This is a genomic window from Pseudoalteromonas sp. Z1A8 (assembly GCF_011378855.1).
GTDB lineage: Bacteria > Pseudomonadota > Gammaproteobacteria > Enterobacterales > Alteromonadaceae > Pseudoalteromonas.
The window spans coordinates 1-43,576 of record NZ_WTLB01000036.1; the positions used below are offsets into that span (position 1 = coordinate 1).

Sequence of the window (43,576 nt, forward strand, 5' to 3'; positions counted from 1 at the left end):
TGAAGATCTGATCATGACATTGAGATTTAGTTCAAAAAAATCCCCGCTAATTTCTTAGCAGGGATTTGTGTATAAGAGACAGCCATAAAGGAGCGTTAATCAAAAGTATCTATCTGTTAGCCAACATAGAGCTTAAGCTGATAATGGCACTGGAATATCTGTTGCAGATACTTTTTTCATACTGCCTTCTTGCTCTAGGCGAATATGCCAGCTAAACGCTTCTTCGAGTAAATGCGGGGTATGCCCGCCACGCTCACAAGCGCGATTGTAATAGTCGAACATCGCTTCGCGATAATCTGGGTGCACACAATGCTTAATAACTTGTACAGCACGCTCACGCGGTGCTAAGCCACGTAAATCAGCTAAGCCTTGCTCAGTTACTAAAATATCAACATCGTGCTCGTTATGATCAACATGGCTCGCCATAGGCACAACACTTGAAATAGCGCCATTTTTAGCAATCGACTTAGTCACAAATATAGCTAAATGGGCATTTCGGGCAAAGTCACCCGAGCCGCCAATACCATTCATCATTCGTGTGCCACACACATGCGTTGAATTTACATTGCCGTACATATCAAACTCAAGCGCAGTATTAATGGCAATAATACCTAAACGGCGCACTATTTCAGGGTGGTTCGAAATCTCTTGAGGGCGTAACACTAGCTTGTCTTTGTATTTTTCTAAATTATTAAATACTTGCGCGTTACAACGCTCAGACAAAACAATTGAGCTGCCTGATGCAAAGCTCATCTTACCTGCATCAATTAAGTCAAACGTCGAATCTTGCAGTACCTCTGAATACATTGTTAGGTCTTTAAAGTCAGAGTCGAGTAGCCCCATCATCACCGCATTAGCAATGTTACCAATGCCTGCTTGTAATGGACCTAAATTAGCTGGCAATTTATTTTGAGCCACCTCATCTTTAAAAAAGTTAACTAAATGGCGCGCAATTAATGCGGTGTCTTCATCTGGGTCGGTAACGGTCGAAAACGAATCGCTTTGGTTAGTAAAAACAATACCAACAATTTTTGCAGGATCGATAGCAATTGCAGTGCTACCAATGCGGTCGTCTACTTTAACTAACGGCATTGGTTGGCGAGTAGGACGATACGATGGAATGTATATGTCGTGCAAACCTTCAAGATTAGGGTTATGCAGCATATTAATTTCAACAATGACTTCTTTTGCAAAAATAGCAAAGCTTGCTGAGTTACCAACCGATGTAGTAGGCACAATATGCCCCTCTTCGGTAATGGCAACCGCTTCAATAACAGCTACATCAGGCATAGTTAATTGATGATTGCGTAAATGCTCAACCGTTTCAGATAAATGCTGATCAATAAACATTACTTCACCGTTATTAATCGCTTTACGTAAAGTGCTATCTACCTGAAAAGGCATACGACGCGCTAAAATGCCCGCTTCTGTAAGGAGTTTATCTAAGTCATTACCTAGTGATGCACCCGTCATTAAATTTATTTTGATAGGATTTTTTTTGACTTGCTCAATTAATGCTCTGGGTACTGCTTTAGCTTCTCCGGCGCGAGTGAAGCCACTCATCCCTACAGTCATTCCATCTTTAATAAACAGACTTGCCTGCTCAGCAGACATAACTTTATTATGCAGATTACTATTGCGAATACGTTCCAAGTTCATTTTGAGCCCCTTTCTAAATTTGGCATTATTCTAATCCTAACTTCGTACTACACAATATAGACTTAAGTCGCATTTACGCCATTAGGATGAAAACACAGTAAAAACACAAAATCTTTTACATATAAATTACCGAAAGAAACAAAGTCAATAACGTTTGCAGCAATTTGTACACGCTGAATTTTAAAATAATGATGTTTTATTTTTTAAATAAATAGTTTTTTGAATAGTTAGGTATCTATGAGTACTTTTTAGCTCGTAGTGTACACAGCAAACATAAGGCGTAATTTAGCATCAAATACAAATCAGTAATGCCCATATTTATGGTGGCTTATAGCCGCTTTTTTTTAGCAACTGCAGGCTTTGTGCTTTGTATATTAACTTATTACTAATTTAAAACCTTAACGATCACTGCGTACAAATCTTGTGTATTAACAGGTTTAGATACAAAGTCATCCATGCCGACACTTAAACAGCGCTGTTTATCGTCTTCGTAAGCGTTTGCAGTAATGGCAATAATTCGCACGTGGTTGCCACTTTGCCCTTCGTTGGCACGTATTACTTGTGTGCATTCGTAACCGTCCATATTCGGCATTTGGCAATCCATTAAAATTACGTCAAACGACTGACTTTCTAATATCTTAAGTGCCTTAACACCATCGTTTGCCGTTGTTAGCTTTGCTTTGCTTGGCTCTAGCATTTTTGCAATAACCTGACGGTTTATTGGGTTGTCCTCCACAAGGAGTATTTTTTTATCGCCGAGTATAGGTAGTAATTGCGACTGAACTAAAGCAACAGGCTTAACATATTCAGCCTTAGGTGCATTTACATAAAACTTGAACATACTGCCTTTGCCAGGTGCACTATTGAGGGTAATTTCGCCCTCCATTTTTTTAATCAAACCTTGGCTAATTGCTAAACCGAGCCCTGTACCGCCATATTTACGTGCAACGCCTACATCAGCTTGTGTAAACTCGCTAAATAATAATGATTGCTGATCCTTTGCTATGCCTATACCACTATCAGATACACTCACAAATAGCTGCTAATCAAACGATAAACGCACAAACCCACGCTCGGTAAACTTACGCGCATTAGATAACAAGTTAATGATGATCTGATTTAAGCGTAAATCATCCACGTTAATACAATCAGGCAAAGTACTACTGCACTCAACTATAAACTGCACATCGTCAGAGCTTATAATAGGTGAAAACAACGATTTAATGTTTTCAATAAACGGCGCTAAATTTGTTGGACGCGGGCTAATTTGCATTGCGTTAGCCTCAATCTTAGAAAAATCTAAAATATCGTTTAAGATTTTTAATAAATTTTGGGCACTTTTTTGTTGGGTATTTAAAAGATCTCTTTGCTCGTCGGTTAACGAACTATCGCGTAGCAATACCTCACCCATACCCAAAATGCCGTTCATAGGGGTACGTAATTCATGGCTCATATTTGCTAAAAACTGCGATTTAGCCACGTTTGCTAAGTTAGCATGGCTTACTGCTTGTTTAAGTTTGTTAGTTTGCTCTGCCACTTTTTTTTCTAACTGTTGGTTAAACTCACTTAACTGCTTGTTTAAATCTTGGTTTTTTACATTAGAGGTTTGCAGATTTTCTATAGAATTATTTAATGCATTTGCCAGCATTTCAAACTGCTGTTGAAGTTGCAGTACTTCTTGCCAACTTGAGTCAGTACTAAATGTATGTTTTTTTGTTTTATCAAAGCTTTGCATTAAATTAGTTAAACCGCTTATAGGTTGAACTAATAAGTTTGCTAGCTGATGTATAAACAGCACCACCATTAAAATTAATATTGCGCTAAGAAGAAAAGTAGGTAACCACGTTTTAGCCACTGCCATGCTTAAATGTTTGCGGTTATAAAAGGTGATAACTTGCCATTTACTCTGCGGACTTACATATTTAGAACTATGGTAAACCTCGTTATTATTGGAACGAAATAAATTTTTATCGCCCATATTTCGTGTATTAAAACCACCTTCGTTAAAGTCGGTTAATATTTTAAACTGCTCAAGCGAGCTAAAAACCACTTTTTGTTGATCATCTAATACAATTAATTCACCGGTATATTCAAATAAATTAGGAATAAACTGCTCTAATCGTCCAAGCTTTAATGAGCCTTCAACTACACCGTAAAACTCACCATCACGGTATATTGGGGCAGAAAGAGCAACAATGGCTTCATTGCCAAGCCCTCGGCCTTGAAATACGCCACTACTATAGCCAAGAGGATATTGCTCAGCCAGCGTAAAGTACTCCCGATCAGTTATGTAGCGCTGCGCCTCACTCAGTCCTGTTACTAAATCACTAGGCACGCTCATTTCAACCAAACCGCTTGTGTTTGCGTACAAGCTGGTAGTAAACCCAGGAAATAACAGCATGAGCCGCTCAAGCTGCAGCGCTGTTGAACCTCCAGTTCCTATAACATCACTACTCATTACAATAGCGTTTTTGTGAAATACTAAATAATCGTTTAATTGCGTGCTAATCGACTCAGCTTTTTCTTCAAGCTGCGCGTTTACCTCATATTCTAAACGTGAATGGTGATCGTTCACTAAAATTACACTAGTAAGCAATACAACCAATATAATAATTACGCTTACTACATAACTAAGAATACGCGCAAGTGGTCTGCCCTGATACGCACGGCTAGCATGGGGTACAAACACACTAAATAAATCGACCAACGCCAAGCTTATTAGCGCATTTATAAGGTATTTACATATTGCAACGATGAGGGTTAACGAAGGTAGGTCTATTATAATTTGACCAATAAACCACACGATGGGAAGGCCAATTAAAAGCCAAAATACAGTACCCAGAGGAAGTATTGGTTTAGAGCGGCGTAAGCCAAAAAAGCTCGAGTAAATATACAATGCTTGGCCAACAATGGCCCCACCTATACAACAAAAAGCCAGAGACAATCGCGAGGCTCAAACAAGCATACCGAAGCCCAATAAACACTAAGCTACATAATACAAATACTTGTCCGAATAAAAACTCAGAGCTGTCGAAAAAATATAACGGTGAGAGATTTACTACGCCGCCTAACAGACCTAGTAAAACAGCGAGTATCCACTTACTTCTTTGAGGCATTACATCAACCTTTGACACCGAATACTAATGTTATTAAAAGCATGATCGCTCTACGCTTAGTGAATCACTCATTTAAAACAATTGGTATAATTAAAATGCTGTATTAACATTTATATAATGTTTACATTATTGCGTACAAGTTAAATGCTGTCTAGCGACAAAGATGGGACGAATATCGGCAGTAAACTAAATTTTATAGTTAGTAATAATTTAATCTTGGGATTTTAATTAGGTAATATCAAAGAAGAGTTTATAACACCCAAATGAGGAATTTGGGTGGCAGTCTTACCAGCCACATCTCGGCACACACGTCACAAACTGTGGCTGCTCCCTTCCGGGCCTGACCAGGTTCGCCTGCTAGTGTTGCGAGAGGACCAATAAGACTACCATTGAGGGCCTTGGTTGGCGCGGGAAGGATTATCTCTACTTTTGCTCTGTTATTCAAGGGATAATCTAAAAAGAAAGTGCGATTGCATACTTCATATACAATCGCGGCGTATTTAGCTGTTTTAGTGCGTATTAATTGCTCTCTAACTGCGCTTTTATATTACGAAGTGCTGCTTTTACCTTTTTCATGTTTTCTGGGCCCATGCGTAAAAGCTGTTTTTGTGCATCAGGAAGCTGTTCCCATTCAGAGAATGCATATTGATACGTTACTGAATCACGAAGTAACGGTAGGTCACCTTCTGGCTCTGGTGTATCAAGTAATAAATCGATTGCATCGGTTAGCGTTTGATTAAACTCGTCATCGCCGTAACCAATTTCACTGTATGCATTATTAATAAGTGGCTTATATTCTTCGTACATACGAACGGCTTGCGCTGCACTCATACTGGTAAATATTTTTACATACGGTGTGTAACGCTCATAGCTATTAGGGTTAATTGTTAAAATATCACCTTCATTTACGCTAAACGTTTCTTCTGGTTGAACAACAGGCGTGTGTTTTTTAGCTACTTTACCCTTAGCTAGGTTATCTACAAATACAACACCACGGCGAATTACGTCGTCGGTTACCATTAAGCTCATTACTGAATCACTTAGGTACTCGTCCATTTTAGCAACTACAACTGCATCGCTTTCATTAAGCGTTGGTAATGGTTTTACTTCAGGCACAGGCTCACTTGGGCTTTGTGCTGGCACTTCAAGCTCTGCTGGCCTTTCTGGCATAACTGATGGCGCGTTAACTACGGGATCGTTTTCAGGTTTAAGCTCCATCATTGGTTGCTCTTTTGGTGCTTGCTCTACCTCTGTGCGTGTTTGTGGCTCGTCACTTGGTTTTAATAGTACAAACGCGGCTGCGCACACAACTATTATTAAAATAATAACGGCGAAAAGAAAATTGTTATTAGGCGGACGTTTTTGAACATCTGACGCTTCTGGTTTATCTGACATACAAACTCCATAAAAATTAAAAGTGCGATATCACTCAGAGTACTCTGAATGGAAAAAATTCATTATGAGTAGTAACTATAAATACATAACTATTTTAGCTTACAAATATAAACATAAGCTTACTGTACTTACTATTACTCAGTTATCCTTTGATTCTTCTAGCTTAAAGACTTACAGTTAATAAATAAAGTAAAGACGTTGAACAGTTTAAACACCAATATGAAAATCAAGCAAGTCGATCCAGAAAAACCAAAAATAGCCCTATTATTAACGGGCGGTGGCGCACGAGCTGCTTATCAAGTGGGTGTACTTAAAGCGCTCGCTCATAGCATGCCGCGTACAGCTCCATTACCGTTTAGAGTAATAAATGGCACCTCTGCTGGGGCTATTAACTCTGCGGCTTTAGCATGTTACGCCTCTTGTGCACATTTAGCTGTACGAAAACTTGAATCAGTTTGGAAAAACTTTTCGACCTCTATGGTTTATAAAAGTGACTTTTTAAGTGTATTTGGTCATATTGCGCGTAATATTTTAACGAGCTTTCAGTCAGAGCATATTAATCACCCACCAGCGAGTTTGCTAAATAATCGCCCTCTACGTGGTTTGCTCAATGAGATTTTAGACTTACACCGGATAGAGCGTAACTTACACCGAAATTATTTAGATGCGCTTTCAATTACGGCCTCTAGTTATACCACGGGCGACTCTGTTGCGTTTTTTCAATCAAATACACAAACACCATGGCAACGCGCTAAACGCGAAGGCCAAGCCACGCGTATTAACGTTGAGCATTTAATGGCGTCGAGTGCGATTCCTATGGTGTTTCCAAGTGTAAATATTTATAACCATTATTTTGGTGATGGCTCTATACATCAGCTTTCGCCGCTCAGCCCATCAATTCATTTAGGGGCTGAAAAAATATTTATTATTGGGGTCGACCAACCTAAAGAGCTTCACCCACCGGGTTACTCCCCTCATTACCCTGGCTTATCGGCTGTTGCAGGGCATTTGCTTGATAGCGTATTTACCGACACAATGCAGTCTGATTTGGAGCGTTTGGAACGTGTTAATCGCACTTTAGGGCTATTACCAGCACGCGATAAACACCAAGAGCTAAAACAAATTGATACCTTTGTTATTAACCCGTCGCAAAACTTTAATGCTATTGCTGCGCAGTATTACGACGATATGCCGTGGGCGATTAAAGTATTGCTGCGTACAATCGGTGTTAAAAAACATTCGCAATCGAGTTTAACCAGTTACCTATTGTTTGAAAAACGCTACACCCAGCATCTAATGCAAATTGGCTATGAAGATGGCATGGCGCAGTTACCTAAAATGCGTGAGTTTTTAGAGTTAGATTAAGCCCAAACAGGCACGTTATTCTATTCCGTCGAGCAGGTAGTGCTCTACCCGCTCTACTCGCCTTGGTTTACCTTGTAGTACTAAAACGTCGTTAGCTAACAAGGTTGTTTGCGCTGATGGCGTGTCTATTTCGGCTCCTTCTCTGCGAAGTGCTTTTATCAGTACTCGCCGCTTTTCTAAATTAAGATCTTCAATTGTTTTACTCACGGCATAAGCTTGCTGAGGTAGCGCAACAACGTGTAAATATTCTAATCGGTCAGTTGAGGCATCTTCGCTATCTTTAAAATACCCTGCATAAAAGCTTTGCATTAGCGGGTAACGGTTTCGACGCTCTTTACTTACTCGGCGCACAATACGTGTCATGGGTACGCCCGACATAGACAACACATGCGACACGAGCATTAAGCTCGCCTCTAACGACTCGGGCACTACTTCGGTTACACCAAGCGCTTTTAAATAATCGAGCTGGCTGTCGTCACGAGTTCTAATAAGTATTTTAACGTTAGGTGCTATTTGTTTTATGGCATCGATAACAACTTGCGCATGATCAAACTCAGTAAAAGTAATAATAACCAGCCGAGCTCGCTCTACTCCTGCGCATTTTAAAATATCTTTTTGCTTAACATAGCCAAATATTACAGGTTCACCCGCCGCTTTTCCTTCTTGTACAAGTATTGGGTTACTTTCAATGGCAACGTAATCTATTGCTTCGGGCTTTAAAAAGCGCGCTATAGTTTGTCCAACACGCGAAAAACCACAAATAACAACATGGTCACTGTAAAGCGTACTGCTTTGTGGCTCTGCTTCTAATGCTAAACTTGGACGATCGAGTATGCCCAAACGATTTAAAATAAACGGCGTCTTATCAATTAAAAATGGTGTAAACGCCATTGAAAGCACACCCAACGCAATTAAAAATGAGGCTTGCTCTGAGTTTAATAACTGATGCTGCCCAGCAAGTGCAATAAGTACAAAACCAAACTCCCCCATTTGCCACAGCATGATGCCACAGGCGAGTGAATCTTGGTTTCGTTCATGCATTAGCCGCGCACTAAGTGCGACCACTGTAATTTTTAATACGAGTAACCCAAGCAATGCGCCAACAATTATTACTATATGCGCCAGTACAAATAAAATATCTAACTGCATACCCACAGTTACAAAAAACAGCCCCATTAATATATCGCGAAATGGTCGTATATCGGCCTCTAACTGGTGCCTGTAATGGCTCTCACCTAACATCATTCCCGCTAAAAAAGCGCCCAATGCCATAGACAAGCCAAACATATACGTTAAAAAGCCTGCAAATAGCGCTACTAATATGGTGGTAAGTACAAACAATTCATCGGTTCGTACTTGCGCTATTTCTTTAAAAACAATGGGCAATACCCATTTACCTATGGCCCAAAGTAGCACACATACAAATGCCCCCTTGCTTAGGGCAAAGGCTAAAGCCCAACCAATGCTTTGAGAGTCGCTTGATGCAAATAAAGGGAGTATTATTAATAGAGGAACAACAGCAATATCTTGAAAAAGTAATACACCAACTGCCAATTGCCCGCGGCGCTGATTAAGCTCACCAGTTTCTTTTAATAACTTAACCACTACAGCCGTTGAAGAAAGCGCCATAATTGTGCCAATGGTAAAACTGGTGAGTAAGGAAAAGTCTAAACAATATAAAATAATAATGAAGAGTAAACTGGTTATACCTACTTGCAGCGAGCCCAATCCAAATACTAGGTTTCGCATTGCCATTAGCCGCGAAATAGAAAACTCTAATCCTAAACTAAATAACAAAAACACAATTCCAAGCTCTGCTACAAACTCTATTTCGTGAGATTGTGCCAGCCAGCCAATGCCATGGCTACCGGCTAAAACCCCAGTTGCTAGGTACGCTAAAATAGGCGGCAAGCCAATGCGTTTAAAAAACCACACAAAAAGAACTGCCGCTACTAATAAGCCAAAAATTTGAGCATTAATACTTTGCAAATGCAGCCTCGCGTTTAAATTAAACTAGTAGCTTGTAAGTAAATATAACAACCATCTGTTTTTCATGCAATTTTAAAATATGGCACAAAAATCGCTTAGTTACTGCAAAGCAACACCCTCGGGGGAGATTTTAGTGGAAAACGTCCATATTTTGACGCAGCGCGTGTCTGGTCACGGTGATTTTTTGCCGTTTTCGGCAGAACATACACAAATAAACGAGTCTGCGGCAACGCATGATCTTGTTACAGAGCTACAAACAAGCCTAGTTATAGAAGATGTTTTAGCTATATATGCAAAATTTGCAAAACAATTGCTAAATTTTTCTGGATTACAGTTCCAATCAACTTTAGGTACAGCTCAAACGTCAGATAGCAATACCGGTAATACTCCATATATCTTTGATCTATCTATTGAGAAAGATCATTTAGGCCAGCTAATTTATTTTAGTAAATTCCCGCTTTGCCAAGCAATTGAGAAAAAACTACATACTTTGCATACTGCGTTGGTTTATCCACTTCGTAATGCGATGATGTATAGCCGCGTACTAAAACTTGCCACAAAAGATGCATTAACAGGTTTAAACAACCGTAGTCAATTTAATGACTTTTTGTTGCAAAAGCTTGAAAACTGTCGCCGTTACCAGCGCCCATTTAGCTTAATGCTGCTTGATTTGGATAACTTTAAACAAGTAAACGACAACTTTGGTCATAAAATTGGTGACGATACACTTAAAGAATTTTCAAAAGTACTGTGTAGCAGCATACGCGGTACTGATTCGGTATTTAGATTTGGTGGTGATGAGTTTGCTCTACTCATTGAAGACCCTGAGTTTACAACTAACAAGGTCGTTGCTGAGCGCATAATGTGCTTAGTCAGAAAATCGCCATTAATGTCTAAATACAAAGTAACAACCAGCGTTGGTTTTACTTTAGCTAACAGCCAAGATAGCGAAATCGAAATTTTTGCTCGAGCCGATAAAGGTTTGTACAAAGCAAAAGCATCTGGCAGAAACTGCGCAAAAGCTTATTAATATTTGCTTAAATTAATTAAATAAAAAGCCTAGCTTCCCCCGCTAGGCTTTTTTATTGCTAAAACTCCAATACTAAGGTTTTGCACTCACCAATTTATAAATAAACAAAGCAGCACAAAAGCCAAAAAAGAATCCACTAATTAAATTAAGTAATGCGGTAATAGTAGCAAGTGGTGTAAATAATACTAAAAGTAGTGGGAGGCTCACGCCTAAAATAAAAAACAATCCCCCCTTACCTAACCAGTAAGCTAATAAAAGTGCTGCAGATACAACCCCACCCACTACTGCATAGCCTAACGTTACAATATTTAACTCAAGTAAAACATTAGCGATAACAGCAATAAGCGCTGTAATTAGCATACCCATTGGCGCTTTAGTCACTAACGACAAACCAACATGCGGCTGCTTACTCATTTATTTACACTCCCAAAAAATACCATTTTCATCAACATGCTTAGCACTTACAAAATAACCAACCACTTGCACTAATTCATCATTATAAAAAATAAGCGGCACACTGGCGCGCAGCCAAGGCGCTATTTTTGCATCTTTAAACCAATGTTTTACGGTATTGCTACCCGGCTTTTTAAGTGGTTTTATACGTGCGCTATTACAGTTAAAGCGCACTGTTACTTGTTCGTTTTTGTTTGGAGGCCTTACTCCGCAGCCATTGAATTTAATTAGTAAACGCCCGTCTGCAAGTTTTAACTCTGAATGATTGAGCTTAGTATAATTAAGCTCAGCATCTGTTAATACTTCACTTGGTGTTACAAAGTACAAATAACCTTGATGGCGGCGTATTTGCCCATAAGTTAAATCAATAAGCATTTGCGCATCATTTTTTGCATTAACTGCTTGATTAATAATTTGTTCAAGTTGCTTTTGCGATGGCATCACTTGCGTAAATAGTGCAAGCCACGCACGTACTATATTTGCAATACGCGCTGCACTGTATTCGCTTACTTGATTAACGCACAGTGCTTGATACTCGTTAATACACTTATTTAAATCGAGCTGTGTATATTCATCAAGTAGTGTTTGCTGTTGCTGTAGCAACTCAATACTTCGTGCAGTGCATTGTTCAAACCCATTAAAGCGCTCAGCTAAAACAGGGACTATTTTTGAGCGTAAAAAGTTACGATCAAAACTTTCATCTGTATTAGAGTCATCGGTTATGTGGTTAATGCTAAACTGCGCTGCAAAGGCTTCTATATCGCTGCGCGCTACATTTAACAACGGCCTAAAACATACGCGACCACTTTGAAGTAAACGCGCTTGGTGCATTGCGCCAAGCCCTTTTAAACCCGAACCTCGCTTTAAGCGCAGTAAAAATGTTTCTACTTGGTCGTTTAAATGCTGGCCCAGTAATATAATACTGCCCTTTGGGCTTAGCTCATCAAGTACTTTGTAACGGGCGTCGCGTGCTTGGGCTTCAAGGCTTGTGCGCGACTGCTGCTCAATAACTACTTTCGCGGCTTCAAAGGACACATTAAGCTCTCTGCACAAATTTTGGCAAAAATGTTGCCAGTCATCAGCATACTGGCTCAAACCATGGTGAACATAGATAGCCGATACATTAATTGCAGGGTTATCTGTTTTTAAAATACGCATTAAATGCAGTAACACCACAGAATCAACGCCACCAGAAAGCGCCACTGTAAAAGCGGTATTACCTTGCTCAATATAGCTATTTAGCGATTTTTTTAATTGCTGATAAATTGCTGATGTATGCATATGGGCGCACTTTAATATGAAAACTCTGAACATTTTAAAGCAAAAAAGCCGCATAAGCGGCTTTTTTTTAACATTTAATGTATTTAGCAATAACCAAACGACATTAAACGTTTGTAACGTTGATCAAGCATTTCTTCAAGCGTAAGCGCTTGTAGGTCTGCTAAGTCACGTTTAAGGCGTTCTTTTAAGTTACGTGCCATACCATCGTAATTGCGGTGTGCGCCACCTAGAGGTTCATCAATTAAGTTACTGATTAAGTCTAGCTCTTTAACACGCTCTGCAGTTACACCCATTGCTTCTGCTGCAAGTGGTGCTTTGTCGGCGCTTTTCCAAAGAATAGACGCACAACCTTCAGGCGAAATTACAGAGTAAGTACTGTATTGCAACATGTTAACTCTGTCGCCAACACCAATCGCTAATGCACCACCTGAACCGCCTTCGCCAATAACTGTACATATTGTCGGCACTTTAAGTGTCGCCATTACTTTTAAGTTACGCGCGATTGCTTCAGATTGACCACGCTCTTCAGCGCCAACACCTGGGTATGCACCCGGCGTGTCGATAAAGGTCATAATTGGCATTTTAAAACGCTCAGCCATTTCCATTAAGCGTAATGCTTTACGGTAACCTTCTGGCTTTGGCATACCAAAGTTGCGTTTAATTTTTTCAGCAGTATCACGGCCTTTTTGTTGGCCAATAACCATTACTGGTTCGCCATCTAAACGCGCAACGCCACCTAAAATAGCCGGATCGTTAGCAAATGTACGATCGCCAGAAAACTCGTCAAATTCCGTGAAAATGCGCTCGATATAATCTCGAGTGTAAGGACGCAACGGATGACGTGCTAACTGTGATACTTGCCAGGCGCCTAAATTAGAAAAAATCTCCTGTTTTTGCTTGGCGCTTTTTTCTTTTAATTTGCTGACTTCCTCTTCTAACTCAAGGTCTAATTCGCCAGCGCGGCTTATATTTTGTAATTCTTCAATTTTTGCTTCTAATTCTGCAATTGGAAGCTCAAAATCAAGATAATTGAGGCTCATGCTCTAAACTACCTAATTAGTTAAATTCTAGTTCTACGTCTTGCGCCGCCATGAGTGATAACTTATGAATTAAGTCGTCGCTCGGCGTAACACACCATTCGATCCCAAGAGTTAATTGCGCCAACGCATCTGGACGTTGGTAATAAACCTTGATCGGACACGTTCCCATTTTATAGGGTTCGAGTACTTTTTGTAATTTATCGAAGAAACCTGCCTCGACTTGCACCATGTTCAGCGTCATTTTAATCGCTTTAATGCGTTTTTCACGCGCTTGAGCAATGGTGTTTATTTCTCTGGCGGTCATTGTAATACCACCGGAGAAGTTATCAAAGCTGACCTGTCCAGATATTACCAAGATATTGTTAACTTGGAGCATATCTTGGTACTTTTCAAACTCGTCTGAATACAAGCGTACATCAATCCGTGCACTCTTGTCATCTAAAGTTACTAAGGCCCAACGATTTCCTTTTTTATTAATTAATACCCTAGAGGCAATCACTAAACCAGCAGCGGTTGCAAATACATCACGGTTAGTTGGCTGTAAATCAACTATTTTTCCGCTTGTGTAATGCTTAAGTTCGCGGCGGTACTGATTTATCGGATGCCCAGTTAAATAAAGGCCTAGCGTTTCTTTTTCGCCTTCTAACCACTCGTTATCGGTGAGTCCTGTGGCTTTAATAAAGGCTTGTTCAACCTCATCAGGCTCGGTGGCTAATAAACCAAACAAATCACTTTGCCCTAACAGCTCAGCTTTATTATGTTGGTCAGCCGCACGCATTGCATCCTTTAAGCTAGCTAGTAATGTAGCACGCCCAGGTTGTGTTTTTTCTGGCCCTAACTTATCAAGTGCACCTGAATAAATTAATTTTTCGGTTACGCGTTTATTTAAGCGTTTTAAGTCCACTCGGGCACAAAAATCAAATAAATCTTTAAACGGACCACCTTTAGCACGCGCTTCTAGTATTGCATCAACCGGTGCTTCACCCACGCCTTTAATTGCGCCAATGCCGTAAACAATTTCGCCTTGCAGGTTTACTGTAAACTTAAACTCGCCTGCATTTACGTCTGGCGGCAATAAGGTGAGCTTCATGTTTTCACATTCATCCACCAAAATAACTATTTTGTCGGTGTTATCCATATCGGCCGACATAACCGCAGCCATAAACTCTGCAGGATGATGCGTTTTCATCCACAGCGTTTGATACGATACTAATGCATATGCCGCTGAGTGAGATTTATTAAAACCATAACCTGCGAACTTTTCTACCAGATCGAAGATTTTTATCGCGAGTTCGCCGTCAATGCCGTTATTTCTTGCGCCATCTTCAAACGTTGAACGCTGCTTTGCCATTTCTTCGGGTTTTTTCTTACCCATTGCCCGGCGAAGCATATCGGCGCCGCCTAGCGTATAACCTGCTAGTACTTGCGCTATTTGCATTACTTGTTCTTGATACAAGATAATGCCGTACGTTGGCTCGAGTATTGGTTTTAAGCTTTCGTGCTGATATTGCGCATCTGGGTATGAGATTTCTTCGCGGCCCAGTTTTCGGTCGATAAAGTTATCTACCATGCCTGATTGCAGCGGACCCGGGCGGAACAAGGCCACCAATGCAATCATATCTTCAAAGCAATCGGGCTTTAAACGGCGTACTAAGTCTTTCATACCGCGCGATTCTAGCTGGAATACAGCGGTTGTTTCGGCGCGAAGTAGTAACTCAATACTTTTTTTATCATTCAGTGGGATGGTGTTTATATCAACGAGGTCTTTACCTTGGCGCTCCATGCGCACGTTGGTCATTTCGACCGCCCACTGCAATATTGTCAGTGTACGTAAACCCAAGAAATCGAACTTAACTAAGCCTGCAGTTTCTACGTCGTTTTTATCAAACTGTGTGACCGGAAACTTACCTTCGTCATCGCAATAAAGCGCGGCAAAGTCGGTAATAGTGGTTGGCGATATTACTACGCCACCCGCATGTTTACCGGCGTTACGTGTACACCCTTCTAGAATGCGACACATATCGATTAAATCTTTTACTTCATTGTCGCCATCGTAAGCTTCTTGCAAGCGCGGTTCTATATCAAACGCTTTAGCAAGTGTCATCCCAGGATCGCCTGGAATCATTTTAGAAATACGATCGACAAACCCGTAAGGATGCCCAAGCACTCGCCCTACATCGCGTATTACCGCTTTTGCAGCCATGGTGCCAAAGGTAATAATTTGCGATACCGCATTACGCCCATACAAAGCCGACACGTGATCAATTACTTCGTCACGTCTGTCCATACAAAAATCGACGTCGAAATCGGGCATTGATACACGTTCAGGATTCAAAAATCGTTCAAACAGCAAATCGAATTCTAGCGGATCCAAGTCAGTAATTTTAAGTGCGTAAGCAACTAACGAACCTGCACCTGAACCACGACCAGGTCCAACAGGAATATTGTTATCTTTACTCCACTGAATAAACTCCATTACGATTAAGAAGTAACCCGGGAATCCCATTTGGTTAATTACGCCAAGCTCTATATCGAGTCGCTCATCGTATTCAACACGTTTTACTTTTCGATCTTCTTCATCGGGGAATAAAAACTGTAGTCGCTCTTCAAGACCGTCTTCTGATACTTTAACTAAAAACTCATCAATCTTAAGTGAGCCAGTTGGGTAATCAGGTAAAAAGTAAGTCCCTAGCTGAACCGTTACATTACAACGTTTAGCTATTTCTACCGTGTTTTGTAGCGCTTCTGGAATATCGCTAAACAACTCAGCCATCTGCTCTGATGTTTTTAGGTATTGTTCTTCAGAGAACCGTTTAGGCCTGCGTTTGTCATCCAGCGTGTAACCGTCAAAAATGGCAACACGAATTTCGTGCGCTTCAAAGTTTTCAGGCTTTAAAAACACTACTTCATTGGTCGCTACAACAGGTAACTGCTCTTTGGTAGCAAGCTCTACCGCCATGTGTAAGTAGTCTTCTTCAAGCGGTCGATTGGTGCGAACAAGCTCAAGATAGTAGTTATCGCTAAAATGCTGCTTATAAAAGCTAACTACCGATTCAATTACACTTGGATTATTTTTTAATAACGCTTTACCTAAGTCACCATCTTTAGCGCCCGAGAGAATAATTAAGCCGGTTTTATGTTCCACCAGCCATTCTCGATCAATCACTGGGCGATGAAACACATGCCCACGTTGATACGCTTTAGATATTAATAAGGTAATATTTTTATAGCCGTCGTTGTCTTTGGCTAATATGGTTAAGCGGCTTGGCTCGTCAGGAAATTCTGGGCTACGAACCCAAAAGTCAGCACCCACAATCGGTTTAATGCCGGCGTTATGCGTTGCGCCATAAAAGCGCACTAAACCACAAAAGTTCATTTGGTCGGTAATCGCAATTGCAGGCATTTGCAGCTCTTGCGCTTTTGCGACTATTGGCTTTGTTTTAGCTAGGCCATCAACCATCGAAAAGTCTGAATGAACTCTTAAATGAACAAAATCAGGAGCAGCCATGCTTAGCCCTCACCATTGGCTTGCGCCAAAACGCGCTGAACAGGTTTAAAGCTTTTACGATGCTCGTCAATCGCGCCGTACTGCTCAAGCGCTGCAAAGTGCGCTTTAGTCGGGTACCCTTTATGCCCTGCAAAGCCGTACTCAGGATGGCGTTTATCAAGTTCAATCATTTCATCATCGCGCGCTACTTTAGCTAAAATAGACGCCGCTGAAATTTCAGCTACTAAGCTATCGCCTTTAACAACGGCTTGCGCGGGCATAGTTAGTTTTGGTAAGCGGTTACCATCTATAAATACAAATTCTGGTTGTGTGCTTAACGCCTCTACTGCGCGGGTCATGGCAAGCATAGTTGCGTGCAGAATATTTAATTCATCAATCTCTGTTGGATTGCAGCGCCCATACGCGTAACACAATGCTTTTTCTTTTATTTCAATCGCAAGTGCTTGGCGTTTTTTATCTGTTAATTTTTTAGAATCGGCTAAGCCTGCAATAGGTTTTGAAGGGTCTAAAATAACGGCGGCAGTAACTACGTCGCCAACAAGTGGGCCGCGACCTACTTCATCTACACCGGCAATTAAGGCTACGTTGGGTCTATCAATTTGCATGTATTAACTCCGCCACAGCATTTGCTGCTTGTTCGCTGGCATTTAATCTAATTTTTTCGTGAATAGCTAAAAAGCGTGCTTTTAACTCAATGTTATCGGTATTAAGCATCGGGGTAAGCGCATTGGTTAAATTAGCCACGTTACACTCGCTTTGTAAAAACTCAGGGACTAACTCTTCGTCGGCTAATAAATTAGGCAGCGAAAAGTACTTTATATTAAACGTAAATAAGGTTTTAAAAATCCAATAGCTCAACGGCTTTATTTTATAACCCACTACCATTGGCTTTTTATATAGCATGCCTTCAAGAGTGGCAGTCCCCGACGCTAATAAAATAGCATCAGCAGCTTGCATCGCTAATTTTGATTGCCCATCAAGCAGGTTAACATTAAGGTTTGGCGCGGTAGCGTTTAATATATCAGTAAACTGCGCTTTGCGTTTTTCGTTAACCAATGGCACCACAATTTTAAGATTGGGGTTTTTAGCTTGCAACTCTGCAGCTGTTTTAATATAAGTTTCGCTTAGTAAGCCAACTTCAGAGCCTCTACTACCTGGTAGTAACGCCAGTACTTTGTCATCAAGGCTTAAGCCGAGTTCTGCACGTGCTTTACTATCGTCGTGCTCAAGCGCTATATCGTCAGCCAAAGTATGCCCTACAAATGTACATGGCACTTGGTGTTTATCGTAAAATTCTTTCTCAAATGGTAATAACGCCAACACTAAGTTAGTCGCTGCACTTATTGTATGTATACGCTTTTCGCGCCACGCCCAAACAGACGGACTTACATATTGTACTGTTTTAATGCCCGCATCTTTAAGTGGCTTTTCAACGCGTAAGTTAAAATCGGGTGCGTCTATACCTATAAATACATCAGGTGGATTATCTACAAAATGCTGCACGAGTTGTTTACGTATTTTAAGCAACCGCGGTAAACGCCCAAGTACCTCAACAAGCCCCATTACCGAAAGCTCATCCATGTCGTAAAGTGTTTTACAGCCTTGCGCTTGCATTTTAGGCCCTGCTATCCCTTCAAAAATAGCATCCGGGAAGTGCTTTTTAAGGGCTTTAATTAAGCCTTCGCCTAAAATATCGCCCGACAGTTCACCTGCCACAATACCAATTCGTAGTTGTTTTTTATCTTTATTCATTTGATTTTATTTCACAAGTAAACCAGGCGTTCATGAGGATTAGTTTACCGTGTTTTACTGTTTGGTTAAACGCTTTAAATAACTGGTTTTTTATCACCTAAGTTAAGGCTTTATGTTGTTTGTTTTTAATACTGATGTAGCATAGGAAATATATTAAGTTTTACTAATATGTATGTTGACAAAAATTGCACAAAAGTAAATACTATTACAAACTTTCAGTAATTACTGAAAGTTCATTAAAGCTTAACTTTGCCAATTAAATGTTGCCCTGTTAATCCGTCACTCTCAAGGAGCCAATAATGATAGATGAAACCTTTGTGGATCTATCGCGATTACAGTTTGCTGTTACCGCTCTCTTTCATTTCTTATTCGTACCGTTAACAATAGGTATGACCTGGATTTTAGTTATTATGGAATCGGTTTATGTAATGACCGGTCGCGAAATTTATCGTGATATGACTAAGTTTTGGGGAAAATTGTTTGGTATTAACTTTGCAATTGGTGTGGCCACAGGCCTTACCATGGAGTTTGAGTTTGGTACTAACTGGTCTTATTACTCGCATTACGTAGGTGATGTTTTTGGGGCTCCCCTTGCTATTGAAGGTTTAATGGCATTCTTTTTAGAATCGACCTTTGTTGGTATGTTCTTTTTAGGGTGGGACAGACTATCTAAACGCCAGCATTTAGGTGCAACCTTTTTAATGGCCATTGGTACTAACATGTCGGCGCTGTGGATTTTGATTGCCAACGGTTGGATGCAAAACCCGGTAGGTGCTGAGTTTAACTATCAAACTATGCGCATGGAAATGACCAGCTTTGCAGAGCTTGTGTTTAACCCTGTAGCACAAGTTAAGTTTATTCATACTGTATCGGCAGGTTATGTAGCTGCATCAATGTTTGTATTGGGTATAAGCAGTTGGTACATATTAAAAGGCCGCGACCTTGCATTTGCTAAGCGTTCGTTTTCGGTCGCTTCTGGTTTTGGTTTAGCGTCAATTTTATGTGTAATTTTACTCGGTGACGAATCAGGCTACGAAGTAGGCGAAGTTCAAAAAGTAAAACTGGCAACAATTGAAGCAGAATGGCATACAGAAGAAGCCCCTGCTGCGTTTACCGCATTTGGATTCCCTGATTCAGAAGAGCAAGTAACACATGCTGCGGTTAAAATACCTTACGCACTTGGATTAATTGCAACTCGCTCGCTCGATGAGCAAGTAACCGGTATTAACGACCTAGAAAAACAACACGAAGTACGAATCCGTAACGGTATGATAGCTTATAAATACCTTATGATGCTCCGAAATGGTGAAGACACGCCTGAAAATATAGCGACATTTAATACCCTAAAAGATGATTTAGGTTATGGCTTGCTACTTAAGCGCTACACACCTGATGTTGTAGATGCTACCGAAGATCAAATTCAAAAAGCCGTTAAAGACTCTTTCCCTAAAGTAGGCCCTATGTTTTGGTCATTTAGGATTATGGTTGCCTGTGGTGTAGCGATGCTTGGTGTATTTATATTGGCATTTTACTACAACGCACACCGCGTGATTGAGCAAAAGCGCTGGTTGTTATGGGCTGCTGTATTGAGCATTCCACTACCTTGGATAGCTATTGAATTTGGCTGGATAGTTGCTGAATATGGTCGCCAACCTTGGGCTATATCTGAAATACTGCCGACCTTTTTAGCCACGTCGTCACTAACAATAAACGACATTCTAATTAGCTTAACTGGATTTATTGTTTTCTACACTGGTTTAGCCATTGTTGAAGGCTGGCTGATGATCCGTTTTGTTAAGCAAGGGCCGAGCTCGCTGCATACAGGTAAATATCATTTTGAGTTACCAAACAAAGCTGAGCAAACTGAAGGAGAGCAATCATGATTTTTGATTATGAAACATTAAAAATGCTTTGGTGGTTGATCATTGGTGTGCTGCTTATTGGTTTTGCTATTACCGATGGCATGGATATGGGCGTTGCTATGTTGCTTCGCCTAGTTGGTAAAACAGATTCAGAGCGCCGTACAGTAATAAACACGATTGGTCCGCATTGGGATGGTAACCAAGTATGGTTTATAACCGCAGGCGGTGCGTTGTTTGCAGCGTGGCCTATGGTTTATGCCGCTGCATTTTCGGGCTTTTACTTTGCCATGATGCTAGTACTATTCGCTTTGTTTTTTAGACCACTTGGGTTTGATTACCGCAGCAAAGTAGATTCAAAACGCTGGCGCAACAATTGGGATTGGGGCTTGCTTGCAGGCAGCGCAATTCCGGCATTAGTTTTTGGTGTTGCATTTGGTAACTTATTTTTAGGCGTACCGTTTAATATTGATAACCTAATGCGTGTTAGCTACCAAGGCTCATTTTTTGGCTTGCTTAACCCATTTGGATTACTTGCTGGTTTGATTAGTATTACCATGTTAGTTGCTCATGCTGGTATGTGGTTACAACTTCGTACAGCAAGTGCAGTAGCAGAGCGTTCGGGTCAATATGGTCGCTACTCTCTAATTGCATTTATTGTATTATTTGCAGCTGCTGGTTTTTGGGTTGCTAATTTAACGGGTTACCAAATTGTATCTATGCCCGATACGCAAAGCCACGCAGACCCTTTAGCTAAAGTAGTAACAACAGCGCAAGGTGCATGGTTAAGTAATTACAGCGATCGTCCGTGGACAATGACCTTCCCTATTTTAGCGTTTGCAATGGCATTAAGTGCACTTATATTTTCTAAATTGAATAAGCCAGCACTTGGGCTTATTTCAACAAGCTTAATGTTAGTAGGTGTAATTATGACGGCAGGTGTTTCACTGTTCCCATTTATTATGCCATCAAGCAATAATCCTAATATTAGCTTAACAATTTGGGATGCGGTATCGAGCCATAGAACGCTCAATGTAATGTTTGTTGCAGTATCTATTTTTGTACCACTTATTTTAACCTACACCACATGGTGTTACGTAAAAATGTGGCGCAGAGTGACAGTTGAAGAAATTGAAAATAACACTCACGGTAGCTATTAAGGAGACTAAACTATGTGGTATTTCGCTTGGATTTTAGGTGTACTTTTGGCCTGTACCTTAGGTGTAATAAATGTAATGTGGTACGAGTTTCATCAAAATAAAAACAGCATTGCTGATGATGAACAACCTATGCATGATTTATTAAACGAGGCTAACTCGACTAAAGATGACGACTAACCCTCGACCAGATCGCGCGCAGCAGCAGTCACTGCGCGCTTTTTTAAAGTTACAAAGTAAACCCGCTGCAGTGTGGTTAAAGTTAAGCATTGCACTGGGTACTTTTAACGCATTACTAATGATTGCAGGCGCCTATTTACTTGCGCAAACTATTCACAATGTAATGTTTGAAGGCAGTAGTTTAAGCAGCGTTACATATTTACTGTGGCCGCTAGCTGGTATTATTTTACTACGTGCAATATTTTTAGCATTAAGCGAACGCTTGAGTGCATATGCTGCACTTAAAATAAAATCTGCTATGCGCCAAACACTTCTAAATAAGCTCAGCTTACTTGGGCCAAGCTATATAGAACAACACGGCCAAGGCGCTACACTCAATACCTTACATAATGGTGTAGAAGCTCTTCACGACTATTATGCTAAATACCTACCAGGTGCTGCTTACAGCGCGCTTATTCCGCTGGCAATATTGGTTGTTATTTTTCCGACAGATTACAAAGCTGGGCTGATATTTTTATTAACCGCCCCGCTCATTCCTTTTTTCATGATTTTAGTAGGCTCTAAAGCAGAGGCATTAAATCAAAAGCGTTGGAAACAACTTGCTGTACTGGGCAATTACTTTTTTGACCGCGTACAAGGTTTAACCCAACTCAAGCTATTTAATGCAACACGTACCGAGCTCAAACAAATAGCTAAAATTTCAGATGATTTTAGACACGCAACACTCGATGTTTTAAAAATCGCGTTTTTATCATCATTTGCACTTGAGTTTTTAGCCACCATTAGCGTGGCACTCGTTGCTGTTATTATTGGTTTTAGACTGTTTTTTGGTACTCTTGATTTTGCAACAGGCTTTGTGGTGCTACTTTTAGCGCCTGAATTTTATTTACCACTACGTCAATTGGGTAGCCATTACCATGCACGCTTACAGGGTATTAGTGCCGCCGCCGATATGGTTGCTATTTTAAACGCACCACTGCCAAGTGACGGAGCTGAGCCTGTAACTACAAGCACGTCTGAAAACAATTTAACTTTAAACACAATTAATTCAATAAGTATTACCGACCTTAATTTTATATACCCAGATAGTAACGAAGGGATTAAAAATATAAATTTAACACTGCCAAATAAAGGCTTAATTGCCGTTGTGGGCAGTAGTGGCTCAGGTAAGAGTACGTTGTTTGACTGCTTATTAGGGTTTCACCCTGAGGTGATAAACCACCTATCTATTAATGAGCAAAGCTTAAGTACAACCGATATTACTTACCTGCAAAATAACATTGCATGGATACCGCAAAAAGCAACGCTGTTTTACGACACCATTGCTGCCAACATTAAATTGGCCAAACCAAATGCCACTCAACAAGAGCTTGAGCATGCTGCAAAGCAAGCGGGTGTGCTTGAATTTATAAATACCCTACCCGATGGTTTTAACACATTAATAGGTGAGCAAGGCGAAGGGCTTTCTGGTGGCCAAAAGCAACGCATCGCACTGGCACGTGCATTTATAAAACAAGCGCCAGTCTTAGTGCTTGATGAGCCTACAGCGCATCTTGATAGCCAAACTGAGCAGCTTATTCAAGATGCCATTAATGAATACGCAAAAAATAACTTAGTGTTAGTCATTGCTCATAGACTCAATACCGTTAAACACGCCAGTAATATAATTGTTATGCACGATGGAAAAATAGCTGAGCAAGGACACTTTGAAACACTTGCAGCGCAAAATGGTGCATTTTCAAATTTACTCAAAACAGCTGAGCAAGGAGTAATGCATGACTAACTTTATTCGCTTATTAAAGCTTTGCGCTCCTCATTACAAAGCAATGCTACTAGGCACGTTTTTAGCGACGATTACGGTATTAGCCAATGTAGGTTTACTGGCTATATCTGGCTGGTTTTTAGCATCAATGGCCGCTGCAGGTATTGCCGGCGTGCAAATGAACTACTTTACTCCAGCAGGAACGATTCGATTTTTAGCAATTGTACGAACTGCGTCGCGCTATGGCGAGCGTTTGGTTACTCATAACGCCACGTTTTTATTACTAAGTGAAATACGCACGAATGTATTTGCAACGTTAAGTAAGCTTAACAATGTTGATTTAGCAATGAGCCGCAGCGCTGATTTAGTTAACCGATTACAAAACGATGTAGATGCTCTCGACAAGTTTTATTTAAACGTTTTACTTCCTATGCTGGTCGCTCTTTTAAGTGTGCCAATCATCATGCTGTTTATGTCGGCCTATAATGGTAACGTCGCCCTTATTTGCTTTACTGGCATTATACTTATTGGCGTAGTTATACCTGCCCTACTCAGCGCAAAGCTCACTAAAAACAGCCATAAAGAAACGCAGCTTAGTGCGCAACTTCGCTCTGAACTTTCAGATACACTTACAGGGCTAAGAGAGTTGAGTATTTATCAAGCTCGTTCGCAGCAGCTTAATAAGTGCGATGAATTAAGCGAGCAATACAATCATCAATTATTTATTCGCCACAAAGCACTGGCAAACTCAGATGGGTTGAGCTTGTTAGTTGTTCAATTAGCCATGCTTGCTAGCATAGTCACCATAGTCCCGTTGGTTTACGCCAATACTATGGTAAATGTAGAACTTGCTATGTTAAGCCTGTTTGTACTGGCAAGTTTTGAGAGTGTATTACTACTTCCTAATGCGTTTATTGAGCTTCCTAACGTTTTAAAAGCAGCAGAGCGGTTATTTACGCTTGAAGATAAAGCAGCTAACTCGCAAGATAAAAATGCAATTATAGAGACAAATGAAAGCTTTAGCGCGAAAAATAACACATTGGCACTTAACAATATTAGCTATCAATATGGTGAACAAACAGCACTAACTGATGTTAGCTTTGAGCTAATGCCTCAGCAAAAAGTAGCGATTGTTGGCAGAAGCGGCAGCGGTAAAACAACGCTTGTAAATTTACTGACTGGTTTATGGCCCTTGCAACAAGGTAGCATTACTCTAAATAATCAAAATAGTGTTGTTAACTTACATTCATTAAATAGCGATATACGCGCAAACGTTATAAATATACTCGCTCAGCAGCACCATATTTTTGATGGCACACTGAGTGAAAATTTACGCTATGCAGCGCCGAATGCTACTAAAGAGCAAATGATTGAAGCGCTCTCATTAGCGCAATTAAGCCCATGGTTTAATGAGCTAAAAGAAGGTTTAAAAACACGATTAGGTACTGGTGGACGTAACGTATCGCAAGGCCAATCTAGACGTATAGCCATTGCGCAAGCATTACTTAAAAACCCGGCTATTTTAGTCCTTGATGAACCAACAGAAGGCCTTGATAACCAATCTAAGCAAAGTGTAATGCAAGCAATTATGCATGTTATGAACAACGCGAGTGTGCTCACAATTACGCACGATCCTGCCCTACTTGCTCAAATGGATAATGTGGTATGGTTGGAAGGCGGTAAAGTAGTTGCACAAGGCTCTCACAAAGAGCTCAGTAGCGCTTATCCAGATTATGTGGCACTAACTACCCGGTTTTAATACCGTTACAGACACGTCAATAACGCCGACTTTAGGGTCGGCTATCTTTTTGAACATACTCTTTGATAAATCAATAATACGACCTCGCACATATGGGCCTCTATCGTTAATTCTTACCGTGACTGATTTGTTATTAGCGAGGTTGGTAACAATCACTTTAGTACCAAAATCAAATTCTAAATGGGCTGCTGTTGCAGCTTGTTGGCTAAAGCGCTCTCCGTTGGCGGTTGTTCTCCCGTGATATTTGTCAGCATAAAAAGATGCTTTACCAACTTGAGTAACTTCTCCAGTAGATGATTTAACAATAGGTTGGCTACTACAAGCGGCTAAAACTGAAGTAATAAAAAGAGTAAAAATTAACTTAGGTAAACGCATAGAATGGCTTTTATTATAAAAATTAGGCGCATACTAACTTGGGTAGCCTGAGTATTAACTGAATTAGCTTAAAAGCAGGACAATAAAAAACCACCTTCGATTTATCATCTAGGGTGGTTTTTTAATGCTTAAAGCAAAACGCGTGAATTATCTTACGATGCCGCGCTCTGAGCTTTTAACAAAGTCGACCATCAATTTCACAGCAGGATACTTTGCAGCATCTTCACTAAGCGACTCAATAGCTTCTTCAGCACCTAAGCTCTTACGGTAAAATGCTTTGTATGCACGGCGTACAGCCATAATTTCATCACTTTCGAAACCACGACGTTTCATGCCTTCTTTATTGATAGCCGCTGGGCCTGCTGGCATACCAATAGTAGTAACAAATGGCGGTACATCTTTGTTAACACCTGAATACATACCAATAAATGCATGGTCACCAATTTTACAAAACTGATGAACACCCGAATTACCACCTAAGATAACCCAGTCACCTACATGTACATGGCCGGCTACACTTGCGTTGTTAGCAAAAATCACGTTATCACCAATTACCGCGTCATGTGCAACGTGTGTATAAGCCATAAATAAATTATTACTACCAATTTTAGTAACGCCTTGATCTTGAATTGTTCCACGGTGAATTGTGGCACACTCACGGATAACGTTGTTATCACCCATGATCAATGTAGTTGGTTCGTTGTTGTATTTTTTGTCTTGGCAGGCTTCGCCTACAGACGCAAACTGAAAAATATGGTTGCCAGAACCGATTGTAGACGGTCCTTTAACAACAACGTGAGATTCAATAATACAGTTATCACCGATAACAACATCATTGCCAATATAACTATATGGACCAACTGAGACATTGTTGCCTAGTTTAGCGCCAGGTTCGATTATTGCTGTAGAATGGATCACTATTAAAACTCTCTTCTCGCACACATAATTTCGGCACTACATACTATTTTGCCGTCGACTCTAGCTTCTGCAGCAAACTTCCAAATGTTGCGACGTTCTTTTAAAAACTCAACATGAAGATGCATTGTATCGCCAGGAATTACAGGTTGTTTAAAACGTGCATTATCAACAGCTGCAAACAAATATAATTCGTTTTCGCTACGATTTTCTACTGTTTTAAAACCTAATAATCCTGTAGCTTGCGCCATTGATTCTAATATTAGCACACCAGGAAAAATTGGCTGATTTGGAAAGTGGCCAGTAAAAATTGGTTCATTTATAGAAACATTTTTAATAGCATGTAAAGATTTGCCAGGTGTAAAATCAATAACACGATCAATTAATAGCATCGGGTAGCGGTGCGGTAATAAAGCTAAAATTTCTTGAATATCAAGGCTATTTAATTCGTTTGCCAAAATAGCATCCTTATTAGTGTTCAACGTTGTGACTTAGCCAATGCTTCGAGCGCTTTAAGACGAGATTTCATGTCTGAAAGATTACGCAAGTGAGCTATTGATTTACGCCATTCTTTGTTAGTCGTATGGGGCATACCAGATGAGTATATACCTGGTTCGGTGATTGATTTTGTCACCATACTCATGCCGGTAATTATAACACCATCACATACAGACATGTGACCATTAATTGCAACCATGCCACCAATTTGACAGTTTTTGCCAATGGTAACGCTTCCTGCAAGTACAGTGCAGCCCGCAATTGCGGTGCCTGAATTAACTTCAACGTTGTGCGCTATTTGACACTGATTATCGATAATAACATTGCTATGAATAATGGTATTGTCCAGTGCGCCACGATCAATTGTGGTACTTGCACCTATTTCAACTTTATTACCTATGATCACAGAGCCAAGCTGGGGTATTTTTACCCACTGCCCGCGCTCGTTCGCATAACCAAACCCATCACTACCTACAACACTATTTGCTTGAAACAAACAATCTGAACCTATTTCAACATCGTGATAAATAGTCACACTAGGCCAAAGCTTAGTGCCAGAACCTATTTTAACACATTCGCCGATAAAACTGTTCGGACCAATTTGCGCGTTGTCACCAATCACTGCATTAGCTTCAATAACAACATTTGCACCAATAGCGGCGCTGTCACTAACAATCGCTGTTGGATGCACCGTAGCGCTTGGATGAATACCTGTAGATGCTGATCGTGGTGTCGTATCCATAAATTGAGCTAATTTTGCGTAACTTACATACGGATTAGCAACAATAACTTTGCTACCACTAAAGTACTGAGCATCGGCTTGGCTTACTATTACAGCGCTAGCTTGAGTAGTCTCAAGTTGCGTGCGATATTTTGAGTTCGCTAAAAATGCAATATGCCCAGAATGGGCATTTGCAAGTGTCGCTATTTTTTTTATTTCTAAAGCGCCATCACCCTGAAGTTCGGCGCCTAGAAGTTCCGCAATTTGCGAAAGCGTATAATTTTGCATAGAGTGATTATTTCTTACTAACAGCGGCTACAACTTTAGATGAAAGATCAGTTACTTCTTTAGGGTTAAAGTAAATTGTTGTGTCTTTTACTTTAACTTCGTCGAAGTCACCGTCTTTAGCAATCTCTTCAATCGTTTTGATGATTACACCTTGAACTTTAGCAAGCTCTTGGTTTTGACGTGCTTTAATTTCTTGCTCTAAAGGACGGCCTTGTTCAGCAAGATTTTTTTGCATGCCCTGAATTTTTTCACGTAATGTATCTTTTTGAGCTTGGCTCATAGTTGTACTTTCGCGTTTAAATTTTTCAGCTTCAAAACGAATATCGCCTTGTAACTTTTCAAGCTCTTGACGGCGCTCAGCAAACTCAGTTTGTAAAGACTGTTCAATTTTAGCCATTTGAGGTATTTGCTTGTAGATTTCTTGCATATCAACAATACCTACTTTATGTGCAAGTGCACTCGCAGAAGTACCCATCAATAACGTTGCTAGAACAGCTACTGCCGTTGATTTAAATAATTTAGTCATAAAAAACTCCTTTAAAAAGTGTTACTAATGTTAAAGCTGATGGTTTTCGTATCGTCATCTTCTTCTTTTTGCAATGGATACGCAAAACTGATCAGCATTGGACCCATTGGAGAGATCCACTGTAATGAGAGACCGGTTGACACCCTAAAGCGCATAGGGTCTGAATAGTCATCTAATTTAGCACGCTCATCAGGTGCTAAGTTTTGGAAACGGTCTACATTAAACTCTGTATCCCATACGTTTGCTGCATCAACAAAGAAGCTCGTACGTACAGAACTGGTATTTTCTTCGTCTAAGAATGGCGTAGGAACAATTAGCTCCATACCCGCTACTGCTTTAGCATTACCACCAATACGACCTTGTGGTATTAGAATATCAAAGTCTGATGCACCACCAATGCTACCGGTTGTAGTACCGTCTGCACCAGGCGTACCCGGAATAGACTGCGGTATACGCGATACAGCACGTGGTAAAATTGTATTACGGTCAAAGCCACGTAGTTCCATTTCTGTTATACGGAAGTACTCTTGGAACGGAAGTGTTTGCTCATACCCGTTTGTAGAACCATAACCATTACCATAACCAAGCGCCGCACGCGTTGAGAACACCCAGCGGTGATCGTTTGATATAGGCCAGTAAAAACGCGAATCGTAATTAAGTTTAAAATACTGAAGATCAGAGTTAGGCGTTGTTGCTGTTAAGTTTAGCGTTTGACGCGAACCCGCTGTAGGGAATAAACCACGGTTAACGGTAATACGCGACCAACCAACACTCAGCTCATACTTAGTAAAGTCAAAGCCAGCATCTGGGTTATCTGGATCTAAGAATGTTTCACGAAGTACACGCGTTTGCTCGTACTCAGCAATATCCGAAAGTTCTTCTTTAATCCAACGTGCGCCAAAGTTAACACGATTTACTGCATCAATTGGGAAGCCAATATTTGTGCCTAAACCATAACTTTTCGATTTATATTCAACAAGGCTAAATTTACTTGCATCGTAGTTTCTGTAAAAGATACTACTGCCCTGTGATACACCATCTGGCGTAAAATATGGGTCTGTGTACGATAAGCTTAAGCTTTCAGAACCTGTAGACGTATTAAGGTTTAAACCAATTTGGTTACCGGTGCCTAAAAAGTTAGATTCTGTTACACCAATATTAAACTGCAGACCTAAGTAAGAGCCATAAGCAAGGCCAGCATTAAAGCTACCCGCTGATTGCTCTTTTACAGTAAAGTCTACATCTACTTGGTCATCCACACCTGGAACAGGCACTACGTTAAAATCAACTTTTTCCATGTAAGGTAAGCGTTGAATTTGTAGTTTTGAACGCTCAAGGTTTTGATTAGATAACCATGCGCCTTCAAGTTGTGTCATTTCGCGGCGTAATACTTCATCAGCGGTGTTTTGGTTACCACCTACAATAATACGACGAACGTATACACGCTTACCTGGATTAACCGATAGTGTTAGTTGTACTTCTTGCTTTTCGTCGTCAATTTCTGGAATTGTACGCACTTCAGCATTCGCGTAACCAAAACGTGCTAGGTAGCTTTTAATAAATTCTTCAGATGACGTAACTACAGAGCCGTTATAAAGCTCACCTGCTCTAAGTGGGATAACACTTTTAATTAAGTCTTCACGGCCAAGCAAGTCACCAATAAAGTCAAAACCTTTAACTTTATATTTTACGCCTTCAGTTAAGTTAGCTGTAACGTAAACTGATTCACGTTCAGGGCTTACTGATACTTGTGTTGAATCGATATTAAAACGTAGGTAACCACGGTCTAAATAATAACTGCGAATTTTTTCTAAATCGCCTTCAATGGTTTGCTTTTGATAGCGATCGCTACCCATAAACTGCCACCAAGGTAAATCTTGCTGAGATTCAGCAAGCTTTAAAAGTTCTTCATTAGAAAAAAGTTCATTACCCACTAAGTTAATTTGGCGGATAGAAGCAGCATCACCTTCGTCAAACTCTAATTTAAGTTTAACGCGGTTACGTGGCAGCTTAGTAATACTGATATCTACTTTAGCGTTGTACTTACCAATACTGTGAAAAAACTCAACTAAACCTTTTTCGATATTATCGATTACGGTTTTATCAAGTGGTTCACCTTGGCGAATATCTTGCTGATCAAGAGACTCATTAAGCTGCTCGTCTTTAATGTCTTTATTGCCGTCAAACTCAATAAAGCTGATGGTAGGACGTTCCGTTACTTTAAAAATAACGTTGTTGCCATCACGAAGTGCTTTTATGTTGTCAAAGTGCCCAGAACGATAAAGTGACTTTATTGTTTTTGAAATCGTATAGTCATCAACATTATCGCCTACGTTAATAGGAATATGTGTAAGCGCTGCACCAAGTGCTACACGCTGTAAACCTTCAACTTTCAGGTCTTCAACAATAAAGGAGTTTTGGCCTAGGGCTGCAAAACTTGCACCCAATAAACTTGTTATTGCCAAATGTTTTTTTATAGCCATTTTATTATCTTTATCCTTTACAACTGTATTACCGCATAACACCCTACTAGTGGTGCTTTACAATCGTGTTCTAATTAGTAATTTGCCACGCTGTAACTACAAACGCGATACATCATTGAACAAAGCGAAACATGTTAGAAAAATGAGTAACAAGGCACCCACTTTAAAACCAAACTCTTGTGTCTTTTCAGAGACTGGCTTTTTGCGAAAAAGTTCAATTATGTAATACATTAAGTGTCCGCCATCAAGCACTGGTAAGGGTAATAAATTAAATACACCCAAGTTAACGCTTATTAAGGCTAAAAAGCTTAAAAAGGCCACTAACCCATAGCTTACGCTAGTTCCAGCGCCTACAGCAATGCCAACCGGACCACTTAAATTTTTAACCGAAACCTGGCCTGTAATTAAATTACCAATCATGTCAAAGCTGAGTGTAATTAAGCGCCACGTTTCTTTTGTGCCTCGCACAATACTATCGAGCGGGCCAAAATGCCTAGTCTCTACATAACCATCAGGCCATTGCTGTACAACGGGAGCCACACCTAAAAAGCCTTGCTCATTACCGTTATTATCAATGCGTCCTTTCGGAGTTACTATAATGGTTTGTATAGTATCTTGTCTTTTTACACTAAATTGTAAAGATTTGTTAGCTGATTGCGTAATAAGATTAACTAATTGCTGCCAATTGCTTATTGTTTCACCGTTTACAGCCAAAATTGTATCATTAACTTGTAAATTAGCGTGTTCTGCGGCGGAATCTTTAGTTACGGCGGCAATTGTTAAAGTGGCTTGAGGCCTAAATGGCACAATACCTAACGAGCTCAGTGGTGGTACGTCTCGCTGATCAAGTTTCCACCCTTCTAAATTAAGTGTTTTAGTGCGTGGTTGAAGGTTTTCATCACGTATAATAACTTCAACGCTTTGCTCGCCTAAGTTAGACATAAGTGCAAACGTGGCATCTTGCCATGTCGTTATATCGTCATCGCCAATTTTTATAATGTGTTGAGAAGGCATAATGCCTGCCTGCTCTGCACGGCTACCTTCGGTAATGCTTCCTACAACGGGTTTTACCGACTGCACACCCACCATATACATCACAGCAAGTGCAAAAATGGCAAACAAAAAGTTGGCCATTGGACCGGCTGCAACAATAGCAATACGTGCTTGAACAGATTTTGCGTTAAACGATAAATGACGTTGGTTTGCCGGCACGTCATCAACGCGCTCATCAAGCATTTTTACATAGCCGCCTAATGGAATAGCGGCAATCACGTATTCGGTATTATATTTGTCGTGCCATTTTAAAAGTGGTTTACCAAAACCAATTGAAAAACGCAGCACTTTAACGCCCATTTTACGTGCAACCCAAAAATGGCCGTATTCATGTATGGCCACTAAAATACCAAGCGCTAAAATAAATGAGCCAAGATTCCAAAAAAAATCAAACATATTAATGCGCCACTTTTGTTATAAACTCTGAAGCGCTAATACGCGCTAATTTATCGCACTCTAAAATTTCATCTAAACTTTGAACATTGGTGTAAGCCGCGGCTTCAAGCGTTTGTGCATTTATTTTGTATATATCGGTAAAGCCAATCCTACCTTTTAAAAATGCTTCTACGGCTATTTCATTTGCTGCGTTTACTGTTGTGGTAGCACCTTGCCCGGCACTACACGCATCAATCGCTAATTGTAGGTTTGGATAACGAGAAAAATCAGGTTTAGTAAACGAAAAGTCACAAATGTCAGAGAAGTTTAACGGTTTAACACCCGCGTTAATTCGCTCAGGATACGCAAGCGCATGGGCAATTGGCGTTCGCATGTCGGGGTTACCCATTTGCGCTAAAATAGAGCCATCGTGGTACTGTACCATTGAGTGAATAATACTTTGAGGATGAATAACCACATCAATATCGCTTGCATCACAATTAAATAACCACTTAGCTTCAATAAACTCTAAGCCTTTGTTCATCATAGTTGCAGAATCTACTGATATTTTTTGCCCCATAGACCAGTTAGGATGCGCTACGGCTTCACTTACGGTTACATCTTTTAACGTATTTATATCACGTGTTAAAAACGGGCCACCAGAGCCGGTAAGCAAAATTTTACTTACGCCATGTTGTTGCAGTTTTTGATCGCCTTTGGCATTTTGTAACGAAGAAGGTAGGCATTGAAAAATAGCATTATGTTCGCTATCAATTGGCAGCAAAGTGGCTTTATGTTGTTTAACTTTATCGATAAACAACTGACCCGACATCACTAAAGATTCTTTATTGGCTAGCAATACTTTTTTGCCGGCTTCTACTGCGCTGAGTGTTGGCAATAAACCTGCAGCGCCTACAATTGCAGACATAACAATATCAACATCGGGATGAGCACATAAATCGCTCATTGCTTGCTCGCCGTGCATAACAAGAGTTTGGCACTGCGTATTAGCTAAATGCGCAGATAACTGCTCTGCGGCCTGCTGGTTAGCCATAATCGCATAAAGCGGTTCATGTTCAATACACAACTCCGCCATTTTTTTTGCGTTTTGACCTGCTGCTAAAACAAAAACATCAAATAACTCTTTATTGCGCGATACAACATCAAGTGTGCTTAAACCAATTGAGCCTGTTGCGCCTAAAATAACCAGCAATTGCTTTTGACTCATAAACTAAGAGTCCACGCATAGCACATAACAAACATTGGAGCTGCAGCCGTTAAGCTGTCAATTCTATCTAAAATACCGCCGTGCCCAGGTAAACAACGGCCGCTATCTTTTAAGCCGGCTTCGCGTTTAAACATACTTTCAAGCAAATCACCCACCGCAGAAAACAACGCAATAAAGGCAGTCATTATCGCGTATATAGGCCAAACACCTAAATCAACATCGGTAAAGTGACAAAATGCTAATACAAAAATAATAGAAGCGACTACACCGCCCGCTAAACCTTCAATGGTTTTATTAGGACTCACTTTTGGCATAAGTTTATGTTTACCAAAACTCTTACCTGAAAAATAAGCTCCCACATCTGCACTCCACACAATGCCAAGCACAACTAAAATAAGTACTGAGCCAAAATGTGTTGATTCAGCATATTGCGCGCTACGTAGCGTATTTAGGGCAAGCCATAACGGCACAAGCGTGAGTAATCCTGCAATGCCGCGCATAACTAAACCTTCATTCCACGCTTTAGCCATTTCTGGGTAGCGCCAAATTAAATAGCTAGCAACAATCCACCAAGCAAATGAAAGCGTAAATACGTAATTTGCATCGCCGACTAGCTTGCCATTTTCCCATAATGATTCAATAGGCCAATGTAAATTAAGCAAGGCAAGTAAAGCGCCAATAAACACAACAAAGGCAGCACGTTTAAGCTTGTCGCAAAGGCCCATAAATGCAGACCATTCCCATGCGCCTAGTAATACAATTGCACCAGCAAAGTAACTAAATAACGTAAGCGGTGTATAAAAAACCAAAGCCAATGCTAATGGAGCTAGCACTAGAGAGGTTAAAATTCGTTGTTTTAACAAAATGTGACCCTTATTCTATTTAGGTTTGAGCGAGTAATTGTTTTATTTGTTCGCCCGTACAACCAAAACGTCGCTCTCTGGCAACGTAACACGCAATGGCCTCAGCAAATGCTGCTTCATTAAAATCAGGCCAAAGTGTCTCGGTAAAGTAAAGTTCTGCATAAGCAACTTGCCATAGTAAAAAATTACTAATACGAACATCGCCACCAGTGCGAATAAGTAAATCAGGTTCTGCCTGATCTGCCATGCTCATATGCTGTGCTAAGCGCTCTTCTGTAATATCTTCTGCGTTAAGTGTGCCCTGCGCAACTTGCAAAGCAAGTTGTTTAGCCGCATTAGCCATATCCCAACGACCACCGTAATTAGCTGCTACATTTAAACACAGCCCGGTGTTATTTTCAGTCAGCTTATGCGCAGCGTCTACCTTGCTACGTAATCCTTCAGAAAATCGTGATAAATCTCCAATAATGGTCAGTTTTACATTGTTTTTATGAAGCTTTTTAACTTCCTTTGTTAAAACAAATAAGAAAAGCTCCATTAAAGTGTTTACTTCGTCTTCTGGGCGGCGCCAGTTTTCACTACTAAAAGCAAATAAGGTTAACGATTGTATCCCTAATTTAGTACAAAACTGAACAGATTGACGAACTGCGTCCACGCCTTTTTTATGCCCATACACACGAGGTCTATTTCTAGCTTGCGCCCAACGTCCGTTCCCATCCATGATGATAGCTACATGTTTGGGTAAACATTGCTGTGAAATTGTATCAGCATCTAGAACCATAAATATCGAGTATTCCATAAAAAAACGCCGCCTAGTATACCCTAGACGGCGTTTCAAAACTAATAATTTTAATAGGTCCTGTCGACCTTTCAGGATTGTAATTTGTTCAATCTAGGGGCGATTTAATCGCGGCGCGAGATTTGTAACCTAGTGGACTAAGTAAAAATCGAGTAACAAAGAGTTAATCGCCCCTAGGCAGAACCCTTTGGGCAGCGCGTGTTTGGATTTTATGCATCGTTATCGCCTAATTATGGGGAATAACCACACAACATAGGCTCTGCCTTACCTAAAAACCAAACACACTGCTGCAAATTCAACCTCGAGAGATAGACAGGACCTTACTTAGATTTCCATCAATTCTGTTTCTTTAGCCGCTAATAGAGTATCCATTTCTTTAATAAACTTATCAGTAAGCTTTTGAATTGCATCATCTGATTGACGCGCTTCATCTTCAGAAATGTCTTTCTCTTTTAATAAACTTTTTACATCGCCATTAGCATCACGACGAATGTTACGAATAGCAACACGGCCGCCTTCTACTTCGCCGCGTACAATTTTAATTAAATCTTTACGGCGCTCTTCAGTAAGAGGAGGAAGTGGTACACGAATAACAGTACCTGCCGACATAGGGTTTAAACCTAAGTCAGACGCCATAATTGCTTTTTCAACAGCTTGCGCCAAAGACTTATCAAATACACCAATAGCCAGTGTACGAGAATCTTCAATTGTTACGTTAGCAACTTGGTTTAAAGGCGTTGGTGCACCGTAGTACGGCACCATAATGCCATCTAAAATTGCAGGGTGTGCACGGCCAGTACGAATTTTAGATAGTTGACTACCTAGTGCAGTTACACTTTTTTGCATGCGCGCTTGCGCGTCTTTTTGAATATCGTTAATCACGGTTTAATCCTAATTATTTGATTATTTCATCTGAGGCTTGTGAAGAAATAAGTGTTCCTTCCGCTTCACCCATAATTACGCGTTTTAGCGCGCCTGATTTATTCATGTTAAATACGCTCAATGGCATTTTATGATCGCGGGCTAGAGTAAACGCCGCTAAATCCATAACTTTTAATTCTTTGTCAATAACTTCATTGTAGCTTAAATGGGTATAAAGCGTCGCATCTGGATTTTTAACAGGGTCATCACTGTATACGCCATCAACTTTAGTCGCTTTAATTACAGTATCCGCTTCAATTTCGATACCGCGTAAACACGCAGCAGAATCGGTAGTAAAAAACGGATTACCTGTACCGGCTGCAAAAATAACAACGCGACCAGTTTTTAATAAGCTAATTGCTTCAGCCCAGTTATAAGCGTCACATACACCATTAAGCGGAATAGCCGACATTAAACGACAGTTTACAAATGCACGGTGTAGCGCATCACGCATTGCAAGGCCGTTCATAACCGTTGCAAGCATACCCATGTGATCGCCTACTACGCGGTTCATACCTGCTTCTGCAAGTGATCCACCGCGTAAAAAGTTACCTCCACCAATAACTAAACCCACTTCTACGTCGAGTTCTACTAGCTCTTTAATTTCTTGAGCCATACGATCTAAAACTTTAGGGTCGATGCCAAAGCCTGCGTCTCCCATTAAAGCTTCACCACTTAATTTGAGAAGAACACGTCTAAAAATAGGTTTGCGATTGATAATCATAGTATTGGGGCCAACTTTTATTGAATTATGGATAAAAAATAACCGCGCTTATGTTAAACATAAAAGCGCGGTTATTTTAAAGAATTTCTAGCTGCGAAGCAAAACCAAATAGTACTTTAATTGCATCTAATTTCCTTTTGCTTCACAAATAGTAATCTTACTTAGCTTTAGCAGCAGCGATTTGAGCAGCAACTTCAGCAGCAAAATCTTCTTCTTTCTTCTCGATGCCTTCACCAACTTCTACACGTACGAAGCTAGTAACTGTTGCGTTTTTCTCTTTAAGAATATCGCCAACAGTTTTCTTAGGCTCCATGATGAAAGCTTGACCAGTAAGAGAAACCTCACCAGTGAATTTTTTCATACGGCCAACAACCATCTTCTCAGCGATTTCAGCAGGCTTGCCTTCATTCATCGCGATTTCGATTTGTACTTGCTTTTCTTTAGCAACAACGTCAGCAGGTACATCTGAAGGTGTTAGGTATTCAGGGCTAGATGCAGCAACGTGCATTGCAACGTGCTTAAGTGTTTCTTCATCAGCAACACCCGCAACAACAACACCGATACGATCGCCATGACGGTACTCAACTAGGTTTTCACCAGTTACGTACTGTAAACGACGTACATTGATGTTTTCGCCAATTTTAGTAACTAGCTCAACACGGTCTTCTTCAAACTTAGCTTGTAAGTCTTCGATAGAGATAGTGTCAGCAATTGCAGCGTCAGCAACTTTATTAGCAAATGCTAAGAAGCTTACGTCTTTTGCAACGAAATCTGTTTGACAGTTAACTTCTACTAGTACTGCAACACCCGCATTTTGCTTGATGATGATAGTACCTTCAGCAGCAATGTTACCTGCTTTTTTAGCAGCTTTAGCAGCGCCACTTTTACGCATGTTTTCAATCGCTAACTCGATGTCGCCATCAGTCTCAGTTAACGCTTTTTTACAATCCATCATGCCAGCGCCTGTGCGCTCGCGTAATTCTTTAACTAGGGCAGTAGTTACAGCCATTAGTAAATCCTCAAATCTGAAATCAGGTTAGATAAGCGGGTTACCCGCTCGACAAGAATAGCAAGTCTTCACCTTAAAAAGATGAAGACTTGATGACAGCTAATTACTCAGCTTCAACGAAATCGTCTTTCTCAGCTTGAGCAACGATGTTATTCTCGCGGCCTTCAGTAATAGCAGCTGCAACAGCGCTAGTGTAAAGGCTTACAGCACGGATAGCATCATCGTTACCAGGTACGATGTAATCAACACCGTCTGGGTTAGAGTTAGTATCTACGATTGCAACAACTGGAATACCTAGGTTGTTTGCTTCACGGATAGCAATGTGCTCGTGGTCAGCATCGATAACGAAAAGCGCGTCTGGAAGACCGCCCATGTTTTTGATACCACCAAGGCTCTTTTCAAGCTTTTCCATTTCGCGGTTAAGCGTTAACGTTTCTTTCTTAGTTAACTTCTCGAAAGTTCCGTCTTGGCTTTGTGCTTCAAGGTCTTTAAGACGCTTGATTGATTGACGTACAGTTTTCCAGTTAGTCAACATACCACCTAACCAACGGTGATTTACGAAGAACTGGTCGCTTTCTAAAGCAGCTGATTTAACTGCGTCGCTTGCTGCGCGCTTAGTACCAACGAAAAGAACTTTACCTTTGTTTGCTGCAGCACCTGATAAAAACTTAAGTGCGTCGTTGAACATTGGTACAGTTTGCTCAAGGTTGATGATATGTACACGGTTACGTGTGCCGAAGATGAAAGGCTTCATCTTAGGGTTCCAGTAACGTGCTTGGTGACCAAAGTGAACACCAGCTTGAAGCATATCGCGCATTGAAACGTTTGCCATTTTATAGATCCTCTATAGTTGTTTAGGGTTAGGCCTCCACATATCCCATAGCACCAACACCGAAGTAATTAAACTTCAAATGCACCCAAGTGTATGTGACGATACGTGTGTGTGTTAAAATAAAATTGTGTTTGCCTTAAATACAAAAAATCATTTAAGAATTTATTTGTAAAAAGACGGCGCGCTTTATACCATATTAAAATTAAATACTCAACGTCGCGTGCAAAATTTGTTCTGCGACAAATGTTAAAAACTCAACTTTGGAGCCTCAATGAGCGCTATTATCAAGACCCCTGAAGAAATAGAGAAAATGCGCGTAGCTGGGCGCTTAGCGGCCGATGTACTTGAAATGATCGGCCCTCATGTAGTGCCAGGTGTTACCACCGATGAGCTAAATACAATTTGTCATGATTATATTGTTAATGTGCAACAAGCAATCCCTGCTCCATTAAATTATCATGGCTTTCCAAAATCAGTTTGTACGTCAGTTAATCATGTTATTTGTCACGGAATTCCAAATGACAAAGCATTAAAAGAAGGCGACAGCGTAAATATTGACGTAACGGTCATTAAAGATGGTTACCACGGTGACACATCTAAAATGTTCCATGTTGGTACACCAAATATTCAAGGTAAACGTCTTGCAGAAGTAACGCAAGAAAGCTTATACCTTGCTATCAAAATGGTAAAACCAGGTGTGCGCTTAGGTGATATCGGTGAAGCAATTCAAAAATATGCAGAGAGCTTTAATTACTCAATTGTACGTGAGTATTGCGGCCATGGTATTGGCGCAGGATTTCATGAAGAACCACAAATAATGCATTACGGTAAAGCCGGTACTGGCGAAGCCTTAAAAGCAGGTATGTGTTTAACTATTGAACCTATGGTTAATGCGGGTAAACGCCAATGTAAGCTTCTTAAAGATGATTGGACAGTAGTTACACGCGACCGTAGTTTGTCTGCGCAATGGGAACATACTTTATTAGTGACTGAAAATGGTGTTGAAATTTTAACGCTACGATCAGATGATACTATCGACAGGATTATCGAACACTAATAAAAACCGAACCATTTGATAAAAGTACTTATCAAAATAAAGGTTCAACAAGGAGCCAGCCCACGTGGCATTACCCAACAAAGTAAAAAAGTTGCTTAGCGATGCTGAGCAACTTAGTGATTATCGCGATTGTTCTAGCTATTTTTATAAATGGCTACATAACGAGTTTTCTAAACAACCGGTTGGGAATTTAATTAATGCCCGGGCTGAGTTTATTGACCGCCTACTCATAAAGCTGTTTCATGTTTACGACTTAGCGCATGAACCTGATTTAGCGCTAATTGCTGTAGGCGGATACGGACGTGGCGAGCTACATCCCTACTCCGACATCGACTTTTTATTGCTTGTAACTAAACCGCCAAGCGAAGAAATATGCGAAAAAATAGGCCTGTTTGTCACCATGCTATGGGATCTCAACTTAGAGATTGGCCACAGCGTGCGCACCATAGAACAAGCCATTGAGCAAAAACGTGAAGACGTTACTTTTGCCACCAGCTTGCTCGAAAGTCGCCTTATTTTTGGTAACCACATTGAGTTTGAAAAACTCAAGATGCATATTCTTGAAACACCCGTATGGCGCTCTGGTGAATTTTTTACTGCTAAAGTTCAAGAGCAAAACTTACGCCACAGAAAGTGCCACGGCACCGCGTATAACCTTGAGCCAAACATTAAAGAAAACCCCGGTGGTCTGCGCGACTTACAAACCATTATTTGGGTTGCAAAAAAGCACTTTAGAACAGAAACCCTGCAAGAATTAATAAGCCACGGATATTTAACTCACGAAGAGTTTCAAGAGCTTTCAGAGTGCCTAGAAAACCTATGGAACATTCGCTTTGCACTGCATTTAGCAGCAGGTCGAGCTGAAAACCGCTTATTGTTTGATCATCAACCGCAAGCCGCCGAAATTTTAGGTTTTGGTAGCGACGGTAAAGCCTCTGTTGAGCGTATGATGAAACGCTTATTTAGAATAATGAGCCGCGTGCGCGAGCTTAACCAAATGCTACTTTCATACTTTGAACAAAGTATAATGCCCGAAAGTAGTGAAAAAACGGTGATAGAACTCGACAGAAACTTTGAACAAGTGGGCCATCAAATAAGAGTAAAAGATCCGTCGGTATTTTTTAGACGCGATCAACTTTTTGTATTATTTGAGCACATAGCCGATAACCCAGTAATAACCCATATTTACCCAAGTACTATTCGTACTATTCGTCAGGTGCGCCGTCGTTTATTGGGTGATTTACAAGATTACGCAGCCTGCCGTGAAGCCTTTTTACGCTTAGTTAAACATCCTAATGGCATGGGACGCGCATTTACGCTTATGCACAAGCACGGCATGCTTGCCGCCTACTTACCGCAGTGGCGTAATATATTTGGGCAAATGCAGTTTGATTTATTTCATGCCTATACCGTAGATGAGCACACCCATAAGTTAATCAAAAATATTTACGAATACTTTGATAAAACAGGCATTAGCGAGTTTCCTATTTGTAGTGAAATAGTCACTCGCATGGATAAACCAGAGCTACTTTATTTAGCGGGTATATTTCATGATATTGCTAAAGGCCGAGGTGGCGACCATTCAGAACTTGGCGCTGTTGATGCCATAGCTTTTGCTAAATTGCATGGCTTTTCATCGGCTGATGCTAAGCTAGTAGCATGGCTTGTAAGTAACCATTTACTTATGTCGGTTACCGCGCAGCGTAAAGACATTAACGACCCTGCTGTAATAAAAGACTTTGCTACACGCATTAAAACAGAGCGCCAACTCGACTATTTATATTGTTTAACGGTTGCCGACATACGTGCTACCAACGACAACTTATGGAACGATTGGAAAAACACCCTACTGCGTGAGCTTTATTTACACACGCAACGCGCACTGCGCTTAGGGCTCGAAAACCCAATGGATCAACGCGACCAAATTCGCGACAAAAAGCATCAAGCTAAACAGCGTCTTCTTAATTTAAGTTATCAAGAGGAACAAATTGATTTAATTTGGAGCCGCTTTAAAGCCAACTATTATACCGCTTTTAGTGAACAGCAAATATCATGGCAAACCGAGCATTTATTAAATAGCCCCGATTTAAGCCAACCCAGTGTTATTGTGTCTAACAAAGCGATGCATGGCGGTACGCAAGTATTTGTGTACAGCCCTTACTCTGGCGCACTATTTGCCCGATTAGTGAGTGTGATTGGCTCTAAAAAAGCACAAATACAACATGCTCAAGTACTAACCACAAAAGACGGTTATATACTGTTTAGCTTTGTAATACTTGAAGTGAGCGGCGACCCTATAGCCAGTGGTAGAGCGCAATCAATTAAACGTGGACTTGAGCAAGCGCTAAGCGATCCGCGTAAAAAAATTCGCTTTAAAAAGAGCCGAACTCAACGCTTTAAAGATTTTAATATTAAACCTAAAATTGTACTGCGTCCGCATGCACGTAAAGATCGCAGCTTAATAGAAATTCAAGCCGTCGATATTCAAGGTTTACTAACCAAAATAGCTGAAGTTTTCCAAGCGCATTTACTACACATTCACGCTGCCCGTATTACCACAGTAGGTGAACGTGCCGAGGATTTCTTTGTTGTATCAAATAACGAATACCAAGCGCTGACTGATGAAGAGCAAGCAAAAATTCATCAGGCATTACGTAAAAAATTCAACGCCGAAACAGAATAGAGGACACACATGTCAGATTTAAAAACGATGATCGAAAACGCATGGGACAACCGCGATAGCATTAGTCCAAGCACAGTATCAAGCGACGTAAAACAAGCCATTATTGACGCACTTGATTTACTTGATAGCGGCGCAGCACGCGTTGCTGAAAAAATATCAGGTGAATGGGTTGTACATCAGTGGCTTAAAAAAGCAGTGTTACTGTCGTTTCGTATTCGCGACAACCAACCAATGAACGATGGCGTAAACCAGTTTTACGACAAAGTACCACTTAAATTTAGCGACTACACACCAGAGCAATTTCAACAAGGCGGTATGCGCGTAGTACCAAACGCTGTAGCACGTAAAGGCAGCTTTGTAGGTAAAAACGTCGTACTTATGCCATCGTACGTTAACATTGGCGCATACGTTGACGACGGCACCATGGTTGATACATGGGCGACTGTAGGCTCGTGTGCACAAATTGGTAAGAACGTACATTTATCAGGTGGCGTTGGCATAGGCGGCGTTTTAGAGCCTCTACAAGCTAACCCAACTATCATTGAAGACAACTGCTTTATTGGCGCACGCTCTGAAATTGTTGAAGGCGTAATAGTTGAAGAAGGCGCTGTAATTTCAATGGGCGTTTACATCAGCCAAAGCACCCGTATTTATGACCGTGAAACCGGCGAAATTCACTACGGCCGCGTACCAGCAGGCGCAGTAGTTGTACCAGGCGCACTACCGTCAAAAGATGGCACTCACAGCCTGTACGCTGCAATCATCGTGAAAAAAGTAGATAAACAAACACGTGAAAAAGTAGGCATCAACGCCCTACTACGCTCAATTGATGAGTAATCGTAGATACCATCTCTTCTAACCAGCCTCAAGCTTTCTTTAAATAGCTTGAGGCTGGTATTCAGTTTGATTCTTCACAACACC

General features: G+C 40.7%; 35 protein-coding genes and 1 other RNA gene. 10 read left to right on the forward strand and 26 right to left on the reverse strand.

Annotated features, from left to right (window positions below; genetic code table 11):
- Positions 1-132: 132 nt before the first annotated feature.
- The 5 genes from GQR55_RS14000 to GQR55_RS14015 form a co-directional block, all read right to left on the reverse strand.
- A complete protein-coding gene (locus GQR55_RS14000; protein WP_166421088.1) occupies positions 133-1,659 on the reverse strand; it encodes an acetyl-CoA hydrolase/transferase family protein in 1,527 nt (508 codons plus the stop codon).
- 385 nt (positions 1,660-2,044) lie between these two features.
- Positions 2,045-2,692: a response regulator gene (locus tag GQR55_RS20350; RefSeq protein WP_346774260.1), complete on the reverse strand. Its 648-nt coding sequence runs from the start codon at positions 2,690-2,692 to the stop codon at positions 2,045-2,047.
- A gap of 9 nt (positions 2,693-2,701) precedes the next feature.
- A complete protein-coding gene (locus GQR55_RS14005) occupies positions 2,702-4,555 on the reverse strand; it encodes a histidine kinase dimerization/phospho-acceptor domain-containing protein (protein ID WP_240916861.1) in 1,854 nt (617 codons plus the stop codon).
- 503 nt (positions 4,556-5,058) lie between these two features.
- Positions 5,059-5,155, reverse strand: an RNA gene (ffs, locus tag GQR55_RS14010) — signal recognition particle sRNA small type.
- 139 nt (positions 5,156-5,294) lie between these two features.
- Entirely contained in the window at positions 5,295-6,170 is an 876-nt protein-coding gene (locus tag GQR55_RS14015; protein WP_166421089.1) for a DUF3014 domain-containing protein, read from the reverse strand.
- 219 nt (positions 6,171-6,389) lie between these two features.
- Between GQR55_RS14015 and GQR55_RS14020 the strand changes: the two genes are divergently transcribed.
- Complete coding sequence (locus GQR55_RS14020; RefSeq protein ID WP_024599802.1) at positions 6,390-7,535, forward strand: patatin-like phospholipase family protein; 1,146 nt, start codon at positions 6,390-6,392, stop codon at positions 7,533-7,535.
- Positions 7,536-7,550: 15 nt separating this feature from the next.
- On the opposite strand, the gene GQR55_RS14025 is transcribed toward GQR55_RS14020, so the two are convergent.
- Complete coding sequence (locus GQR55_RS14025; protein ID WP_166421090.1) at positions 7,551-9,524, reverse strand: monovalent cation:proton antiporter-2 (CPA2) family protein; 1,974 nt, start codon at positions 9,522-9,524, stop codon at positions 7,551-7,553.
- 133 nt (positions 9,525-9,657) lie between these two features.
- Here GQR55_RS14025 and GQR55_RS14030 point away from each other — a divergent pair, with 133 nt between their 5' ends.
- Positions 9,658-10,554 carry a GGDEF domain-containing protein gene (locus GQR55_RS14030; protein WP_166421091.1) on the forward strand — a complete coding sequence of 299 codons (897 nt, stop codon included), beginning with the start codon at positions 9,658-9,660 and terminating at the stop codon, positions 10,552-10,554.
- Positions 10,555-10,626: 72 nt separating this feature from the next.
- Here the strand turns inward: GQR55_RS14030 and GQR55_RS14035 are convergent, their stop codons facing one another.
- The 6 genes from GQR55_RS14035 to lpxB form a co-directional block, all read right to left on the reverse strand.
- Positions 10,627-10,968, reverse strand: a complete 342-nt coding sequence (locus GQR55_RS14035; protein WP_166421092.1) for a hypothetical protein — start codon at positions 10,966-10,968, stop codon at positions 10,627-10,629.
- Positions 10,969-12,288, reverse strand: a complete 1,320-nt coding sequence (gene tilS / locus GQR55_RS14040) for a tRNA lysidine(34) synthetase TilS (RefSeq protein WP_166421093.1) — start codon at positions 12,286-12,288, stop codon at positions 10,969-10,971.
- 83 nt (positions 12,289-12,371) lie between these two features.
- Positions 12,372-13,328 carry an acetyl-CoA carboxylase carboxyl transferase subunit alpha gene (accA, locus tag GQR55_RS14045; RefSeq protein ID WP_166421094.1) on the reverse strand — a complete coding sequence of 319 codons (957 nt, stop codon included), beginning with the start codon at positions 13,326-13,328 and terminating at the stop codon, positions 12,372-12,374.
- Positions 13,329-13,344: 16 nt separating this feature from the next.
- Complete coding sequence (dnaE, locus tag GQR55_RS14050) at positions 13,345-16,836, reverse strand: DNA polymerase III subunit alpha (RefSeq protein ID WP_166421095.1); 3,492 nt, start codon at positions 16,834-16,836, stop codon at positions 13,345-13,347.
- Positions 16,837-16,838: 2 nt separating this feature from the next.
- Positions 16,839-17,441 (reverse strand): ribonuclease HII, encoded by a 603-nt coding sequence (gene rnhB, locus GQR55_RS14055; protein ID WP_165739349.1) that lies wholly within the window; start codon positions 17,439-17,441, stop codon positions 16,839-16,841.
- The gene (gene lpxB, locus GQR55_RS14060; RefSeq protein WP_166421096.1) at positions 17,431-18,588 is read right to left on the reverse strand and encodes a lipid-A-disaccharide synthase; all 1,158 of its coding nucleotides are present in this window, start codon (positions 18,586-18,588) and stop codon (positions 17,431-17,433) included. The genes rnhB and lpxB overlap by 11 nt, the downstream gene beginning before the upstream one ends.
- Before the next feature lie 299 nt (positions 18,589-18,887).
- Here lpxB and GQR55_RS14065 point away from each other — a divergent pair, with 299 nt between their 5' ends.
- From GQR55_RS14065 to cydC, 5 genes are read left to right on the forward strand one after another with little or no spacing between them, the layout of a single operon-like run.
- Positions 18,888-20,471 (forward strand): cytochrome ubiquinol oxidase subunit I, encoded by a 1,584-nt coding sequence (locus GQR55_RS14065; protein WP_166421097.1) that lies wholly within the window; start codon positions 18,888-18,890, stop codon positions 20,469-20,471.
- The gene (cydB, locus tag GQR55_RS14070) at positions 20,468-21,607 is read left to right on the forward strand and encodes a cytochrome d ubiquinol oxidase subunit II (protein ID WP_165739355.1); all 1,140 of its coding nucleotides are present in this window, start codon (positions 20,468-20,470) and stop codon (positions 21,605-21,607) included. Before GQR55_RS14065 ends, cydB begins: the two co-directional genes overlap by 4 nt.
- A gap of 12 nt (positions 21,608-21,619) precedes the next feature.
- Positions 21,620-21,784: a cytochrome bd-I oxidase subunit CydX gene (cydX, locus tag GQR55_RS14075; RefSeq protein ID WP_008133888.1), complete on the forward strand. Its 165-nt coding sequence runs from the start codon at positions 21,620-21,622 to the stop codon at positions 21,782-21,784.
- Positions 21,774-23,567, forward strand: coding sequence for a thiol reductant ABC exporter subunit CydD (gene cydD, locus GQR55_RS14080; protein ID WP_166421098.1), 1,794 nt, complete (start codon positions 21,774-21,776; stop codon positions 23,565-23,567). Before cydX ends, cydD begins: the two co-directional genes overlap by 11 nt.
- The gene (gene cydC, locus GQR55_RS14085; protein ID WP_166421099.1) at positions 23,560-25,305 is read left to right on the forward strand and encodes a thiol reductant ABC exporter subunit CydC; all 1,746 of its coding nucleotides are present in this window, start codon (positions 23,560-23,562) and stop codon (positions 25,303-25,305) included. Before cydD ends, cydC begins: the two co-directional genes overlap by 8 nt.
- On the opposite strand, the gene GQR55_RS14090 is transcribed toward cydC, so the two are convergent.
- The 14 genes from GQR55_RS14090 to rpsB all read right to left on the reverse strand — a co-directional run bounded on the left by GQR55_RS14090 (position 25,288) and on the right by rpsB (position 38,915).
- Complete coding sequence (locus tag GQR55_RS14090; protein WP_166421100.1) at positions 25,288-25,680, reverse strand: septal ring lytic transglycosylase RlpA family protein; 393 nt, start codon at positions 25,678-25,680, stop codon at positions 25,288-25,290. The genes cydC and GQR55_RS14090 overlap by 18 nt on opposite strands.
- Before the next feature lie 147 nt (positions 25,681-25,827).
- Complete coding sequence (gene lpxA / locus GQR55_RS14095; protein ID WP_149591849.1) at positions 25,828-26,598, reverse strand: acyl-ACP--UDP-N-acetylglucosamine O-acyltransferase; 771 nt, start codon at positions 26,596-26,598, stop codon at positions 25,828-25,830.
- 2 nt (positions 26,599-26,600) lie between these two features.
- Entirely contained in the window at positions 26,601-27,053 is a 453-nt protein-coding gene (gene fabZ, locus GQR55_RS14100) for a 3-hydroxyacyl-ACP dehydratase FabZ (protein WP_166421101.1), read from the reverse strand.
- A 20-nt stretch (positions 27,054-27,073) separates the two neighbouring features.
- Positions 27,074-28,102 (reverse strand): UDP-3-O-(3-hydroxymyristoyl)glucosamine N-acyltransferase, encoded by a 1,029-nt coding sequence (gene lpxD, locus GQR55_RS14105; RefSeq protein WP_166421102.1) that lies wholly within the window; start codon positions 28,100-28,102, stop codon positions 27,074-27,076.
- 7 nt (positions 28,103-28,109) lie between these two features.
- Positions 28,110-28,628, reverse strand: a complete 519-nt coding sequence (locus GQR55_RS14110; protein WP_024606271.1) for an OmpH family outer membrane protein — start codon at positions 28,626-28,628, stop codon at positions 28,110-28,112.
- Positions 28,629-28,639: 11 nt separating this feature from the next.
- Positions 28,640-31,111, reverse strand: a complete 2,472-nt coding sequence (bamA, locus tag GQR55_RS14115; RefSeq protein WP_166421103.1) for an outer membrane protein assembly factor BamA — start codon at positions 31,109-31,111, stop codon at positions 28,640-28,642.
- A 96-nt stretch (positions 31,112-31,207) separates the two neighbouring features.
- Complete coding sequence (gene rseP, locus GQR55_RS14120; protein ID WP_166421104.1) at positions 31,208-32,560, reverse strand: sigma E protease regulator RseP; 1,353 nt, start codon at positions 32,558-32,560, stop codon at positions 31,208-31,210.
- Between the two features lies 1 nt (position 32,561).
- Positions 32,562-33,767, reverse strand: coding sequence for a 1-deoxy-D-xylulose-5-phosphate reductoisomerase (ispC, locus tag GQR55_RS14125; RefSeq protein WP_166421105.1), 1,206 nt, complete (start codon positions 33,765-33,767; stop codon positions 32,562-32,564).
- Positions 33,764-34,630, reverse strand: coding sequence for a phosphatidate cytidylyltransferase (locus GQR55_RS14130; protein WP_166421106.1), 867 nt, complete (start codon positions 34,628-34,630; stop codon positions 33,764-33,766). Before GQR55_RS14130 ends, ispC begins: the two co-directional genes overlap by 4 nt.
- 19 nt (positions 34,631-34,649) lie before the next feature.
- Entirely contained in the window at positions 34,650-35,429 is a 780-nt protein-coding gene (locus GQR55_RS14135; protein ID WP_166421107.1) for an isoprenyl transferase, read from the reverse strand.
- 324 nt (positions 35,430-35,753) lie between these two features.
- Positions 35,754-36,311 carry a ribosome recycling factor gene (frr, locus tag GQR55_RS14140; protein WP_166421108.1) on the reverse strand — a complete coding sequence of 186 codons (558 nt, stop codon included), beginning with the start codon at positions 36,309-36,311 and terminating at the stop codon, positions 35,754-35,756.
- 13 nt (positions 36,312-36,324) lie between these two features.
- Complete coding sequence (pyrH, locus tag GQR55_RS14145) at positions 36,325-37,074, reverse strand: UMP kinase (protein WP_166421109.1); 750 nt, start codon at positions 37,072-37,074, stop codon at positions 36,325-36,327.
- Between the two features lie 157 nt (positions 37,075-37,231).
- Positions 37,232-38,083 (reverse strand): translation elongation factor Ts, encoded by an 852-nt coding sequence (gene tsf, locus GQR55_RS14150; RefSeq protein WP_007580981.1) that lies wholly within the window; start codon positions 38,081-38,083, stop codon positions 37,232-37,234.
- A gap of 103 nt (positions 38,084-38,186) precedes the next feature.
- Positions 38,187-38,915 (reverse strand): 30S ribosomal protein S2, encoded by a 729-nt coding sequence (gene rpsB, locus GQR55_RS14155; protein ID WP_166421110.1) that lies wholly within the window; start codon positions 38,913-38,915, stop codon positions 38,187-38,189.
- Between the two features lie 271 nt (positions 38,916-39,186).
- Between rpsB and map the strand changes: the two genes are divergently transcribed.
- The 3 genes from map to dapD all read left to right on the forward strand — a co-directional run bounded on the left by map (position 39,187) and on the right by dapD (position 43,492).
- Positions 39,187-39,972: a type I methionyl aminopeptidase gene (gene map / locus GQR55_RS14160; protein WP_165739365.1), complete on the forward strand. Its 786-nt coding sequence runs from the start codon at positions 39,187-39,189 to the stop codon at positions 39,970-39,972.
- A gap of 64 nt (positions 39,973-40,036) precedes the next feature.
- Positions 40,037-42,655, forward strand: a complete 2,619-nt coding sequence (gene glnD, locus GQR55_RS14165; RefSeq protein ID WP_166421111.1) for a [protein-PII] uridylyltransferase — start codon at positions 40,037-40,039, stop codon at positions 42,653-42,655.
- Between the two features lie 9 nt (positions 42,656-42,664).
- On the forward strand, positions 42,665-43,492 hold the full coding sequence (dapD, locus tag GQR55_RS14170; RefSeq protein ID WP_002958324.1) for a 2,3,4,5-tetrahydropyridine-2,6-dicarboxylate N-succinyltransferase: 828 nt from the start codon (positions 42,665-42,667) through the stop codon (positions 43,490-43,492).
- Positions 43,493-43,576: the final 84 nt, after the last annotated feature.

What these genes read in the sequence shown, in the direction of transcription:
- GQR55_RS14000 (WP_166421088.1), bottom strand. Translation starts at nt 1,659, where the DNA reads ATGAACTTGGAACGTATTCGCAATAGTAATCTGCATAATAAAGTTATG.
- GQR55_RS14015 (WP_166421089.1), bottom strand. Translation starts at nt 6,170, where the DNA reads ATGTCAGATAAACCAGAAGCGTCAGATGTTCAAAAACGTCCGCCTAAT.
- GQR55_RS14020 (WP_024599802.1), top strand. Translation starts at nt 6,390, where the DNA reads ATGAAAATCAAGCAAGTCGATCCAGAAAAACCAAAAATAGCCCTATTA.
- GQR55_RS14035 (WP_166421092.1), bottom strand. Translation starts at nt 10,968, where the DNA reads ATGAGTAAGCAGCCGCATGTTGGTTTGTCGTTAGTGACTAAAGCGCCA.
- tilS (WP_166421093.1), bottom strand. Translation starts at nt 12,288, where the DNA reads ATGCATACATCAGCAATTTATCAGCAATTAAAAAAATCGCTAAATAGC.
- accA (WP_166421094.1), bottom strand. Translation starts at nt 13,328, where the DNA reads ATGAGCCTCAATTATCTTGATTTTGAGCTTCCAATTGCAGAATTAGAA.
- dnaE (WP_166421095.1), bottom strand. Translation starts at nt 16,836, where the DNA reads ATGGCTGCTCCTGATTTTGTTCATTTAAGAGTTCATTCAGACTTTTCG.
- rnhB (WP_165739349.1), bottom strand. Translation starts at nt 17,441, where the DNA reads ATGCAAATTGATAGACCCAACGTAGCCTTAATTGCCGGTGTAGATGAA.
- lpxB (WP_166421096.1), bottom strand. Translation starts at nt 18,588, where the DNA reads ATGAATAAAGATAAAAAACAACTACGAATTGGTATTGTGGCAGGTGAA.
- GQR55_RS14065 (WP_166421097.1), top strand. Translation starts at nt 18,888, where the DNA reads ATGATAGATGAAACCTTTGTGGATCTATCGCGATTACAGTTTGCTGTT.
- cydB (WP_165739355.1), top strand. Translation starts at nt 20,468, where the DNA reads ATGATTTTTGATTATGAAACATTAAAAATGCTTTGGTGGTTGATCATT.
- cydX (WP_008133888.1), top strand. Translation starts at nt 21,620, where the DNA reads ATGTGGTATTTCGCTTGGATTTTAGGTGTACTTTTGGCCTGTACCTTA.
- cydD (WP_166421098.1), top strand. Translation starts at nt 21,774, where the DNA reads ATGACGACTAACCCTCGACCAGATCGCGCGCAGCAGCAGTCACTGCGC.
- cydC (WP_166421099.1), top strand. Translation starts at nt 23,560, where the DNA reads ATGACTAACTTTATTCGCTTATTAAAGCTTTGCGCTCCTCATTACAAA.
- GQR55_RS14090 (WP_166421100.1), bottom strand. Translation starts at nt 25,680, where the DNA reads ATGCGTTTACCTAAGTTAATTTTTACTCTTTTTATTACTTCAGTTTTA.
- lpxD (WP_166421102.1), bottom strand. Translation starts at nt 28,102, where the DNA reads ATGCAAAATTATACGCTTTCGCAAATTGCGGAACTTCTAGGCGCCGAA.
- GQR55_RS14110 (WP_024606271.1), bottom strand. Translation starts at nt 28,628, where the DNA reads ATGACTAAATTATTTAAATCAACGGCAGTAGCTGTTCTAGCAACGTTA.
- bamA (WP_166421103.1), bottom strand. Translation starts at nt 31,111, where the DNA reads ATGGCTATAAAAAAACATTTGGCAATAACAAGTTTATTGGGTGCAAGT.
- rseP (WP_166421104.1), bottom strand. Translation starts at nt 32,560, where the DNA reads ATGTTTGATTTTTTTTGGAATCTTGGCTCATTTATTTTAGCGCTTGGT.
- ispC (WP_166421105.1), bottom strand. Translation starts at nt 33,767, where the DNA reads ATGAGTCAAAAGCAATTGCTGGTTATTTTAGGCGCAACAGGCTCAATT.
- GQR55_RS14135 (WP_166421107.1), bottom strand. Translation starts at nt 35,429, where the DNA reads ATGGAATACTCGATATTTATGGTTCTAGATGCTGATACAATTTCACAG.
- pyrH (WP_166421109.1), bottom strand. Translation starts at nt 37,074, where the DNA reads ATGATTATCAATCGCAAACCTATTTTTAGACGTGTTCTTCTCAAATTA.
- tsf (WP_007580981.1), bottom strand. Translation starts at nt 38,083, where the DNA reads ATGGCTGTAACTACTGCCCTAGTTAAAGAATTACGCGAGCGCACAGGC.
- rpsB (WP_166421110.1), bottom strand. Translation starts at nt 38,915, where the DNA reads ATGGCAAACGTTTCAATGCGCGATATGCTTCAAGCTGGTGTTCACTTT.
- map (WP_165739365.1), top strand. Translation starts at nt 39,187, where the DNA reads ATGAGCGCTATTATCAAGACCCCTGAAGAAATAGAGAAAATGCGCGTA.
- dapD (WP_002958324.1), top strand. Translation starts at nt 42,665, where the DNA reads ATGTCAGATTTAAAAACGATGATCGAAAACGCATGGGACAACCGCGAT.